The 57671-nt window shown below is 49.3% G+C and carries 49 protein-coding genes, 1 tRNA gene and 1 riboswitch (2 of these 51 running past the window's edge); of the genes, 33 read left to right on the forward strand and 17 right to left on the reverse strand.

Translation table 11 applies throughout. The features are described 5' to 3' along the window. The 5 genes from BRW83_RS01770 to BRW83_RS01795 all read left to right on the forward strand — a co-directional run. Window positions 1–908, forward strand: partial view of a polyprenyl synthetase family protein gene (locus BRW83_RS01770; RefSeq protein WP_005882115.1) — the 3' portion only. It extends 82 nt beyond the left edge of the window; the window shows 908 of its 990 coding nt (coding positions 83–990); its start codon lies beyond the left edge, outside the window; its stop codon occupies window positions 906–908. 17 nt (window positions 909–925) lie between these two features. Continuing rightward, window positions 926–1002, forward strand: a tRNA-Pro gene (locus BRW83_RS01775). A 399-nt stretch (window positions 1003–1401) separates the two neighbouring features. After that, window positions 1402–2856 carry a tryptophanase gene (locus BRW83_RS01785; RefSeq protein ID WP_005882113.1) on the forward strand — a complete coding sequence of 485 codons (1455 nt, stop codon included), beginning with the start codon at window positions 1402–1404 and terminating at the stop codon, window positions 2854–2856. 133 nt (window positions 2857–2989) lie between these two features. Further along, window positions 2990–3706 (forward strand): biotin--[acetyl-CoA-carboxylase] ligase, encoded by a 717-nt coding sequence (locus BRW83_RS01790; RefSeq protein WP_005882111.1) that lies wholly within the window; start codon window positions 2990–2992, stop codon window positions 3704–3706. Window positions 3707–4128: 422 nt separating this feature from the next. Further along, window positions 4129–7845 carry a pyruvate carboxylase gene (locus BRW83_RS01795; protein ID WP_005882109.1) on the forward strand — a complete coding sequence of 1239 codons (3717 nt, stop codon included), beginning with the start codon at window positions 4129–4131 and terminating at the stop codon, window positions 7843–7845. A gap of 158 nt (window positions 7846–8003) precedes the next feature. Here the strand turns inward: BRW83_RS01795 and BRW83_RS01800 are convergent, their stop codons facing one another. Further along, on the reverse strand, window positions 8004–8915 hold the full coding sequence (locus tag BRW83_RS01800; RefSeq protein WP_005882108.1) for a LysR family transcriptional regulator: 912 nt from the start codon (window positions 8913–8915) through the stop codon (window positions 8004–8006). Window positions 8916–9044: 129 nt separating this feature from the next. On the opposite strand from BRW83_RS01800, the gene gcl reads away from it, so the two are divergent. The 7 genes from gcl (at window position 9045) to oxlT (ending at window position 17465) form a co-directional block, all read left to right on the forward strand. Then, window positions 9045–10793: a glyoxylate carboligase gene (gene gcl, locus BRW83_RS01805; RefSeq protein ID WP_005882106.1), complete on the forward strand. Its 1749-nt coding sequence runs from the start codon at window positions 9045–9047 to the stop codon at window positions 10791–10793. A 17-nt stretch (window positions 10794–10810) separates the two neighbouring features. Beyond that, window positions 10811–11593, forward strand: a complete 783-nt coding sequence (gene hyi, locus BRW83_RS01810) for a hydroxypyruvate isomerase (RefSeq protein WP_036603240.1) — start codon at window positions 10811–10813, stop codon at window positions 11591–11593. Window positions 11594–11629: 36 nt separating this feature from the next. Further along, on the forward strand, window positions 11630–12517 hold the full coding sequence (gene glxR / locus BRW83_RS01815) for a 2-hydroxy-3-oxopropionate reductase (RefSeq protein ID WP_005882102.1): 888 nt from the start codon (window positions 11630–11632) through the stop codon (window positions 12515–12517). Window positions 12518–12667: 150 nt separating this feature from the next. Further along, window positions 12668–13936 carry a glycerate kinase type-2 family protein gene (locus BRW83_RS01820; RefSeq protein WP_005882099.1) on the forward strand — a complete coding sequence of 423 codons (1269 nt, stop codon included), beginning with the start codon at window positions 12668–12670 and terminating at the stop codon, window positions 13934–13936. Between the two features lie 28 nt (window positions 13937–13964). Next, entirely contained in the window at window positions 13965–15386 is a 1422-nt protein-coding gene (gene pyk / locus BRW83_RS01825; protein WP_005882097.1) for a pyruvate kinase, read from the forward strand. A 112-nt stretch (window positions 15387–15498) separates the two neighbouring features. Continuing rightward, window positions 15499–15903, forward strand: a complete 405-nt coding sequence (locus BRW83_RS01830) for a thioesterase family protein (protein WP_005882095.1) — start codon at window positions 15499–15501, stop codon at window positions 15901–15903. A 278-nt stretch (window positions 15904–16181) separates the two neighbouring features. Continuing rightward, window positions 16182–17465: an oxalate/formate MFS antiporter gene (gene oxlT, locus BRW83_RS01835; protein WP_005882093.1), complete on the forward strand. Its 1284-nt coding sequence runs from the start codon at window positions 16182–16184 to the stop codon at window positions 17463–17465. 200 nt (window positions 17466–17665) lie between these two features. On the opposite strand, the gene BRW83_RS01840 is transcribed toward oxlT, so the two are convergent. Beyond that, a complete protein-coding gene (locus BRW83_RS01840; protein WP_005882091.1) occupies window positions 17666–18274 on the reverse strand; it encodes a Crp/Fnr family transcriptional regulator in 609 nt (202 codons plus the stop codon). Between the two features lie 316 nt (window positions 18275–18590). Between BRW83_RS01840 and frc the strand changes: the two genes are divergently transcribed. The 5 genes from frc to metF all read left to right on the forward strand — a co-directional run bounded on the left by frc (window position 18591) and on the right by metF (window position 23881). Continuing rightward, window positions 18591–19865, forward strand: a complete 1275-nt coding sequence (frc, locus tag BRW83_RS01845; protein WP_086131735.1) for a formyl-CoA transferase — start codon at window positions 18591–18593, stop codon at window positions 19863–19865. A 92-nt stretch (window positions 19866–19957) separates the two neighbouring features. After that, window positions 19958–20890 carry a methionyl-tRNA formyltransferase gene (locus BRW83_RS01850; RefSeq protein ID WP_005882088.1) on the forward strand — a complete coding sequence of 311 codons (933 nt, stop codon included), beginning with the start codon at window positions 19958–19960 and terminating at the stop codon, window positions 20888–20890. Window positions 20891–20967: 77 nt separating this feature from the next. Further along, window positions 20968–21077, forward strand: a riboswitch (S-adenosyl-L-homocysteine riboswitch). Between the two features lie 32 nt (window positions 21078–21109). Continuing rightward, entirely contained in the window at window positions 21110–22522 is a 1413-nt protein-coding gene (ahcY, locus tag BRW83_RS01855) for an adenosylhomocysteinase (protein WP_005882086.1), read from the forward strand. A 132-nt stretch (window positions 22523–22654) separates the two neighbouring features. Next, complete coding sequence (locus BRW83_RS01860) at window positions 22655–22996, forward strand: phage holin family protein (RefSeq protein ID WP_005882084.1); 342 nt, start codon at window positions 22655–22657, stop codon at window positions 22994–22996. Beyond that, complete coding sequence (gene metF, locus BRW83_RS01865) at window positions 22997–23881, forward strand: methylenetetrahydrofolate reductase [NAD(P)H] (protein WP_005882082.1); 885 nt, start codon at window positions 22997–22999, stop codon at window positions 23879–23881. It abuts the gene before it with no gap. A gap of 40 nt (window positions 23882–23921) precedes the next feature. Here the strand turns inward: metF and nusB are convergent, their stop codons facing one another. The 4 genes from nusB to mnmE all read right to left on the reverse strand — a co-directional run bounded on the left by nusB (window position 23922) and on the right by mnmE (window position 27650). Then, complete coding sequence (nusB, locus tag BRW83_RS01870; protein ID WP_005882080.1) at window positions 23922–24392, reverse strand: transcription antitermination factor NusB; 471 nt, start codon at window positions 24390–24392, stop codon at window positions 23922–23924. 47 nt (window positions 24393–24439) lie between these two features. Beyond that, window positions 24440–24925, reverse strand: a complete 486-nt coding sequence (gene ribH, locus BRW83_RS01875) for a 6,7-dimethyl-8-ribityllumazine synthase (RefSeq protein WP_036604042.1) — start codon at window positions 24923–24925, stop codon at window positions 24440–24442. A 28-nt stretch (window positions 24926–24953) separates the two neighbouring features. Further along, window positions 24954–26072 carry a bifunctional 3,4-dihydroxy-2-butanone-4-phosphate synthase/GTP cyclohydrolase II gene (ribBA, locus tag BRW83_RS01880; protein ID WP_005882076.1) on the reverse strand — a complete coding sequence of 373 codons (1119 nt, stop codon included), beginning with the start codon at window positions 26070–26072 and terminating at the stop codon, window positions 24954–24956. 189 nt (window positions 26073–26261) lie between these two features. After that, a complete protein-coding gene (mnmE, locus tag BRW83_RS01885; protein ID WP_005882074.1) occupies window positions 26262–27650 on the reverse strand; it encodes a tRNA uridine-5-carboxymethylaminomethyl(34) synthesis GTPase MnmE in 1389 nt (462 codons plus the stop codon). Between the two features lie 335 nt (window positions 27651–27985). Here mnmE and BRW83_RS01890 point away from each other — a divergent pair, with 335 nt between their 5' ends. After that, window positions 27986–29239, forward strand: a complete 1254-nt coding sequence (locus BRW83_RS01890) for an acetylornithine/succinyldiaminopimelate transaminase (protein ID WP_036603234.1) — start codon at window positions 27986–27988, stop codon at window positions 29237–29239. 77 nt (window positions 29240–29316) lie between these two features. On the opposite strand, the gene BRW83_RS01895 is transcribed toward BRW83_RS01890, so the two are convergent. Then, on the reverse strand, window positions 29317–29646 hold the full coding sequence (locus BRW83_RS01895; RefSeq protein WP_005882070.1) for a hypothetical protein: 330 nt from the start codon (window positions 29644–29646) through the stop codon (window positions 29317–29319). A 290-nt stretch (window positions 29647–29936) separates the two neighbouring features. Further along, a complete protein-coding gene (mltB, locus tag BRW83_RS01900) occupies window positions 29937–31067 on the reverse strand; it encodes a lytic murein transglycosylase B (protein WP_005882069.1) in 1131 nt (376 codons plus the stop codon). A gap of 183 nt (window positions 31068–31250) precedes the next feature. Between mltB and BRW83_RS01905 the strand changes: the two genes are divergently transcribed. From BRW83_RS01905 to BRW83_RS01930, 6 genes are all read left to right on the forward strand, one after another. Beyond that, window positions 31251–32177, forward strand: a complete 927-nt coding sequence (locus tag BRW83_RS01905) for a histone deacetylase family protein (protein ID WP_005882067.1) — start codon at window positions 31251–31253, stop codon at window positions 32175–32177. Between the two features lie 11 nt (window positions 32178–32188). Continuing rightward, complete coding sequence (ylqF, locus tag BRW83_RS01910; RefSeq protein ID WP_005882065.1) at window positions 32189–33079, forward strand: ribosome biogenesis GTPase YlqF; 891 nt, start codon at window positions 32189–32191, stop codon at window positions 33077–33079. Window positions 33080–33133: 54 nt separating this feature from the next. Next, window positions 33134–33859, forward strand: a complete 726-nt coding sequence (locus BRW83_RS01915; RefSeq protein WP_005882063.1) for a hypothetical protein — start codon at window positions 33134–33136, stop codon at window positions 33857–33859. Window positions 33860–33867: 8 nt separating this feature from the next. Continuing rightward, window positions 33868–34356, forward strand: coding sequence for an asparaginase domain-containing protein (locus BRW83_RS01920; RefSeq protein ID WP_005882060.1), 489 nt, complete (start codon window positions 33868–33870; stop codon window positions 34354–34356). 59 nt (window positions 34357–34415) lie between these two features. Further along, window positions 34416–35774 carry a bifunctional UDP-N-acetylglucosamine diphosphorylase/glucosamine-1-phosphate N-acetyltransferase GlmU gene (gene glmU / locus BRW83_RS01925; RefSeq protein WP_005882059.1) on the forward strand — a complete coding sequence of 453 codons (1359 nt, stop codon included), beginning with the start codon at window positions 34416–34418 and terminating at the stop codon, window positions 35772–35774. Between the two features lie 278 nt (window positions 35775–36052). Continuing rightward, the gene (locus BRW83_RS01930) at window positions 36053–38449 is read left to right on the forward strand and encodes a phosphoketolase family protein (protein ID WP_005882057.1); all 2397 of its coding nucleotides are present in this window, start codon (window positions 36053–36055) and stop codon (window positions 38447–38449) included. A 79-nt stretch (window positions 38450–38528) separates the two neighbouring features. Here the strand turns inward: BRW83_RS01930 and queC are convergent, their stop codons facing one another. Then, window positions 38529–39269, reverse strand: coding sequence for a 7-cyano-7-deazaguanine synthase QueC (gene queC / locus BRW83_RS01935; protein WP_005882055.1), 741 nt, complete (start codon window positions 39267–39269; stop codon window positions 38529–38531). A gap of 215 nt (window positions 39270–39484) precedes the next feature. Here queC and BRW83_RS01940 point away from each other — a divergent pair, with 215 nt between their 5' ends. Beyond that, entirely contained in the window at window positions 39485–41296 is a 1812-nt protein-coding gene (locus BRW83_RS01940) for an autotransporter assembly complex protein TamA (RefSeq protein WP_145815010.1), read from the forward strand. Then, window positions 41296–45030 carry a translocation/assembly module TamB domain-containing protein gene (locus BRW83_RS01945; RefSeq protein ID WP_005882050.1) on the forward strand — a complete coding sequence of 1245 codons (3735 nt, stop codon included), beginning with the start codon at window positions 41296–41298 and terminating at the stop codon, window positions 45028–45030. Before BRW83_RS01940 ends, BRW83_RS01945 begins: the two co-directional genes overlap by 1 nt. 26 nt (window positions 45031–45056) lie before the next feature. Here BRW83_RS01945 and BRW83_RS01950 read toward each other — a convergent pair whose 3' ends face one another. Next, on the reverse strand, window positions 45057–45782 hold the full coding sequence (locus BRW83_RS01950) for a DUF3108 domain-containing protein (protein ID WP_005882048.1): 726 nt from the start codon (window positions 45780–45782) through the stop codon (window positions 45057–45059). Between the two features lie 212 nt (window positions 45783–45994). On the opposite strand from BRW83_RS01950, the gene rfaE2 reads away from it, so the two are divergent. Next, window positions 45995–46471, forward strand: coding sequence for a D-glycero-beta-D-manno-heptose 1-phosphate adenylyltransferase (gene rfaE2 / locus BRW83_RS01955; RefSeq protein WP_005882047.1), 477 nt, complete (start codon window positions 45995–45997; stop codon window positions 46469–46471). Between the two features lie 18 nt (window positions 46472–46489). Here rfaE2 and ttcA read toward each other — a convergent pair whose 3' ends face one another. The 3 genes from ttcA to BRW83_RS01970 are packed head-to-tail and all read right to left on the reverse strand — an operon-like array spanning window position 46490 to window position 48529. Then, window positions 46490–47317, reverse strand: coding sequence for a tRNA 2-thiocytidine(32) synthetase TtcA (ttcA, locus tag BRW83_RS01960; protein WP_081442206.1), 828 nt, complete (start codon window positions 47315–47317; stop codon window positions 46490–46492). 23 nt (window positions 47318–47340) lie between these two features. Continuing rightward, on the reverse strand, window positions 47341–47736 hold the full coding sequence (locus BRW83_RS01965; RefSeq protein ID WP_005882040.1) for a dihydroneopterin aldolase: 396 nt from the start codon (window positions 47734–47736) through the stop codon (window positions 47341–47343). 4 nt (window positions 47737–47740) lie between these two features. Then, the gene (locus tag BRW83_RS01970; protein WP_005882037.1) at window positions 47741–48529 is read right to left on the reverse strand and encodes an SDR family oxidoreductase; all 789 of its coding nucleotides are present in this window, start codon (window positions 48527–48529) and stop codon (window positions 47741–47743) included. A gap of 158 nt (window positions 48530–48687) precedes the next feature. On the opposite strand from BRW83_RS01970, the gene BRW83_RS01975 reads away from it, so the two are divergent. Then, complete coding sequence (locus BRW83_RS01975) at window positions 48688–49839, forward strand: class I SAM-dependent methyltransferase (protein WP_005882035.1); 1152 nt, start codon at window positions 48688–48690, stop codon at window positions 49837–49839. 15 nt (window positions 49840–49854) lie between these two features. Here BRW83_RS01975 and BRW83_RS01980 read toward each other — a convergent pair whose 3' ends face one another. The 4 genes from BRW83_RS01980 to BRW83_RS01995 form a co-directional block, all read right to left on the reverse strand. Next, window positions 49855–50454 carry a hypothetical protein gene (locus BRW83_RS01980; RefSeq protein WP_005882033.1) on the reverse strand — a complete coding sequence of 200 codons (600 nt, stop codon included), beginning with the start codon at window positions 50452–50454 and terminating at the stop codon, window positions 49855–49857. Between the two features lie 122 nt (window positions 50455–50576). Next, window positions 50577–50975: a DUF1840 domain-containing protein gene (locus BRW83_RS01985; protein WP_005882031.1), complete on the reverse strand. Its 399-nt coding sequence runs from the start codon at window positions 50973–50975 to the stop codon at window positions 50577–50579. Between the two features lie 49 nt (window positions 50976–51024). Next, entirely contained in the window at window positions 51025–52545 is a 1521-nt protein-coding gene (locus BRW83_RS01990; RefSeq protein WP_005882028.1) for a YifB family Mg chelatase-like AAA ATPase, read from the reverse strand. Next, complete coding sequence (locus tag BRW83_RS01995) at window positions 52542–52808, reverse strand: accessory factor UbiK family protein (RefSeq protein WP_005882025.1); 267 nt, start codon at window positions 52806–52808, stop codon at window positions 52542–52544. Before BRW83_RS01995 ends, BRW83_RS01990 begins: the two co-directional genes overlap by 4 nt. Before the next feature lie 372 nt (window positions 52809–53180). On the opposite strand from BRW83_RS01995, the gene gshA reads away from it, so the two are divergent. The 5 genes from gshA to ptsP form a co-directional block, all read left to right on the forward strand. Next, window positions 53181–54476: a glutamate--cysteine ligase gene (gene gshA, locus BRW83_RS02000; RefSeq protein ID WP_005882024.1), complete on the forward strand. Its 1296-nt coding sequence runs from the start codon at window positions 53181–53183 to the stop codon at window positions 54474–54476. 9 nt (window positions 54477–54485) lie between these two features. Then, window positions 54486–55427: a glutathione synthase gene (gene gshB / locus BRW83_RS02005; RefSeq protein ID WP_005882022.1), complete on the forward strand. Its 942-nt coding sequence runs from the start codon at window positions 54486–54488 to the stop codon at window positions 55425–55427. 133 nt (window positions 55428–55560) lie between these two features. Next, entirely contained in the window at window positions 55561–55968 is a 408-nt protein-coding gene (locus tag BRW83_RS02010) for a PTS sugar transporter subunit IIA (RefSeq protein ID WP_036603231.1), read from the forward strand. Window positions 55969–56061: 93 nt separating this feature from the next. After that, the gene (locus BRW83_RS02015) at window positions 56062–56331 is read left to right on the forward strand and encodes an HPr family phosphocarrier protein (RefSeq protein ID WP_005882018.1); all 270 of its coding nucleotides are present in this window, start codon (window positions 56062–56064) and stop codon (window positions 56329–56331) included. A 22-nt stretch (window positions 56332–56353) separates the two neighbouring features. After that, on the forward strand, window positions 56354–57671 hold the 5' portion of the coding sequence (ptsP, locus tag BRW83_RS02020; RefSeq protein ID WP_005882016.1) for a phosphoenolpyruvate--protein phosphotransferase. It continues 455 nt past the right edge of the window; the window shows 1318 of its 1773 coding nt (coding positions 1–1318); its start codon is at window positions 56354–56356; its stop codon lies off the right edge, out of view.

Consider the following 57671-nt stretch of genomic DNA (forward strand, 5'->3'; position numbering starts at 1 on the left):
TCCGGGAACAGTTGCATTCAAATGTTCCTTTTATCAGCCAGATTGCGGAATATCTCATCAATGCAGGCGGCAAACGGATTCGTCCGGCTTTGGTGTTATTGATGGCAAGGGCTTTCGGTTATCAGGGAACGCAGCATCAGATGCTTGCCGCCATGATCGAATTTATTCATACCGCGACGCTCTTGCATGACGATGTAGTGGATGAAGCCGATTTGCGCAGGGGGAAATCAAGCGCCAACGCCCTTTTCGGGAATGCCGCTTCCGTTCTTGTCGGCGATTTTCTTTACACCCGCGCATTCCAGATGATTGTTGCCGTCAACGATATGCGTATTCTGCCGGTTTTGTCCGATGCAACGAATCTTATTGCCGAAGGCGAGGTGATGCAGCTTGTGAATGTGCGCAATCCCGCTATCGATGAAAAACGGTATATGGAGGTCATCTACGCGAAGACAGCCAGGTTGTTTGAAGTTTCCGCTGTTTTGGGCGCCTTGATTGCACATGCTTCTGAGAAAGAGATTGAAGCTGCGGCTGCGTATGGTCGTTCTCTCGGGATCGCTTTTCAGCTGGTCGATGATTTGCTCGATTACGCCGGTGAAACGGATGTTCTGGGGAAAACGGTGGGAAATGATTTGCGTGAAGGAAAAATGACCTTGCCGCTTATTTTCCTGATGTCGCATTGTGACGAGAGTATCAGGAAAACGATTCGGGAGTGTATTGAAAACCATGACGAGGCTTCCCTTCCTTTCATCCTTGAGGCGGTCAAGGCCAGCGATGCGCTCGACTATACCGCCCGGAAGGCTCAGGATGCGGCAAATGATGCAGCACAGGCCTTGTCCTGTTTGCGGGATAGTCAATACAAGGAAACTCTGATAAAATTATCGACCTTCTCAGCGGAAAGAAATTATTGATTTCCGCTTTTTCAATTCGGGGTGTAGCTTAGCCTGGTAGAGCGCTACGTTCGGGACGTAGAGGCCGGAGGTTCAAATCCTCTCACCCCGACCAGTTCAAATTTATTTTCCCTTCCTTGTTTTTCATGCCTTTTGTTCCTTCCCGGTCAAGGCGTTTTTCATTTTCGTTTGCAATTTTCCATTTTTATGGTCTGTACGGCTGAAGAAAAGGGAGTTTGGGTAATTGTCCTTTATGAAGACCTTGCATACGGCTGCCGTGATAAAAGATTTCTTTGGAATTATCCGTGCGAATAATTTGTTTTTTTGCTGCAAATAAAACAGGTTTTTCTTATATCGAATTGCGTTTTTGATATAAAAATGGAATAAAATCGACGTATTTGTCATGCAACAGAGGCAATGAAGTATTGATTTTTCAGATAAGCCGACTTCCTGCTGTTTAGCTGTCCAGACGGGAAGTCTTTTATTTTTTACGATCCAACCTACTGAGATTTTTATGTCCAACGAAACAATCAAGATGACCAGCGGTGAGTACGTTCCTATTGAAATGCATAAGGTGCGTGTTGTTCAGAAACTTAATCTTTTGCCGATTGAGCAACGACTGAAAGCGATGGAAGACGCCGGTTTCAATACATTCCTGCTCCAGAACCGCGATGTGTTTATGGACATGCTGACAGACAGCGGTACGAATGCCATGTCCGATCAGCAGATCGCTTCGATGATGGTTGCCGATGATGCTTATGCCGGTTCCGAATCGTTTAACCGTTTGCAGGAAGTTGTTGAAGAAGTGCTGGGCACGGAATATTTCCTGCCAGCTCATCAGGGGCGTGCTGCCGAACATATCATTTCGCAGGTCTTCGTCAAAAAGGGCGATATCGTTCCGATGAACTTCCATTTTACGACGACGAAAGCACATATCGAACTGGCTGGCGGCAAAGTGGCTGAACTGTTTACGGATGACGCGCTTGAAATCAAATCCGACAAGCCTTTCAAGGGCAATATGGATATCGGCAAGCTGAAAGACCTGATCAAAACTCACGGCAAGGAACATATCCCGTACATCCGTATGGAAGCCGGCACCAACCTGATTGGTGGCCAACCTTTCTCGGTTGAAAACATGCGTGCCGTCCGCAAGGTCGCTGACGAAAACGGTATCATGATTGTTCTGGATATCAGTCTGGTTTGCGAAAACATGTATTTCATCAAGATGCGTGAACCGGAATTCATGGACAAGAGCCCTGCAGAGATCCTGCGTACGCTCTGCGATTTGTCTGATGTTATTTACTTCTCGGCCCGCAAGATCAGCTGTTCCCGTGGGGGTGGCATTGCTACGAAGAACAAGGAACTGTATCTGAAAATGCGCGACATGATTCCTCTGTTCGAAGGCTTTCTTACTTATGGTGGTATTTCCGTTCGTGAAATCGAATCGATGGCAGTTGGCATGCGTGAAGCAGTTGACTGGAACGTTATCCGTCATTCGCCAGAATTCATCAAATATCTGGTCGACAGTCTGGACAAAAAAGGCATTCCTGTCATTACGCCAGCCGGTGGCCTCGGTTGCCATCTGGATGCCAGAGGATTCCTGCCTCATCTGAGTTCTTTCGATTATCCTGCCGGTGCCTTGGCTGCTGCCTTGTATATCGTTTCCGGTGTCCGTGGTATGGAACGTGGTACGATTTCGATGGACCGTGACGAACAGGGTAATGACGTACCGTCTGAAGTTGAATTGCTGCGTCTCGCTTTCCCACGCCGTGTGTTTACTCTGTCTCAGGTCAAGTATGCGGAAGACCGTATTGAATGGCTGTGGAAAAACCGTGAGTTGATCGGTGGTCTGAGATTCACCGAAGAACCGAAAGTGCTGCGTTTCTTTGTCGGTCGTCTGGAAGCGTCTTCCGACTGGCCACAGAAATTGCTTGCCAAGTTCAGAGAAGATTTCGGCGACAGTCTGTAATCCGTTTGCTGACGCAGTTTGAAAAGCGACCCGAAACGGTCGCTTTTTTCGACTGTCATTAATCAGAAATCTGAAATCCCTTTTTCTCAAAAGGTGAAAGATGGTGAAAAAAATGCTATTCAATTTGTAAATTATGCTTACTGTACTTGAAAGTACCGATTCGGTTTTGAATGCGGCCTGGAAAATGGTGGCGGATTCCCGTTTTTCCGTTTTTGATGCGCTTATTTCTTATGAACAGACTGCCGGCCGCGGTCAATATGGCCGTTCATGGATCAGTCCTCAAGGGAATGTTTACGCCGCTATCCGGCTTCCCTATACGGCTCCTTTTAATAATACGGAAGCGGCTTTGGCATTGTCTTGTTGCATTGCTGCAACACTTGCGGATTTCGGCTTCGACATCAAAATCAAGTGGTTAAATGATCTGGTGATTGAAGGAGGTAAAGTCGCGGGCATCCTCCTTGAGCAAAAAGGCGAGAAACTGGTCGCCGGTATTGGCATCAATCTGGTTTCTTCTCCGGATTCACTTTCTCTTCGCGAAAATGCGGCACTTCCAGCTACCAGCCTGTATGGCGTCGATCCTGTGGTAGCGAGAAATCTGACTCCGGAAATTATTGTTGAAAATCTGGCTGATCGACTGGCGAAGCTTGATCTTGGCAGCTTTTCGACATCCTGGCGAAACGAGGCGTTTTCCCGGCTATTGTGGCTGAATGAGAAGGTATGTCTTGACGTAGATGGATCACTTGTCACTGGCGTACTGGTGGGTATTGATGAGCGCGGCGGTTTGTTGCTGGCAACCGGGGAGGGCATCCAGACATTCATGCGAGGCGCGATAAGAAAAGTGTCTGAGTGACAGACGTTTTCGTTTTTATGGAATCAGAGCATGTTTCTGGTCATTCCGGGAGCAATTACATTATTTGTGATCTGGTTGCCAGATGGCACAATCCCGTTTTCCACATTATGAATCTCCGTTTTAAAGCATGTTGGGTACATTCATCGGGAGTTTTAAGTGATGAAACTGTGCAGAAATGGAAATTTCTTTGTTTTCAGAGTTTTTCATGGGAAACAACGTCATTACATATTTTATAATTTGCTTTAAAATTAACATATTTGGCTTTTGAAGCCGGGTTTGGCTGAATTTGGTGAAACAATGCCACGTTTGCCGACCCTGCTTCAGGCGGTTTTGCCATCCGTTTTTTATCTTGGCCAGAAACGGCGGAGTTTTTGGTGTATTTCCAATAACAGATTGAATCAGCGACTGTGCTGAGAAGAGAAATGAATCTTAAAAAAAGAACCTTTGAGGAAGTCCGGGAGTCTCTCCGCGGCAAAGTCATTCTGGTTGTAAACCGCGGTATCCCGGCACGTCGTATTTGCCGATCCATTGGAGAACGGTTCGAAGCTGTTTCTGCAATGACCGTTACCGATGTCGACAAGACGCAACCTGCGGCCGCTTCCGCTCAGGAATTGATTCTTCTGGGTTCTGATCCACGTGCCTACCTCCATCTTGAGAGGATCATGGAACTGGCCAAGCAACGCAATGTTGTGGCCATGCATCCGGGCTGGGGTTTTGCCAGCGAAGACATGCTTTTCCCGAAACTGGCTGAAGAAGCCGGTATCACCTTCATTGGCGCTTCTGCCGATGCCATGTACAAACTGGGCAACAAGGTTCAGGCTCGTATTATCGCCCGTCAGGTAGGCGTTCCTGTTGTTCCGGGGTCGGATGATTCGGTTGACGTTGAACAGGCAAGGGCCATCATCGAGGAAATCGGTTTGCCGATCATGCTGAAAGCTGAAGGCGGTGGTGGCGGACGAGGTATTTTCCGTGTGACCAATCAGGAAGAACTGGAAGATGCCTTTATGAAAGCGTCGGCCATGGCTCAGGCTTCTTTCGGCAATCCACGCCTGTTTGTCGAAAAATATCTGCCCAATGTCCATCACATTGAAATTCAGGTGATTGCTGACCGTTGGGGCAATGTGTTTGCCTTTGACGAACGCGACTGTACCGTACAGCGTAATAACCAGAAGCTGATTGAAATCACGCCTTCGCCATGGAAGGGCATCACGCCGGAACTGCGTGAGCAACTCAAGGAATATGCCCGCCGGATGGTTCTGGCAGTCGGTTACCACTCGGTTGCCACGGTCGAGTTTCTGGTGACCGAAGACTCGACGCCATACATGATTGAAGTCAATACCCGTTTGCAGGTTGAACACGGTATTACCGAAAGCCGTTACGGGGTTGACCTTGTGGAAGAACAGATTGCTATCGCTTTCGGTTCGGAACTGCGTTTCAACGAAGAAAATACCCGCCCGATCTTCACCTCCATGCAGGTACGGGTGAATCTGGAAGACCCTCAGGATGGATTTACACCAAATTCGGGACTGATTACCCGTTACGTGTCGACTGGCGGTCCCGGTGTCCGTCTCGATTCGAATCTGTCGGCCGGTTACGAATTCCCGTCCAATTATGATTCGGCTGGTGCCCTGTTGATTACCTATTCGCACGACTGGCAGAAAACGATGGGTATCATGGAGCGTGCGCTTTCCGAATATGTGATCGGTGGGCTGAAAACAACCATTCCGTTTATGGAAAAAATCATCAGCGATGAAAATTTCCGTAACGGCAATATCACGACGACCTATATTCACGATCATCCGGAACTGCTCAACTACACGGATCTTGCACCTGAAAAAGAACGTCTGGCCAAACTCGTGGCTGAAATTTCCGCGCGTGGATACAACCCTTATGTCTCGCTGGGAACGTATCGCAATCGCAATACACCATCACTGGGCAGTTTCAAGGCAATCCTGCCGGAAATCACCCAGAAAGCAAAACGGACTCCATCGCCGTATCCACGTGGTGACCGCCGCGCTCTGCTTGATTTTGTACGCGATAGCGGCAAAATCCACTTTACGGATACCACGACTCGCGACATGACCCAGTCCAATAATGGCAATCGCATGCGTTTGGCGGAAGACAGGCTCGTGGGACCTTATCTGGACAATCTCGGCCTGTTTTCCATCGAAAACGGTGGTGGTGCCCATTTCCATGTGGCCATGCTTGCCAACATGACGTATCCGTTCAGGGAAGCGCGTGAATGGAACAGTTTTGCGCCGAAGACCCTGAAACAGCTGCTGATCCGTTCGACCAATGTACTGGGTTACAGCCCGCAGCCAAGAAATTTGATGAGGCTGACTGGCGAAATGATCTGTGATCACTATGACGTGGTTCGCTGCTTTGACTTCCTGAATGAACCGGCCAATATGTTGCCGATTACGGAAGTGGTCATGGACCGCAAGGACAAGGTATTTGAACCGGCACTGTCGCTGTCTTATGCCAAGGGCTTCGATATCAACCACTATCTCGGAGTCACTGAATCCATCATCGCCATGATGTCCAGGGTTTCAGGCTTGTCGGAAAAAGCGGTTACCCGTGAATTTATTCTGGGCTTGAAGGATATGGCTGGCGTTTGTCCGCCGAAATTCATGCGTGAACTGGTCACGGCACTCAGAAAACGCTGGCCTGAACTGGTTCTGCATTACCATCGCCATGTCACCGATGGCCTGTTCCTGCCTGCTTGTGCAGCTGCTGCGGAAGCAGGTTGCCAGATCGTCGATGCCGGTCTCGGCGCTTCGGTTCGCAGCTATGGTCAGGGCGATATCGGTTCGCTGGCCGCTTATATGGAAGATGAACTGGGTCTTCAAACCAGCCTCAACCGGGAAGCGCTGCGCGATGCCAATTTCGTTTGCAAGCAGTTCATGCCATATTTCGACCGTTACTGCTCGCCTTATTTCCAGGGCGTTGACCATGACGTTATCCGTTACGCCATGCCGGGTGGTGCAACTTCTTCTTCGCAGGAAGGTGCTGTCAAGCAGGGTTATATCCAGTTGCTTCCTTATATGCTCGACTTTCTGGCCTATACGCGCCAGATCGTTCGCTACCACGATGTGACACCGGGTTCGCAAACGACATGGAATACCGCTTTTCTGGCCGTGACCGGGGCATACAAGCGTGGTGGCCTGCCAGCCGTCCAGCAGCTTCTTTCCGTGCTCAAAACGGTTACTGAAACCAAAGAAGAAGACCTTACGGAAGAAATCAAGCAGAAGCGCCTTGATACCTATCGTGATTGTAACGAAGCCTTCCAGAATCTTCTGTTGGGCAAGTTCGGACGTTTGCCGCTCGGTTTCCCGGATGACTGGGTTTACCAGAGTGCCTTCGGCGCCGACTGGAAAAATGCCATCGCTTCCCGTACGGAAGTATCTCCTCTGGAAAATCTGGCACCAGTCGACATGGAAGTCGAAAGGGCTGAATTGGCAAGACTTCTGAAACGCGATCCGACCGATGAAGAATTTGTCATGTACCTGAACCATCCGGCAGATGCGATCAAGACCATCGAATTCCAGAAAAAATTCGGTAACCCGAACCATTTGCCGCTGGATGTGTGGTTTGAAGGTATCAAACCGGGCCAGACGCTCAATTTCAATACGACCAGCGGCAAGCCGCACCAGATGCTTCTTTTAAGTATCGATCCGGTTAATGATGACGGCGTTGCCACAGTACGGTACGTTCTGGATTCCGAAATTCTCACAAGCGAAGTCCAGATCGACGCTCCCGTAACGGCTGCCGGTGGCGGCAGTGGTTCGGTTATTGCGGAAAGCGGTAACCAGTATCATGTCGCCAGCCCGCGCAAGGCCGATCTCTGGATTGTCCACGTCAAGGAAGGCGATATCGTCAAGCAGGGTCAGGAACTCTTCAATGTCTCCATCATGAAGCAGGAAAGATCGGTTCTGGCTCCTGTTAACGGGATCGTCAAGCGGGTCGTCAAGACGGCCGACTTCAAGAAAGACCATCGTATGGTGCCGGTACTCGAAGGAGAGCTTATTGTCGAACTGTCGCCTGTACCGAAACTTTGCCCGAAATGTTCCTATCCGATTACGGATGAACATGCCAAATTCTGTCCATTCTGTGGAACGGAAGTTTCGAGCGAATCCTAAGCAGGAATGCCTGAAACAGCTTTATAAGCATTTCGGTTCGTCAAATAAAAACCGCCGGTTGATCCGGCGGTTTTTATTTTGTACGACAATCGCTGCTGATAGCACACGCTTCTTGTAAGAAAACTCCATTTTCTTGCAGAAATGAAGGCCGGGATGCTTTAGTGTGGTTGTGTCCAGTAATCCGTTTGCATGTACGTTGTTTTCAGATGATCAATGAACAGGCGGGTTTTCAAGGGGAGGTATCTTTGCTGGGGGTAAACTGCCATGATGTCGTAGTTGGGAAGGGCGTAATCGTCCAGTACGGTGACCAGTTTGCCGGAAGCGAGTTCGGATTGTATTTCCCATGTCGAACGCCAGGCCAGCCCATATCCTTCCAGACACCAGCGGTGCAGGAGTTCTCCGTCGTTGCAGTCGAGATTGCCGGCAGTCCGGATAATGACGGTTTTGTTGTTTTCATTGAAATGCCAGCCACGTTGCTGGCCTCCCTGCAGGTTGAATGTCAGGCAATTATGCTGGCTCAAATCCTTTAGATTTTTCGGAACGCCATGTTTTTCAAGGTAATCCGGTGCGGCGCAAACGACACGATGGTTTGAATACAGGTTTACGGCGATAAGACTGGGATCGATTGTCCCGCCAATGCGAATGCTGAGATCGTAGCCTTCACGGACAAGGTCGACGACTTGATCGCTCAGGTTGAATGATATCTTGACATCGGGATTGGCAGCCAGAAAAGCCGGGGCATGCGGCGCTACATGCTTTCTTCCGAACGCAGCCGGAGCGGAGACGATGAGGTGGCCGGTTGCTTTGTTCAGGCCTTCGCCGATCATTTTTTCCGCCTGATCCAGTTCGTCGAGTATTTTTTTACATTGATCGAAAAATACCGTACCACGCTCAGTTAGTGTAAGATGTCGAGTTGTACGATGCATCAGTTTAATGCCGAGACGTCGTTCGAGCGCATCTATACGCCGCCCCAGCATAACCGGAGTCACTCCCTGCCCAAGCGCAGCTTTGGCAAGGCTTCCCTTTTCTGTTGCATTAACGAATGCTTCAATTTGTTTGATTTTATCCATATGTGGCATTCCTTACAAAAAGTATGGAATCAAGCGATATTTTATTATCTTATCAAACAAAAAAATCATCTATATAATGCGAATTAATTGCATTTAATAAATTTGAATTGTTGAACCTGGAGGTGCTTCATGGCAAAAATGACCGCAGCCGAAGCGGCTGTCTGTGTATTGGAAAAAGAAGGCGTAACCCAGCTGTTCGGTATTCCCGGCGCTGGTATCAATCCGTTTTATGCGGCGATGAAAAAACGTGGCACCATGAAACATATCCTGGCTCGTCATGGTGAAGGTATCGCTCACATGGCGGAAGGTTATACCCGTGCCAAACAGGGTAATATCGGTGTCGGTGTGTGTACGTCCGGCCCCGCTGCGACCGATATGATTACCGGTCTGTATTCTGCACAGGCTGACTCTACCCCGATTCTGGCCATTACCGGTCAGGCTCCTCGCGCCAAGCTTTTCAAGGAAGATTTCCAGGCCGTAGACATTGAAAAAATCGCCGCTCCAGTCACCAAAATGGCTGTTACCGTCCGTGAACCTGCTCTGGTTCCGTGGACTTTGCAAAAGGCTTTCTATCTGATGCGTTCCGGTCGTCAGGGTCCTGTATTGATCGATCTTCCTCTGGATGTCCAGATGGGTGAAATCGAATTCGATCCCGATACCTACACTCCGCTGGAAGTCCATCCACCAAAAGCAACCCGCGCCCAGATCGAAAAAGCGCTGACCATGTTGAACGACGCTGAAAAACCGCTGCTGATCGCTGGTGGTGGTGTCATTCTGGCTGACGCTTCCCCATTGCTGGTTGAACTGGCCGAGCTTCTCGGAACGCCGGTTGTTCCAACCCTGATGGGGTGGGGTTCCATTCCTGACGATCACGATCTGATGGCCGGTATGGTCGGTCTCCAGACCCACCATCGTTATGGCAATGCCAATTTCCTGGCATCGGATTTCGTCATGGGTATCGGTAACCGCTGGGCAAACCGTCATACCGGCGGCATGGATACCTATACCAAGGGCCGCAAGTTTGTTCACATCGATATCGAACCGACCCAGCTGGGCAAGGTTTTCTGTCCTGATTATGCCGTTGTTTCCGATGCAAAAGCCGCTCTGGAACTGCTCGTTGAAGTTGCGAAGGAATGGAAAGCTGCCGGCAAGCTGAAAGATCGGTCCGCATGGGGTGCTGAATGTCTGAAGCGCAAACGTACCATGTTGCGTCGTACCGATTATGATGACGTTCCGATGAAACCACAGCGCGTTTATCAGGAAATGAACAATTTCTTCGGTAAGGACGTTCACTACGTTACCGCTATCGGTCTGTCCCAGATCGGCGCTGCACAGCACCTGAAAGTCCAGCAGCCACGCGGCTGGATCAACTGCGGTCAGGCAGGTCCTCTTGGCTGGACAATTCCGGCTGCGCTGGGTGTTCGTGCCGCTTTGCCGGATGCAGACATCGTGGCCTTGTCCGGTGACTTTGACTTCCAGTTCATGATTGAAGAGCTGGCCGTGGGCGCTCACTTCAACCTGCCTTACATCCATGTTCTGGTTAACAACTCTTACCTTGGCCTGATTCGTCAGGGACAGCTGGGATTCAATAATCTGGATTACTGTGTCCAGCTTTCTTTCGACAATATCAATTCGCCAGAAGTGGATGGCTACGGTATTGACTTCGTCAAGGTTGCTGAAGGCCTGGGCTGCAAGGCAATCCGTGTTCACAAGCCGGACGAACTGATTCCCGCATTCAAGAAAGCTCGCGAATTGATGAAAGAATTCAAGGTTCCTGTGGTTGTGGAAGCAATTCTTGAAAGAGTAACCAATATCCCGATGGGCGGTAATCTCGACCAGATCAATGAATTTGGCGGTGCCCTGGACGTTAACGAATAATAAAAAGGAGAATGACAATGCCAAAGATGGCTGCCAATTTGTCCATGTTGTTTAATGAAGTTCCTTTCATGGACCGTTTTGACGCTGCTGCCAAAGCAGGTTTCAAAGGTGTGGAATTCCTGTTCCCGTATGCATTCAATCTGGATGAAATCGCGGAAAAACTGCAAAAGAATAATCTGGAACTGGTTCTCCACAATTTGCCTGCCGGTAACTGGGAAGCGGGTGAACGCGGTATCGCCTGTCATCCTGATCGTGTAGGCGAATTCCAGGACGGCGTTGGCAAGGCAATCAATGCTGCCAAGAAACTGGGCGTCAAACAGGTCAACTGTCTGTCCGGCCCGGTTCTGCCAGACGTTTCCGAAGACAAATTGCGCGCCACCTTTGTCGATAACCTGAAATTCGCCGCCGGCAAGCTGAAAGCCGAAGGCATTCGTCTGGTTACCGAACCGGTCAATACCTTCGACATGAAAAATGCGTTCTTAAACCGTACGCAACAGGCTGTCGATATCATTCGCGATGTCGGGTCGGACAACCTGTTCATCCAGTACGATATCTATCATATGCAGCGTATGGAAGGTGAACTGGCCAATACCATCAAGGCCAACCTGCCGTTGATCAAGCACATGCAGCTGGCTGACAATCCTGTCCGCAATGAACCGGGCACTGGTGAAATCAACTATCACTTCCTGTTCAAGTTCATCGACGATATCGGTTACGATGGCTGGATCGGTTGCGAATACAAGCCAAAGACAACCACTGTTGAAGGTCTGGGCTGGCTGAAAGAATACGGCGTTAAGTAATTGACAATAACGATAACGAAATAATTGGAGAAAAATATGGCAAATCTGGGTTTTATCGGTCTGGGTATCATGGGCGTGCCAATGGCAGTCAATCTGCAAAATGGCGGAAACAAACTGTTCGTTAACGATAAAAAAGCTCCTCCTGCAGCTTTGACGGACGGTGGTGCAAAAGCATGTGCAACCGGCGCCGAAGTGGCTAAAAATGCCGACATCATCTTCATCATGGTTCCTGATACACCGGATGTGGAAGCTGTCCTGTTCGGTGAAAATGGTGTTGCACAGGGTCTGTCCGCTGGCAAGATCGTTGTCGACATGAGTTCGATTTCCCCAATCGCTACCAAGGAATTTGCCAAGAAGATCAATGATCTCGGCTGCGAATATCTGGATGCGCCTGTATCCGGTGGTGAAGTCGGTGCCAAGGCCGGTTCCCTGACCATCATGGTCGGCGGCAAGGAAGAAACCTTCAATAAGGTCAAACCCCTGTTTGAACTGATGGGCAAGAACATCACTCTGGTAGGCGGTAACGGCGACGGCCAGACCACCAAGGTAGCCAACCAGATTATCGTTGCCCTGAACATTCAGGCTGTTGCTGAAGCCCTGTTGTTCGCTTCCAAGGCCGGCGCCGATCCTGCCAAGGTTCGTCAGGCCCTGATGGGCGGTTTCGCTTCTTCCCGTATTCTGGAAGTTCATGGCGAACGCATGATCAATCGTACTTTCAACCCTGGTTTCAGAATCAATCTGCATCAGAAAGATCTGAACCTGGCTTTGCAAGGTGCGAAAGCTTTGGGCATTTCCCTGCCTAACACTGCAACTGCACAGGAATTGATGAATGCCTGCGCTGCCAACGGTCTTTCCGGAATGGACCATTCCGCATTGTGCCGTGCAGTAGAAATCATGTCAGCACACGAAATTGCCAAAGCATAAATCTGACATTTCTGTATTAACCGGTGAAAGCGTTGCTTTCACCGGGCTAATTCAACTAAGGCCATCAAATCGAATGCGGAATGGAGTCGCTTGAAGCGAGTTTTTGCGTTTATCGTTTGATGGTTTTTTTATTCAGGGTTGATTGTGATGATGCCTATCGATAATCCCAAACAGTTTTTGCTGGATCTGTATTCCAGCGCTATCTCGGCAGTGAGTGCCGAAAAGTGCCTGCCGCAATATTTGCCAAAACCGGTGCCAGGTGGCAGAACAATTGTTATTGGCGCAGGCAAGGGCGCTGCTGCAATGGCCAAGGCTGTGGAAGATCACTGGGATGGCGAGCTGTCCGGATTGGTGGTCACACGCTATGAACATGGCCTCCCATGCAAGCATATTGAAGTGGTCGAGGCATCTCATCCTGTGCCGGATGCAGCCGGTCGGGACGCAGCCAAACGTATGCTGGAAATGGTTAAGGGGCTGACTGAAAAAGATCTGGTTATCTGTCTTGTTTCCGGTGGTGGTTCAGCTCTTCTGGCGTTGCCTGCCAAAAATATTACACTGGAAGAGAAACAGCAAATCAATCGTAAATTGCTTAGAAGCGGTGCCAGCATTTCGGAAATGAATTGCGTAAGAAAGCATCTTTCCGACATTAAAGGCGGCCGTCTGGCATTGGCTTGTGCACCGGCGAAGGTCGTTACTTTGCTGATTTCCGATATTCCCGGGGACGATCCCGGCATTATCGCCAGCGGCCCGACATTGCCGGACCCGACGACTTGCGAAGATGCATTGGCAATTCTGAAGAAATACCAGATCGATGTCCCGGCTAACGTGGTCAAGCATCTGGAATCGGGTGAAGGGGAAACGCCGAAGCCAGGTGATCCCCGTTTTGCACGTAATGAAAACCACATTATTGCAACGGCTCAGGAAGCGTTGGAAGCCGCTGCCGAAATGGCTCGTGCACAAGGTATTACCCCATATATTCTGTCCGACCGGATCGAAGGTGAATCAAGGGATATCGCCCTGATGCATGCCGCTATGGCAAAACAGGTTATCGACCGCAACCAGCCGTTTGAAAAACCGTGTGTGATCATTTCCGGCGGCGAAACCACCGTGACAGTAAAAGGCAATGGTCGTGGTGGTCGCAACGCGGAATTCCTGTTGAGTCTGGCGATTGCGCTGGACAAGGAGCCTGGTGTGTACGCGATTGCCTGTGACACAGACGGTATCGATGGTTCGGAAGACAATGCCGGAGCGGTATATGCTCCGGATTCAGTCGCACGTGCGGAAGAAAAAGGAATACGCCCACGCAAATTGCTGGAGAATAACGATGGTTACGGTTTCTTCGATGCTTTGGATGACCTGATTGTAACCGGGCCGTCGAGAACCAACGTCAATGATTTTCGTGCGATTTTGATCATTTAAGATTCAAGGAATTCGAAAGAGTTTAATTATGCGTCGTCAACGTAAAGCAAAAGTGGTAGCGACACTGGGACCCGCCAGTTCTACCAAGGAAATGATATTGTCCCTGTTTGAAGCAGGCGTGGATATGTTCCGCTTTAACTTCAGTCATGGCACTCAGGACGATCACCGTGCGCGTCATGAAGCCGTTCGTGAAGTCGAACGGCTTGTCGGCAGGCCTATTGCCATTCTGGCAGACCTTCAGGGGCCAAAATTGCGTATCGGCAAATTTGCAGAAGGCAAGGTCAATCTGAAAACCGGCGATGAATTCATTTTCGACCGCAATACGGCTGATGGCGATGAAAAACGCGTGAACCTGCCTCACCCGGAACTGTTTGGGGTAATGTCTGCTGGCCATTCCATTTCGATGGATGACGGCAAGATCAGAATGAAAGTGATTGACAGCAATCCCGACCAGATTCGCGCATCCATTATTACGGGTGGCCCATTGTCCGACAGGAAAGGGGTCAATGTCCCGGATGTTGTCCTGCCGATTCCCATTTTGACTGAAAAAGATCGTCGCGATCTTGAATTCGCTCTGTCTCTTGGTGTTGACTGGGTTGCCCTGTCTTTTGTACAGCGTCCTGAAGATCTGGTCGAAGCACGCAATCTGATTGCCGGTCGTGCCGGATTGATGACCAAGCTGGAAAAACCGGCGGCACTGGACCATCTCGATGAAATCGTCATGGCATCCGATTCAGTCATGGTTGCCCGTGGAGACCTTGGTGTTGAATTGCCGCCGGAAAAAGTGCCCGGTGCACAGAAGAGGATATTGCGTGCCTGCCGCCATTATGGAAAGCCGAGCATTGTCGCTACCCAGATGCTCGAATCGATGATTTACGCGCCAACACCGACCCGCGCCGAGGCTTCTGACGTGGCCAGTGCTGTTTACGATGGTGCAGATGCCGTGATGCTTTCGGCGGAATCGGCCAGTGGCGCTTACCCGGTGCAGGCAGTTTCCATCATGGACAGAATCATCGGTGAAGTTGAAAACGATCCGATTTATCCGATGATGATCAATGCCCAGCACGAAGAATCTTTGCCATCGAAGAGCGACGCTATTTGTTCGGCTCTGAGATCGGTTTCCCAGATGATCGGGGCTGTCGTCAATGTCACTTATACCGATTCCGGTAATACAAGCTTGCGAGCAGCCCGGGAGCGGCCTATGGCACCGATTCTCAGCATAACGCCCCATTTGTCTACGGCTCGTCGGCTGGCGCTTGTCTGGGGTGTTCATTCAACGGTCATCGATCATGATGTCAAGGATGTGGATGAAATGGTCGATGCAGCCTGCCGAACGGCCTTTACCGAGGGATTTGCCCGGCCGGGCGACCAGCTGGCCATTGCAGCGGGCATGCCGTTTGGACAACCGGGTACGACCAATTTGTTGCGTATAGCCGAAATTGAGAAATAAATTTTCATTTTGAAAAAACAGGGCCGTACAGGCCCTGTTTTTTTATGAAGCAGCAAGCTTGTAATGATGAAAACAAGGCCATCTTTTACTACGTCAGCAGAAAGGAGTTGTCATGAAACCGTTTGAAGTAACGCTTGAAAAAGGCCTTTCGGCAAAAATGGAATTTACTGTTGGTGAAAAAGATACTGCAAAGTATTATGGCAGTGGCAAAAGCGAAATTCTGGCGACGCCTGCACTGGTGCGATACATGGAAGCCACGGCACAGAAAATCGTTGATACCGGTATTCCTCACGACTGGCAGTCGATCGGTACTTTTTTCAGTGTGGAGCATAATTCTGCTACACCGGCAGGCCTTGATGTCGAAATCCATGCCATTCTTGTCAGTATTGACGACAAGGATTTAACGTTTGAAATCAGTGCATTCGACAATTCCGGCCGGATTGCCACAGGAATTCACAAACGCATTGTGACAAAAACTGCCACACTCGAAAGACTTCTCAAAAAGAAAAGCAGATGATTCTTCAAATGTTTTCAGGGCATTACAACTGATAATTCCAGTCAAATCTCTTCATTTTTTCCTGTGTCGTAAAGTGGATATAAAAAATCTAATCTTGACCGAGGTCATGGTCAGCAGAAAATTGTTCTCGCACAATAACAGAGCAATCAGGCAAATAGGTTATGAATCTCATAATTTCTTTGCTGCTAAATTGGTAAGAGTGCATAGTCCAAAATAAGCGGAGGCAATAACATCCGCAGTGACCATGTTTGTAGTAATCATTAAAGGAGAGTAGATATATGGCTACACAAGAAAAGTACCCTAATCGGTGGGTGCAGCTGGTGCTGGGTATCGTCTGTATGGCTACAGTGGCTAACTGTCAATACGGTTGGACGCTGTTCGTTGCCCCAATTGAAGATAAATATCATTGGGCTCGTACCGCAATTCAATTGTCCTTCACGATCTTTATTTTCTTCGAAACATGGCTGGTGCCTATTGAAGGTTGGGCGGTTGATAAATTTGGTCCACGTCCGGTTATTATGTTCGGTGCCATCATGGCAACCATTGGTTGGGTGATGTACTCCTGGGCAAGCAGCCTGGCATTTTTGTACGCTGCTGCTGTTATTACAGGTATGGGCGCTGGTGCTGTTTACGGTACCTGTTCCGGTAACTCTTTGAAATGGTTCCCGGACAAACGTGGTCTGGCTGCTGGTGCAACCGCTGCAGGTTTCGGTGCCGGTGCTGCATTTACCGTTGTTCCTGTCGCTAACATGATCAACTCTTCCGGCTACGAACAAGCTTTCTTCGTATTCGGTATTCTGCAGGGTATCGTCATTTTCTGTTGCGCAATCTTCATGCCACGTGCAAAACTGCCACCAGGAACGAAAGCTGTTCCACGTGTTATTTCCAGTAAAAAAGACTTCACCCCGACCCAGATCGTCAGACAACCGATTTTCTGGCTGATCTATGTTTGCTTCGTTGGTGTTGCTTCTGGCGGTATTATGGCAACGGCTTCTTTCGGCCCTGTTTCCCGCGACTACGGTCTCGACAAGATTCCTGTTACGGTACTGGGTGTTACCCTGCCTCTGTTGACCATGGCTATGTCCATCGATAACATCTGTAACGGTGCCAGCCGTCCAATCATGGGCTTCCTGTCCGATCGCTTCGGTCGTGAAAACATTATGTTTGTCGTGTTTATGGGTGAAGCAGCCGCTCTGCTGGGCCTGATGCAATTCGGTCGTACGCCAATCGGCTTCATGTTCTTCGCAGGTATGACCTTCGCATGCTGGGGTGAAATCTTCTCGCTGTTCCCATCCATGTGTGCTGATACCTTCGGTAGCAAGAACGCTGCGGGTAATGCTGGTACGCTGTATACGGCAAAAGGTACTTCTTCCCTGTTGGTTCCGCTGGCTGCTGGTCTGGCTAAAGGCGGTAACTGGAACCGTACCTTCATTCTGTCTGCATGTATTGCAGCAACCTGCTCCATACTGGCTCTGTTCGTTCTCAAGCCATGGCGCCGGAAATTCATCGAAAACAACAACAAGGAAATGGAAGCTCTGGCTGCTGCACAGCAACAGGCTTGATTTCCCGAACCAACTGGAGAGTTTCGGCTCTCCAGTGTTGAAGTTTCGGTGAATCTGAAACAAAAAAGCGGTAACTCTTATGAGTTACCGCTTTTTGTATTAATTCTGTTCTGTTTATTGGTGAGGCGTAATTTGTGTTGAATAAATCAAGAAAACGGATGTGTTTGACCAGGAGATCCGGCTGGCTTGATTGTTTTCGTTCAGATCTTGCCCTGATTTTTCAGGCGGCTCAGTGTTTCGGGAGAAAGGTTCAGGTAGGAAGCCAGTTCTTTTTTTGGCATACGGTCGAAAAGGTCGGGGTGTTTTCTCAGGAAGCGGTGTACCCGACCCGGCGCATCCAACAGGTGTAATGAAATGGTATGGGACATAATGCTGCTCATAATGCGCATGACTTCCATTTCAAATTTCTGCTTTAAGGCAGGATGCTCTTCAATGAATGCAACCCACTGGGGCATCGCTATTCGGGCTATACGGGCTTTTGTAACAGTAATGACGCTGAATGGGGCTGCCTTGTCGAATTTCCATGAGGCGTAAGTGGCTTCCATGTAGCGTTCGCTTGTAAAGCGGAGAATCATTTCCTTGGCGTGCTGGTTCGCAACCGATCTTTTTAAAATACCATCCAGAACGAAGATGACTTCCAGATCACGATCTCCCTGATGGGTCAGACAATCGCCCTTGGAGTGATCGGATACGTCAAGATGAGGCTCCAGCTCCGCCAGTTCATTTTGCGCCAATTCTTTCAATATACAATTTTGAGAAAGCTGCACACGAATGATGTTTTTCTCAGGATGATTTGCTATTAATGCCATGAGTTTTTCAGCTTTAGTTGACGTAACGTTAAAAAACGCTTGAAAAAAATTGACGAAGGTCAAGAAGTCCCAGTTTGAGTCTGGAAACTTGACTGTGGTCAAGAATATATCAGGAGTTGAGAAGCTATGATAGACATTAGCTTAAATATTTGGCGGATAACTGGATGTTTTTGTGAAAGTATTGTTTTTCCGTCAAATGTTCTAGGTCATTTGGTTTAATTCTCCTGGTGGTTAACGCTTTGTAAAAAGTTGATTGTTAGGAGAAAGTTGTAGATTAACAGCGAAAAATTAACCAATATATTGGAGGAAGATAAATATGGGTAGCAAAGCATTATCCGGAGTAAGAATCCTGGACATGACCCACGTACAGGCAGGTCCAACCTCATCGCAGCTGCTGGCATGGATGGGTGCAGACGTTATCAAATTCGAAAACCCGACCGGCGACATCACGCGTAAGCAATTGCGCCATGATCCGGAAAAAGACAGCTTGTACTTCACCATGTTGAACAGCAACAAGCGTTCCATCATTGCCAACATGAAGAGCAAGGCAGGCTGTGAAGTATTCGAAGCCCTGCTGAAAAAATGCGACGTCATCATGGAAAACTTTGGACCGGGCGTTCTGGAAAGATTCGGATATTCCTGGGAAAAAATCCATGAAATCAACCCATCCATCATCTACGCCACCATCAAAGGCTTCGGTTCATCCGGTCCATACAGTGACTACAAAGCCTACGAACCGATCGCCCAGGCAATGGGTGGTTCCATGTCCACAACCGGTTTCCCTGAAAACCCCCCGACCATTACCGGCGCCCAGATTGGTGACACCGGTACCGGTCTGCATCTGGCCATCGGTATCTGCGCAGCCCTGTACCACAGAACCCACAATGGCAACGTAGGCCAGCAGGTCGAAGCTGCCATGCAGGAATCCGTCATGAACCTGTGCCGCGTCAAATTCCGTGACCAGGGTCGTCTGATGGGTGGAAAAGGTGCCTTGCCAGAATACAGCCGTCCGACCCTGGGTCTGACAGCCGTGCCACGTGCCGGTAACGACTCCGGTGGTGGTCAGCTGGGTAACTGTATTCCATGTAAACCATTCGGTGCCAACGACTACTGCTATCTGGTTGTACAGGAAGCGAACTGGCCAATCGTCGCAAGAGCGATCGGAGACGAATCCCTGGTAACAGACGAACGCTTTGCCACGTTGGCAGAACGTCGTAAAAACCAGACCGAACTGTGGAAAATGATTGCGGACGTAGCGAAGAACTACACCAAAACCGAATTCACAGCCTTCTGTAACGAAAAGAACATCCCATGCGGCCCTGTTCTGTCGACAGAAGAACTGATGACGGATCCACACGTTCTGCATCGTGAAATGATCGTCAAGGTAGAAGGTCACCCACAAGGAGACTACTACACAGTTGGTATGCCAGTGAAACTGTCAGACGGTAACGTCGACAAGATCACGCCGGCTCCAATGCTGGGCGAACACACCGAAGAAGTGCTGAGAGACGTTTGCGGCATGTCTGACGCGAAAATTGCAGAACTGAGAGAAGGCGGTGCTTTCTCCCTGCCACCGAAAAAAGCGAAATAATTGGTGGTATTGCTTTAATGAAGTGATTCATTAAACTTTCTGCAGGATGGGTGGCTTGTCCACCCATCTTTTTTTATGCATAAGGGGTTTCCATGCGTATTGTCATTGTCGGGCAACGTAGATTCGGAAAAGCGGTTTTTGAGGCTTTTCAGTCTCGTGGGCATGAGATTGTCGGAGTATTTGTCGCGCCTGATAAAAAAGGGGCTGAGCCGGATACCCTGAAACTTTATGCAATGGATAAAGGTATTCCCTTATTCCAGTTTAGCGATCTGGGAAGTCCCGAGGCTCTGTCGGCGATTGCCGATTTGAAATCCGACATGGCTGTCATGGCTTATGTGCTCCAGTTTGTTCCGGAAGAGTTCACGAAAATCCCGAAGTACGGCACGATTCAGTTTCATCCTTCGCTGTTACCGAAATATCGCGGGCCAAGTGCCATTAACTGGGCGATTGTGTGTGGTGAAAAAGAAACGGGCATTACCGTTTTTCGTCCTACAGATGGAATGGATGAAGGGCCGATTCTTCTGCAAAAAAGGGTTTCGATAGATCCGGATGAGACCTTGGGCGCTTTGTATCACCGGCGTTTATTTCCTTTGGGCATTGACGCTTTGCTGGAGACGGCAGACCGTATTGCTTCTGGCGATTATGAAGAAAAGGAACAGGATAATACTGTAGCCAGTTACGAAGGCTGGTTCAGAACCATAGATGCGAGGATTAACTGGAATAATCATGTCAATCAGGTTTATAACCTCATCAGGGGATGCAATCCGAAGCCGGGAGCATGGAGTACGGTAAACGGTCTGAAATTTATCGTCCTGGATGCGAGAAAACATCTTCATGCAGCAGCTGATAGCGTTCGGGGAAGACCGGGTTCGATCGTTGAAGTGGATGAAAAGAGCGTTTTTGTCGGAGGGCAAGGTGGTGAAATCCGGATTTTCCAGATCCAGCTTGAATCAGGAGAAAAAATACCGGCACCGGATTTTGCAAGACAAAATGGCTTGCAAGCCGGTTCACCTCTGGGCAACTGAAGCGGTTTTATTGTCGATACTTATCGTAGTGACTGCGAAAATTTAACAAGTTGCCTTTTTTCATGTAATATTGCCGCACGTCCGAGGAGCGTTGCAACAAAATGATTCCGTCATTTCTGCCATATAGTTGAAAAATACGGAAATATTTTAGCCAGGCTCGGATTCTTCAAAACGGCGCTCACGTTACTTTTTTCTCATTATTTTAGAAAGGAGAGCGTGATGAACGCTGTATCCAAAACCGAACAGGATTTTTACATTGCCGACCCCGATTTAACTGCATGGGGTAATAAGGAAATCAGGATTGCAGAAACCGAAATGCCGGGTTTGATGGCTATTCGGGAAGAATATGCTGCTTCCAAGCCCTTGTCGGGCGCACGTATCAGCGGTTCGCTGCATATGACTATTCAAACCGCTGTATTGATCCAGACGCTGGAAGCGCTTGGCGCAAAAGTGCGCTGGGCTTCCTGTAATATTTACTCTACGCAGGATCACGCTGCCGCAGCGATCGCATCCAATGGCACGCCTGTGTTCGCATTCAAGGGTGAATCGCTGGATGACTACTGGGAATTCACTCATCGCATTTTTGAATGGCCTGACGGTGGTTATTCGAACATGATTCTAGATGATGGTGGTGATGCAACCCTTTTGCTTCATTTGGGAAGCCGTGCTGAAAAAGATGCCACGGTTCTGGATAATCCGGGTTCGGAAGAAGAGGTTTGTCTTTTCAATGCCATCAAACGTCATTTGAAAACCGATCCGAACTGGTATTCCAAACGTATCAAGGAAATCAAGGGCGTTACTGAAGAAACCACAACGGGTGTTCATCGTCTGTACCAGATGCATGAAGAAGGAAAACTGAAGTTCCCCGCCATTAATGTGAACGACTCCGTTACCAAGTCCAAATTCGACAATCTGTATGGTTGCCGTGAATCGCTGGTAGACGGTATCAAACGGGCGACAGACGTGATGATCGCAGGCAAGGTGGCTGTGGTTTGCGGTTATGGTGACGTCGGCAAGGGTTGTGCCCAGGCTTTGAAAGCACTCTCGGCACAGGTCTGGGTAACTGAAGTGGATCCGATTTGTGCGCTTCAGGCTGCGATGGAAGGTTATCGGGTCGTTACGATGGACTATGCGGCAGAAATGGCTGATATCTTCGTTACCTGTACCGGCAATTACCATGTCATTACCCATGACCATATGGTGAAGATGAAAGATCAGGCTATCGTTTGCAATATCGGTCACTTTGATAATGAAATCGATGTCGCCTCGATGAAAAAATACACCTGGGACAATATCAAACCTCAGGTCGATCATATTATTCTCCCGAACGGCAACAGAATCATTCTTCTGGCAGAAGGCCGTCTGGTCAATCTGGGTTGTGGTACAGGCCATCCTTCTTATGTCATGAGTTCGTCTTTTGCCAATCAGACGATTGCACAGATCGAACTGTTTACCAATACCGAAGCATATCCAGTCGGCGTTTATACCCTGCCGAAACATCTTGATGAGAAAGTCGCCCGCTTGCAATTGAAGAAATTGAATGCGGTGTTGACCGAACTGTCGGATGAACAGGCCGCTTATATCGGTGTCAAAAAGGAAGGTCCGTACAAACCGAACCACTACCGATATTAATCGATATCAAAAAGTGAACGGAATTCATTTTCCGTCACTTTAGCCAGACGAATTTTGGATATGATGCTCATACGGTATCAAATACCATCTGAAGTCTGAACAAGTGTTCCACCATTTTTTTGGAGGGGAATCATGCGTATTCTCATCGTCTGGCTGATTAATACGGTTGCTTTGCTCGTCTTACCTTATCTGATGACGTCGATCAGGATTTCCGGCTTCTGGACTGCGTTGATAGCGGCGCTGGTACTTGGGCTGGTCAATGCGCTGATCCGGCCGATTCTCGTTGTGTTGACATTGCCTGTAACGCTGGTGACACTGGGTCTTTTCATTTTTGTCATCAACGGTTTGCTTTTCTGGCTGGTTTCCAGAATGGTGGACGGTTTTTATGTCAGCGGCTTCTGGGCTGCGATAGGGGGAGCACTGCTTTACAGTATCATTTCGTGGGCATTGTCCACTTTGCTATTGAAAAATTAAATGCCAACACAAAAAAGTTTCAGTATTGAAGTTTTTCCTCCCAAGACGCCGGAAGGGATCGAAGCACTGCGAAAGACACGTGCAGAACTGGCCGAGTTATCGCCAAAATACTTTTCGATCACTTACGGTGCGGGTGGCTCGACACAACAGGGAACGCACAATATCGCTCTGGAAATCCAGAAGGAAGGATTTGAGGCGGCTCCTCATGTAACCTGTATCGGAACGACGCGGGAGTCTGTCAGGGAACGACTGAATGAGTGTCGTGCAAACGGTATCAGACATATTGTTGCCCTTCGTGGCGATTTGCCGAGTTCTTATGGTGTTTTGGGAGAATTCCGTTATGCCAATGAACTGGTTGAATTTATCCGAGCCGAAACGGGCGACTGGTTTCGCATCGATGTAGCTGCTTATCCGGAAATGCATCCTCAGGCAAAGTCCTTGCAGGATGATGTAGACAATTTTGTTCGTAAGGCGCAGGCGGGAGCTGATGCTGCAATCACGCAGTATTTCTACAATGCTTCCTCTTATTTTCGTTTTATGGAAAATGTGCAGAAAGCGGGTGTCGATATTCCTGTTATTGCCGGTATTATGCCGATTACCAATTTCAAACAACTGGCGCAATTTTCCGATATGTGTGGAGCGGAAATTCCACGCTGGATTCGCCTGAGGCTGGAAAGTTATGGCGACGATCTGGCTTCGATTCGCGCATTCGGTCTGGATGTCGTCACGGAACTGTGTGAACAGTTACTGGCAGGTGGTGCGCCGGGTCTTCATTTCTATAGCCTGAACAAGGCTGCAACGACCCGGGAAATCTGGCATCGCCTGAAGCTGGATGAAAGAAAAGAAATCGGCTCCGACAAAAAAGCCGAAGCCGTTCAGGTCTGAAAATGTGGCGCCGTTCAGTTTACTGAACGGCGCCATTGTTTTATGCCTTGCGATCGGCTTCCACTTCGACGGGCCGCAATTTCGCTGCCAGCTTGTCCAGAACGCCATTCACGAATTTGTGGCCGTCAATCCCACCGAACGATTTGGTCAGTTCGACAGCTTCGTTGATGACGACCCGATACGGTATTTCAATGTGATTGCTTAGCTCAAATGCACCCAGAAGCAGAATGGCATGTTCGACAGGGGACAATTCTTCAAGCGGACGGTCTATATGTGGTGCGAGTTCTTCGCGTAATTTGTCTGCCTGATGAATGCTGCCTGACAAAAGCGTGACGAAGTGGCCCGTATCTGCCTTGTCGAATCCGTGTGCCTGCCGGATATGCTCAATGATGACAGGTGCGTCATCACGGTTCAATAACCATTCATACAAGCCTTGCAATGCAAATTCCCTCGACCGGTGCCGGGGTGAACGGTTTTTGGATGGATTGGCATGGACTGATGTAGTTTTCATTTTAATAATGCAGGAAATGTCACAAACAAAAATGCTTTGTGAAAATGTTATTCGTCTTCTTCAGGTGGTTCCAGCTCATCGATTGCCATGACAAGATTGGCCATCTCGACAGCGACGCGGGCGGCTTCGGTTCCTTTTTCAACCATGCGCGCTTCAGCCTGCTCATCCGTATAAGTCGTTAAAATGGCATTCGCAATTGGCATGTCGAAGTCGAGGGCGACACGTGAAATACCGGCGGCGGACTCATTGGAAACCAGTTCGAAATGATAGGTTTCTCCCTTGATGATCCCACCGACGGCGATCAGGGCGTCGAATTGTTGCGATTCAGCCATTTTCTGGAGCGCTGTCGGGATTTCCAGTGCTCCCGGAACAGTGGCGACAAGAATGTCTTCATCGGCGACGCCAAGCCGTTTGAGTTCTTCCAGACAGGCGCCTAAAAGACCGCGGCAGATTTCTTCGTTAAAGCGGGACTGGACAATACCGATTCTCAGATCCTGGCCTTGAAGATCAATTTCAAAAGTGTTGACGGTCATCATCGTTCTCCTTGGTCGTGGATGAATGTTAAATGTCTTTACTGTCCAGATAACCGGTTATGTCCAGATTGAAGCCGGTTGTCATAGAAGGCATTTTCTTGGGATTGGCCAACAGTTTCATTTTGCCGACACCGATATCCCGAAGAATTTGCGCGCCGATTCCGTGATTTCGAATGATTTCACTTTTTGCTGACGCCGAATCGTTTGTTTTTTGTTTGCCCAGAGCGTTGAAATTGTCGACAAATGATTCTGCCGATTCTTCGCTACAGTTCAATAATACAAGTATTCCACGTTCGGATGCATGTATTTTTTTCATGGAATCCAGAAGGTTCCATGAATGGGATGTGAAACGGGTTTCGATGAGATCAACCATAGAGAGAGGCTGGTGGACTCTGACGAGTGTTTCTTCATCCGGTGTGATGTCGCCTTTGACAAGGGCCAGATGGACGGACAGGCTGGGTTTGTCGCGATAAACGATGCCATGAAATGCCCCAGCTGCCGTATTCAGTTCGTTTTCGGCAATGCGTTCTATGATGCTTTCGTGCTGGTTACGATAGCTGATCAGATCGGCAATCGTACCGATTTTGAGATGGTGTTTATCTGCAAATTCAAGCAATTCCGGCAGTCGTGCCATCGAACCGTCTTCATTCATGATTTCACAAATGACGCTCGCCGGGGTCAGACCTGCCAATGCCGTCAGATCGCATCCGGCTTCGGTATGGCCTGCCCTCATCAATACACCACCTTCTTTTGCCGTGATCGGAAAGATATGTCCGGGCTGCACGATGTCTTGCGGTTTTGCATTTTTTGCCACGGCAACCTGTACGGTGCGGGCACGGTCGTAGGCCGAAATGCCGGTGGTCACTCCTTCAGCAGCCTCGATCGAAGTAGTGAATGCCGTGTTATATGAGCTGCGGTTGTCACGAGCCATCGGGGCAAGGCCCAATTGATCACACCGCTCCCTGTTTAGTGTCAGGCAAACCAGACCACGCGCGTATTTGGCCATGAAGTTGATGGCTTCCGGGGTGACGAAATCAGCGGCAATCATCAGGTCACCCTCGTTTTCACGATCTTCATCGTCAACCAGAATAACCATGCGACCGGCGCGCAGCTCGTCAATAATTTCTTGTGTAGGGGAAATGGACATAAGTAGTTCCTTTGGAACCCTCTATTTTAAATGAATATCTTCCAAACAGACATATTTACTTGTTTGAATGAAATGAATCAGTTTTTTGCCGGAGAAGGTTGCGGTTGTGTAAAGGACAGAACAGAACGGCGCAGAAAACAAACTCCATGAAATCCGGGCGAATTTCATGGAGTGCTCAAAGCGGGAGAATTATTTGCCGATACAGAAACGGGAAAATATCAGGCCGAGCAGGTCGTCAGACGTGAATTCGCCGGTAATGCTGTTCAAGGCATCCTGAGCCAGCCTCAATTCTTCAGCCAGCAGGTCGATAGATGGATTTGCCGCTGTTGCGTGTTCTGAGGCGATTGCCAGATGCTGTTCGGCTACTTTCATGGCGGTCAGATGACGTTCACGGGCGAGATAGGTCGATTCACCCGTTTGTGTCCATCCTGCGATCTTCAGCAATTCATCCCTTAACAGGTCGATGCCCTGTTCTGTCTGGGTCGACAGGTAGACCTGCGTGATGCCGAACATGGAATCGACGGAAGGCCTGTGTCCGGAAATATCGATTTTGTTCCAGATCTGGATGACAGGAATGTTTTCCGGGAAGTCTGCAGCGATTTTTTCGTCTGCGCGGGTTGGCCCGAGGCTGGCGTCGAGCAAATGCAGGATAACATCTGCCTTGCCGATTTCTGTCCATGTCCGTTCAATACCGATGCGTTCGACTTCATCTTCGGCGCTGTTGGCACGAATGCCTGCCGTATCGATCAGGGTGACGGGAACGCCTTCAATCTGGATGGTTTCGGTAATTTTGTCCCGTGTCGTTCCGGCTATCGGGGTGACGATGGCGACATTGGAACCGGCCAGGGTATTCAATAAGGACGATTTGCCGACATTGGTCTGGCCAGCCAGTACGACGTGGATACCTTCTCTTAACAATGCGCCCTGAGCGGACTGGGCAATGATGGCTGAAAGCGCTTCCTGAATGTTGGCGATCTGTCCTTCGACATTTTCCTTTTTCAGAAAATCGATGTCTTCTTCCGGGAAGTCGAGTGATGATTCAACCATCATTCTCAGTTGAATGATATTGGCAACCAGTTCGTGAATTTCTTTTGAAAAGACACCCGACAGGGAGCGGGAAGCAGAACGGACGGCTTCTTCTGTCGTCGCATCGATCAGGTCAGCGATCGCTTCGGCCTGAGCAAGGTCGATTCTGTCATTCAAAAAGGCGCGGCGGGTGAATTCACCGGGTTCAGCCATTCTGAGATCGATTTTTTCACCAGCTAGAAGGCATCTTTTCAGTACCATCTGCAGTACCGTTGTACCGCCATGACCCTGCAATTCGAGAACATCTTCCCCGGTAAAAGAATTCGGTGCCTTGAAATAAATGGCAAGACCTTCATCAATGATGGATTTATCGGCATCCAGAAAAGGCAGAAAATGAGCGTAACGAGGGGTCAATGGCAAATCGGCCATTGTGTCCTTGAAAAGCTCGTTGATAAGTGGGTCCAGATTTTTGCCTGAAACACGAACAATGCCGACACCTCCGCGTCCCGGTGGGGTGGCAATTGCAACGATAGGAGAAGAATCAGTTTTCATTGTAGATTATCTATCAAAACAGGTTGTCATAACTGATGGTTATTTTTCTAATGCATTATCCTTGCTGTGACGGAAAATGAAAAGTCTTAGAGTGAATTGTCGGGTGTGAACGTGTTATTTTTTACAAAGATTCAGGATGTTTCGGCTAATGTTGCCTGCCGACAAATTTGTATTGATACAAAAATGGTGAATTTGTCTCTCATGAAGGCGAGATAAGTATAAAATTCCTTTTTACACTGTATTTCCTTGCAAGGATTCCGGGCTTTATCGTTTTGCCTGAAACCGGGAATTGCAGTTTTGTTTTCTGATTTGAATTTTTAAAGTGGAGTCATGGAATGAATGCCCCGGCAAATACTTCGGTCGACAATAATGAAAAGATAGTGAATCGCCAGACTTTTGATGAAGTGATGGTGCCTGTATTTGCACCAAATGCATTCATTCCGGTTCGAGGATCGGGCCTTGATCTCTGGGATCAGGATGGCAAACATTACCTTGATCTGACGGGCGGTATCGCTGTTTCCGGTTTGGGACATGCGCCTGCCGAGCTGGTTGAAGCATTGACCGATCAGGCAAAGAAGCTGTGGCATGTCAGTAATTACTTTACCAACGAGCCTGTTCTGAAATTGGCGAAAGCCTTGACTGAAGCCACTTTTGCCGAGAAGGTATTTTTCTGTAATTCGGGTGGCGAAGCGAATGAAGCGGCTTTCAAACTGGCGCGTAAATGGGCTCACAACCACTTTGGCGCAAAGAAGAGCCGCATCGTTTCCTGTCTGCATTCCTTTCATGGAAGAACCCTGTTTACCGTTACTGTAGGTGGACAGTCGAAATATACGGAAGGTTTCGAACCCTTGCCGCAACAAATCGATCATATTCCGTTCAATGATATTGAGGCCGCTCGTGCTGCAATAGGTGACGATGTCTGTGCCGTTGTAGTTGAACCCGTTCAGGGAGAAGGGGGAATTCTCCCGGCAAGTCCCGAGTATCTGAAAGCATTGCGCCAGATTTGCGATGATAAAAATGCATTGCTGATTTTCGACGAAATCCAGTGTGGTATGGGACGGACAGGGGATCTTTTTGCCTATATGGGATACGGCGTTACGCCGGACATCATGACCTCTGCCAAAGCGCTTGGAAACGGTTTTCCTATTGCGGCGATGTTGACGACGACAGAGATTGCCAACGCCTTTTCGGTCGGTTCCCATGGAACGACATACGGCGGTAATCCTTTGGCCGCAGCCGTTGCATACAAGGCTCTTGAAATTATCAATAAGCCGGAATTTTTGTCCCGCATTACCGAGGCAGGCAATAAACTGAAGGCAAGTCTTGAAAGGGTTGTCGCTGATTATCCGGGTGTGTTTGCCGGTGTTCGCGGAAAAGGCCTGATGCTTGGCCTGGTGATGTCGGACAAATATCATGGCAAAGCAGCTGAAATAACTGCTGCCGCAGCACAACAGGGTTTGCTTTTATTACTGGCGGGTTATGACGTTATCCGCTATGTCCCTGCGTTGGTTATCAAGGATGAGCATATCGTGCAGGGTGAAAAACTGCTGCGTCAAGCGCTCGATACGTGGCTGAAGGCTTCTGCCTGAGATGACAAGGGCTCAAAATCGCGTATTTTGAGCCCGGTAAATATAAGAACCACACTGGCAAAAAAGTCCGGCTGTCCTTATTTGTCTGTCGATCTTTTGGGTTTGAACTGTTTGTCGCTGATACGGAATTTCGAACGGCGATCACCCATCAATCTGCGCAATTCCTTGATACTCAAGTCGCTGACTTCATGCATACGAATCAGTAATGATGCTCCAACCGGCAACCGGTTGTGTCTGATTTTACTGATAACAGGAGGTGCGACTTCCAGCGCACGTGACAACGCTGCATCATTTTTGAGGTTCAGGTGGACAATCAGAGTATCCAGCAGACGGTTTGGATCATATATACGATCTTCCAGACGGTCTTCTTCTGGCTGTATCGTTGGATTTTTGGCTTTGTTCGTCATGTTAAAAAATCCTGTTTTGTATAATTCACTTATCTATGCATAAATAAAATTGTCTCTGACAAGATATATTTAGTGTGCCGTGAGAAAACTGGCAAAAGTTTTTTCATCACGTTAAGTTGCCTAACGTCAATATCGTCTATTTTCTTTAACTGATCAAGACTTTTTTCAATTTCGATTCTATCGGATATGAAAAAAGAGGAAATCTTGCATCAATTCAATATGTTTATAATTTTACAACTTTAACAATTACAAATAAAGTAAAAGATGACAAAAAGATAAGGATTTATGCATCACTCTGCGTAACGCCCTGTTTTTTCGAGAAGAACTTTTTTGCCAAGCTCGATTACGGACATGGCGTAAAAGTAGCTTCGGTTATATTGGGTAATGGCGAAGAAGTTATCCGTGCCGATCCGATATTCGGTCGGATATGGTCCATTGGGCAAGTCAACGAGACCGTAAAGAAGATTGTCCGGGGCGAGGGGATCGGTTGAAATGCATTGTGCATTCAATTCTTTTAAAGAGTATGTCGCTTTCAATCCCTGATTGAAGAGGGTTTCGGGAAGTGGGCAATCCACGTCAGCTGTAGCCGGGAAAATAACGGGTTTGCCGGTTTTCCAGCCGTGCTGTTTCAGGAAATTGGCGACACTGCCAATGGCGTCAATAGCAGAATTTTCCAGATCGATTTTTCCGTCTTTATCAAAATCGACTGCATAGGCGCGGATACTGCCGGGCATGAATTGCGGCCAGCCTATGGCGCCAGCGTACGATCCGTAGATGCTTAACGGATCTACCTGGTTTTGGGAGCTTAACAGAAGGAATTGTTCGAGCTCCTTGCGGAAAAATTCCTGTCGGCTGGCCTTGTTGGGTGTCTCGGGGTAGTAAAAGGCCAGTGTAGTCAGTGCATCGAGTGTCCGGAAACGGCCAGTGTCTCTTCCATAAATGGTTTCAATACCGAGGATACCGACGATAATGTAGGCAGGAACCCCGTATTCTTTTTCGGCCCTGTCGAGATATTTTTCATAGGTGTTCCAGAAGCGAACGCCGGCATTGACCCGGACAGGTTCAATCATTCTTTGCCGATAAGCCTGCCAGTTTTTTGTTTTACCCGAGCCCGACGGTTTCATCAGCCTGATTGCGGTATGATTGACCCTTGTTCCTTGGAAAAGACAATTTAACCGGTTTTTATCGACATGATATTTTGTTGAAAAACGGTCGATGAAATCGGCCAGCGGTGGTTCGATCGTAAATGGAATAGCGGCTTCGCCAGACTCGACAGAACCCGGCATGTTTGGAGAAGAAGAACATGTCGATTCGGGCTGGCTGGTGTTTTTTTCGGAAACCTGTCCGAAACAAATTAGCGGAAACAGGATCGAAATAAAGAACATCAGGGCAGTTTTTCTGCCGGAATCAAATATCATCATGGGATGAAATACTGGAACAATCCATCGAAAAATGAAGTATAACGATTGGAAAGCGTTGCGCAATATAAAAAATCAGTTAAACAACTTTTAAACGCAATTGTATTGATGGACTGCTCTCTGGAGTATGCGCATGCGCCATCAAAGTATCTGTCTAGTTTGACCGAATTCAAGATTTGAGAATATATGACTACTGCTCTTTATTATCATCCGGTTTGCCAGTTGCATGAAATGGGAGAAAATCATCCTGAAAGTCCTGCGCGTATGCAGGTGATCATGGACGCCTTGAAAGAAAACGGACTGGACCGTGTTCTGGAATATCGTTTGTCTCCTGAAGCCACGGAAGAAGATATCCGCCGTGTCCATACGCAGGACATGATTTTGAAAGTGAAAAACGACATTCCTGCGCCGGGCGACTATTCTTACGTGGATGAAACCCCCCTGAATCAATACAGCTGGCAGGCAGCCTTGCGAACGACTGGTGCGGCTGTCGCTGCAACGGATGCCGTGTTGGCCGGTGAAATCGAAAATGCGTTTTGCATCGAACGTCCTATCGGTCATCATTCGACTATTGGGGAAGCGATGGGCTTTTGTGTTTTCAACAATATCGCAATCGCTGCCATGAGAGCGATCAAGATTCATGGATTGAAAAGCGTCGCTATCGTCGATATTGACGTTCATCACGGAAATGGAACGGAATATATTTTCTCGTACGAGCCCAGTGTTTTGATGGTCAGTTATTATCAGGAGTATTTATACCCCTTCTGCGGCAATGAGAAAGCGCGGGCGAATATGGTGAATGTGCCTGTACCGAAGGGCACTGGCGGCGATGTCATTCGCAAGGTAGTCACTGAAAAATGGCTTCCAGCCTTGCATAAACATAAACCGGAGATGATTTTTATTTCTGCCGGTTTCGATGCGCACAGGGACGATCCTCTTGGCGATATGAATCTGGTTGAGGAAGACTATGCCTGGATAACGAAGCAGGTGATGGATATCGCAGCTGAGTACAGCCAGAATCGTGTCGTCAGTTTTTCGGAGGGCGGTTATAACCTGAAAGCGTTGGCGAACAGTGTTGTCGCACACGTGAAAACATTGGCACGGGTCGATTAAGGAACGAAAAAATGGCAATTCAATGGTTTCCGGGGCATATGAATGCCGCACGAAAAAAAGCGGCGGAAACAATGGAGACGACCGATCTCGTGATCGAGGTTCTCGACGGAAGGCTTCCCGGAGCCAGCAGCAATCCCATGGTGGAACAGCTTAGGCTTCATCGCCAGCGTCCCTGTCTTAAAATTCTTAACAAGAGCGATTTGGCCGATCCGGTTGCGACAAAGCAATGGATTGATTTCTATAATAGTCAGAAGGGGGTCAATGCGATTGCCCTGTCATGCAGGAATCCTGCGGAAGTGGCGAAAATTCCGGGTATTTGTCAGAAAATCATTCCTCATCGAACCGGTCCCGGAAAAACGGCCAGAATAATGATCATGGGAATTCCCAATGTGGGCAAGTCAACGCTGATGAATATGCTGTTGAAACGGCGTGTGGCAGCTGTGGGTGATGAACCTGCGGTCACGAAAACACAGCAGCGGCTTTATCTGAACAAAAATATGGTGTTGACGGATACACCGGGTTTGCTCTGGCCGAAGATCATGTATCCCAGCGATGGATATATGTTGGCGGCAAGCCATGCAGTCGGGGTGAATGCCCTGATCGAGGACGAGGTCGCTGCCTTCCTTGGCGAGGTTTTGTTAAAGCGTTATCCGCACTTGCTTGAAGCCCGGTATGGTCTGAAGGTCGATGAACTCGATGGCTATGGCGTTGTCGAAGGAGTGGCGATGAAACGCGGATTCAAAATCCGTGGCGGTGAACTGGATGTCGAAAAAGGTGCCCATTCTTTCCTTCAGGATTATCGCACCGGCGCGATCGGCCGTATCAGTCTGGAAACGCCGGAGAGCCGAAAGGAAATGATGGAATCGTCCGTGGCCGAAGAACCAGAACCTGAAAAAGAATAAATCCGTCACACTGCTTGTGACTGTCTGGATATGGATAATGTTTATAATATTTGAATGAAACCGATTGCTCCAGGAACCGTTATTTTTCACCGTTACCGTGGTTACGGTGTGCTCACAGCCGTCAATTTGCTGACTGGCTGGGTGTCGGCCCGTTTCGGCAATGAGCAGCGTTGTCTCGATCTGAATTTGTCGACGGATGAAGTCCAGCATGCCGATGGCGAACCGATTCTGTTCAGGCTTTCTCCACCTGACAGGATGCCCCACGGCCGTCTGATGGAGATGGTTTTGAAGTTGCACACTGCCGGATATCAGCGTCTTTATCTCTATTCATGGCCCAAGGATGCCGGAATGCACTGGAGATGGCATCTGTTTACCGGTTGCAGGACATGGCTGCAAAGGCCCTGGAGAGAGGGCTGGTACGGTTCAGGTGCAGACTATATATTCAATCCTGTGATGGGCTGGGGTGATTTGCCGGGGGCAACGGCAGATGAACTGATCGATGCCCTCGCCAGATTCGATCCGGAAGGGCTTGCGAATGCCCTTGGGGAAGATGAGGAGCATGCAGTCTGGTTCAGGCGGATTTGTGAGGCTGTGCTTCCCGATTACATGTATAGCCTTGAAAAGAGGCTGAACCCGGACGGCTCCGTGTCCAATGTATTGCCTGTTTATCCGCTCAGGCAAGGTGTCCCCGATTACGACGGCCCGTCATTGCCATGTCCGCCGGGGTGGAGCAAGCTTCACTACGTTAATCCGATCCCGCGCCATTTCTGTTATTTCTGATGGAATATATGAACCTGCATATTATCGCCACTGGCGGAACCTTTGAAAAACATTATGACGAAATCACGGGTGAGCTCGTTTTTACATCGAGCCACATTCCAGCCATGATGGAACGCGCCCGGGTATCTCAATCGTATACATTCCAAGAGTTGACGATGCTGGATTCGCTGGACATGCAGGACGCTGATCGTGAGAATATCCTGAAGTCCTGTCGCGAAATTCCGGCCGACCGGATTGTCATCGTACATGGAACGGATACGATGCAGGACACGGCGGCGGTACTGGGAAAAGCGGCACTTGAAAAAACGATTGTCCTGACCGGCGCCATGATTCCGTATGAATTCGACCGTTCCGATGCTTTTTTCAATCTCGGGTTTGCCGTCAGCGCTGTCCAGTTATTGCCCACAGGTGTGTATATCCTGATGAACGGACAAATTTTCAAATGGAATAAAGTGACTAAAAACCGTCCTATCGGTGTATTCGAAGCGGTATCATAGTACCTGTGCCGGTTTTGTCCGGTTTTTTGTTCATCTGTTAACTTTTATCTATTGATCTCATGAATATCGTTATTCTGGCTGCCGGTATGGGCAAACGCATGAATTCGGATTTGCCCAAAGTGCTTCATTCCCTTGCCGGAAAGCCCCTGCTTGCACATGTTCTGGATACCGCCCGTTCGTTGAACCCCGGCAGACTGATTGTGGTGTATGGACATGGTGGTGAGCTGGTGCAGAAAAAAATAACGGAAAACGATCTGGCATTCGTCAAACAGGAACCGCAACTTGGTACCGGCCATGCTGTCATGCAGGCAGTATCCTTGCTGGATGAGTCCATGCCGACACTGGTTTTGTATGGCGATGTTCCCCTGATTGGACAGGCTTCCTTGTCGCGACTGCTTGAGGCAGCAGGAGCGAACAAGCTCGCAATCCTGACTGCCGAACTGGACGATCCGACGGGTTATGGAAGAATCATCCGTGATAACGGACAGATAAACCGCATCGTCGAACAAAAGGACGGTAATTCCGTTGAACTTGCCGTCAATGAGATCAATACAGGAATCATGGTGATTCCGACGGTTCCCCTGAAACGCTGGTTGTCTTCTCTTTCCAATAACAATGCGCAGGGGGAATATTACCTGACGGATATCGTCGGCAAAGCGGTTGCAGAACAGATTGAAGTGACCTCGGCCCAGCCGGATGCGATTTGGGAAACGCTGGGGGTCAACAGCAAGAGACAGCTGGCCGAACTGGAACGGATTTACCAGAAGAATATGGCAGAAGCCCTGCTCGATAAAGGTGTCGGTCTGGCTGATCCCGATCGCATCGACATACGCGGTTCCCTGACATGCGGCCGTGACGTGTTTATCGACGTCAATTGTGTTTTCGAAGGCCATGTCGTTTTGGACGATGGTGTTTTTATCGGGGCGAATTGTGTCATCAGGGATTGTGATATTGGAAAGAATGCAGAAGTCCGGCCTTTCTGTCATCTCGAAGGCGCGAAAGTCGGTTCGGCTTCCCTGATCGGACCTTACGCCCGTTTGAGGCCGGGAGCCGAACTGGGTGAAGAAGTGCATATCGGTAATTTCGTTGAAGTCAAAAATAGCCAGATTGCTTCACACAGCAAGGCGAATCATCTTGCCTATGTCGGCGACTCGACGGTCGGTTCACGTGTGAATATCGGTGCCGGGGCGATTACATGTAATTACGATGGCGCCAACAAACACAAGACGGTCATTGAGGACGATGTTTTCATCGGTACCAATTGCGAACTGGTTGCACCTGTCAAGGTGGGTAGCGGTGCGACTGTCGGAGCCGGTACGACGCTGACAAAAGACGTTCCTGCCGGATCGCTGACGGTTTCCCGTGCGAAACAAACGACGATAAATGACTGGAAAAGACCTGAAAAAGAAAAAAAATAAGCTCTTTTCACTTCAAAAATTGATCAATCGCAGTTTTTCAAATCTTGGCGCTGTCAAAGTGGCTAAATGGGTTTTTTTCCTGTTATATTGTTGATGAGGCTGTCTTTGCCAGTCAAAGAGAGTTATTCCCTATTCGAGTAAATAATTTTGCCATGCCACGACTGATGGCAAGGTTCTGTTATTTCAAAAAGAATAGATGTTCACTTACCTAAAAAATTGTCATTTGGATCTTGTTGCATTTGGCAGGCCGAGTTCGAAAGAATAGAAAGGAAATGAATATGGCTAAAGCGGGAAAGCTTGATAAGAGCAGTGAACCTTTGTCGGTTGACATGCTGCATAAAATGAATGCCTATTTCAGTGCAGCCAATTATTTGTCCGTCGGACAGATTTATCTGTTCAATAATCCTTTGTTGCGCGAACCTTTAAAGCCTGACGATATCAAGCCGCGTTTGCTGGGACACTGGGGTACGACACCGGGCCTGAATTTCGTTTATGTCCATATGAATCGTGTGATCAAGAAATACGATCTGGACATGATTTTCGTTACCGGTCCGGGACATGGTGGTCCTGCTCTGGTTGCCAATACCTACCTTGAAGGAACGTACAGCGAATTTTATCCCAACGTCTCCGAAGACGAGGAAGGGATGAAAAAGCTGTTTACCCAGTTTTCTTTCCCGGGCGGTATTCCAAGCCATACTGCCGCCGAAACGCCGGGCTCGATCAATGAAGGTGGCGAGCTGGGATATTCCCTGTCGCACGCTTTCGGCGCGGCTTTCGACAATCCCGATCTGATCGTGACCTGTGTGGTCGGTGACGGTGAAGCCGAAACCGGGCCGTTGGCGACCGGCTGGCATTCCAACAAATTCATCAATCCGGTTTTCGACGGTGCCGTTTTGCCGATTCTGCATTTGAATGATGCAAAGATTGCAGGGCCGACCGTTTTGGGTCGCATTCCTCCGAATGAGCTGGACGAACTGATGCGTGGTTACGGTTATGAACCATTTTATGTCGAAGGTTCCGATCCGCTGATCATGCATCAGAAAATGGCCGCGACCATGGATACGGTCATTACCAAAATCAGGAAAATCCAGGACGATGCACGCAAAAACGGTTTCAAGGAACGTCCACAGTGGCCAATGATCGTTTTGCGCAGCCCCAAAGGCTGGACTGGCCCGCATGTCGTGGATGGACAGCAGATTGAGGGCACTTTCCGCGCGCATCAGGTTCCGGTCAGTGAAGTCAAGACAAACCCGGCCCATCTGAAAATTCTGAATGAATGGCTCTTGAGCTACAAGCCTCATGAGCTGTTCGATGAAACGGGTCGCCTGATACCTGAACTGGCTGAACTGGCGCCGAAAGGCTTGCGCAGAATGGGTGCGAATCCCCATGCCAACGGCGGTATTCTGCTGCGTGAATTGCGCATGCCGGACTTCCGGAAATATGCTGTTGACGTACCGTCACCGGGTGTTGTCGTCGCCGAAAGCACTCGCGTTCAGGGCAATATGATCCGCGATGTTTTCGTTCTTAACGAAGAAGCGAAGAACTTCCGCGTGTTCAGCCCGGATGAAACGGCATCAAACCGCTGGGGTGCCGTTTTTGAAGTCACGGAACGTTCCTCGATGGACGAAATCAAGCCGACCGACGACAAGGTATCCCATACCGGCCGTGTCATGGAAATGCTGTCCGAACATCAGTGCGAAGGCTGGCTGGAAGGCTATCTGCTGACTGGGCGTCACGGTTTCTTCCCTTGCTATGAAGCGTTCATTCATGTTGTCGATTCGATGTACAACCAGCATGCAAAATGGCTGGAGGTCACGCGTCATATCCCATGGCGTCGTCCGATCGCATCGCTCAACTATCTGCTGACTTCCCACGTATGGCGTCAGGATCACAATGGCCTCTCACACCAGAATCCGGGTTTCATCGATCTGGTGATGAACAAGAAAGCCGACATCAGCCGTGTTTATCTCCCGCCTGATGCAAACTGTCTGTTGTCGGTGACCGACCATTGTATGCGCAGCCGCCATCGTATCAACGTCATCGTCGCCGGTAAACAGCCTGCCTTGCAGTACCTGAATATGGATGATGCGATCAAGCATTGTTCCGCCGGTATCGGTATCTGGGAATGGGCAAGTAATGACAAGGGTTCCGAGCCGGATGTCGTCATGGCATGTTGCGGTGATGTCCCGACGCTTGAAACGCTGGCAGCTGTCAAGATTCTGCGTGAACGCTTGCCTGAAGTGAAGATTCGCGTGATCAATGTCGTCAATCTGATGACATTGCAGCAGCCGAGTGAACATCCTAATGGTTTGTCGGACAAGGAATTCGACATTCTGTTCACCAAGGACAAGCCGATCATCTTTGCCTATCATGGATATCCGTGGCTGATTCATCGTCTTACTTACAGACGAACGAACCATCAGAATATGCATGTCCGGGGCTACAAGGAAGAAGGTACGACAACGACCCCGTTCGATATGGTCGTATTGAACGATCTGGATCGTTATCATCTTGCCGGGGACGTCATCGACAGACTGCCGAGCCTGGGTTCACGGGCGGCTTACACCAAACAGTATTTGCGTGACAGACTTCTGGAACACAAGGAGTATGTCTACAAATACGGTGAAGACATGCCGAATATCCGTGACTGGAACTGGGCGGATGGCAAGTCCTGATTGATGGTCGATGTCTTGACCGAAGGTCGTAAAACATCCATCGGGAAACCGGTGGATGTTTTTTTATGGGCTGGCTGGATTATTCCGGTTTTCCCCGGGAAATGAATTCTTCAAAGCCTTTTTTTCGCAGCAGACAGGCAGGGCATTCTCCGCAGCCGAATCCCCATGTATTCAATTTGTCATGCTCACCAACGTAACAGGTGTGCGTTTCATTGACGATAAGATCGACAAGTCCTTGTCCTCCCAGTTCAGCGGCGAGCTGCCAGGTTTCTTTTTTATTTTTCCACATCAGCGGTGTGACAAGGTTCAGGCGTGCATCCATTCCGATATTGAGTGCAAGCTGCATGGCCTTGATGGCATCATCCCGGCAATCCGGATATCCGGAAAAGTCGGTTTCACACATGCCTCCGACGAGAACGTTCAGATCGCGACGGTAGGCCAGCATGGCGGCGACCATCAGAAACATCAGGTTTCGACCCGGAACGAAAGTATTGGGCAATCCGTTTTCCATCATCCTTATTTCGACATCCGATGTCATGGCCGTTTCCGACAGGGAACTGATCAATGAAAGGTCGCAAACGTGGTCTTCACCCAGTTTTTTATTCCATTCTTCGGAAAAATTTCTGATTTTCTGTAGAATGCCGGGCCGGACAGTCAATTCAACGGCATGTCTTTGTCCGTATGAAAACCCGATGGTTTCGACCTTGTCATAATGGTTCAAGGCCCATGCAAGGCAGGTCGTCGAATCCTGTCCGCCGCTGAAAAGGACAAGTGCTTTTTTCGTGGATTCTATGGAATGGTTTTGCCGGGTAGTATTCATGTCATTGCCGTCAGGGATTAACAGATTGGCATTTTACAGGATTGTTTTTTTTCAGGTCGTTTGTGACGGTTTCGTTATTTCGATAAAAAGACAACACAAACAGAAACGATCGGGAAATCCTGAACGGTTTGAGCAATAATGAATGAATGCTTTCCTTTTACAGATAAGATATTCATCAATTGTCGGTAGGTTAAACGAATAAGATTGTAAATTGCATGGTCAACTTTGAAACAGACAGCATCGGGAACATGAGAAGGGCGGATTTTGCCGTTTTTTCACCGTCTGTGTTTCTGAAAAGTCTGCTCGTTTTTTTATTCGTCTTATATTCATCGGTGGTCTGTGCCAAACCGGTTGCTTATGACGTCGTTATCAATGCACCTGAGTCGGTCAAAAAAATACTGATGAATAATCTGGATCTGTTGCGCTGGAAAGGCAACGAACAGATGGATACGACACAGTTGAGAAGGCTTTATCGCAATACTCCGGATGAAATACGTCAGCTGGTTGAAACGGAAGGATACTATTCTCCTGTCATCCATACCAGAATGGAAAAGACCGACAACAATTCCCGAAAGGTCATTATTGACGTCGATCCGGGCAAACCGGTCAAGGTCGCGGCTGTCGATATCACATTCGAGGGAGCGATCACCAAACAGGCCGAATCTCTCAAACCTGGCATTGAACAGCTGAAAAAAGGATGGGAATTGCCGGTTGGTTCGGTTTTCAGGATGGCCGATTGGGAAGCGGCTAAGATTGCCTTGTTGAGACAGGTTACAAGAGTACGTTATCCGAGGGCGGAACTGGCAGATACCAAAGCGATCGTCAATCCCGAGACAGATGAAGTGACCCTGAAAGTCGTGATCAACAGTGGCGATCCCGTCAGGTTCGGGCCGATCAAAATCGTCGGGCTCGAACGTTACGGCAAGGATGTCATCATGGGCTTGAATCCCGTAAAAGAGGGGCGCACTTTCAGGGAAAACGCTTTGCTGAACTGGCAGTCCCGGATACAGGACAGCGGTTATTTCAGCTCGGTTGAAGTAACGGCCGATCTTGAATCGGGAAAAGAAGAAGTTCCTATTACCGTAACGGTTGTCGAAAACAAGAAAAAACACGCTGCCGTCGGTGTCGGCTACAGTACGGATACCGGCAAACGGATCAGCCTGAATTACGATAACCTGCATTTCCTCGGCCGTGATTACAAATTGAAGAGTTCGGTTGTCCTGCAGACGAAACAGAAAACGGCCAAGGCGGATGTTTTTCTGCCTCAGGAACCGGGAGGAATCCGGAACAGTTTCGGTGTTATTTATGACCGTTCGCAGATCGAGGGAGAAGACACCCGGCTGGTCGGTGCCAATTACCGTCGGGCCTGGGGTACGCAACGGCTGGAAAAATACCTGTCCCTGCAATATCTGAATGAAAACAATCGCATAACGGGACAATCCTATCAAAAAAGTCAGGCTTTGCCATTGACGTTCGGTATCATCACCCGTCGCCTGAATAACAGGCTTGCGCCGACACAAGGATATGCCTTCGAGGCACAAGTAGGTGGTGCGGTAGAGCACGTTTTGACTGACAAATCATTTGTACGCGGATATATGAAGGGTATTCATTTCCAGCAACTGGGTGAAAAAGGTGAATTGATTCTTCGTGGTGAACTGGGCGCACTCGGTTCCAACGGAAAAGAAGGCGTTCCTTCGACTGTTTTATTCAGAACCGGTGGCGACCAATCGGTGCGTGGTTATGCCTATGAAAGTCTGGGTGTAAAGGATGGAAGTGCTATTGTCGGAGGTCGTTATCTTGCAGTTGCCAGTGTTGAATACCAGTACTATTTCATCAAAAACTGGGGAGTGGCATTTTTCGTCGATGCCGGTAATGCAGGCGATACGATAAAAGAACTTGATCCCGCCTTCGGCTATGGCATCGGCGGTCGCTGGCGAAGCCCTGCAGGCCCAATCGGGGTTGATCTGGCATACGGTGAAAGAAGCAGGGAATTCAGGCTTCACTTTTCTTTGGGATTTACATTCTGATGCGACGCCGCCTTTTACTCCTCATTTTCATCCCATTCCTTCTGGTGGGAGGACTGGTATGGTTCGTCAGCCAGGAGTGGGCATTGCAATGGATCGTCCAGAGAGTAGTACAGGCAAGTGGCGGCGATATTGAAATACAGGGAGTCAGTGGAACACTGGCGAGTTCATTCGAAATTGAGAGAATCAGCTACACCAGTCCTGAACGTGATATCGAAGTAACGGATTTGCAATTCGACTGGCAACCTTGGCAATTGCTGTCAGGACAACTGGATATTGGAAAAATTTCAGCCTCGAAACTGGTGATTGATATGAAAAAGTCGTCGGATGAGCCTTTCAAAATGCCGCAATCGCTGGCACCTCCCGTAGCCATCATGATTTCCGGGGTAAACGTAGATACCGTTTCCGTTTCAGGCATGGGAGTCGGTGTTGAGTTGAAAGACGTGCATTTTTCGCTGACTGCGGACAGGAATGGTTGGGAGCTGAAGAATCTGGGCTTTGACAGCCCGTTTGGCAATGCGTCCATCAATGTCGATCTTGAAACCACACAGCCGTTCAAAATCAGGGGGACGCTCCAGTTCGATAATGAACTTGCCAAGGCGACAGCCAGCCTCAAGCTGGGTGGTGACCTGAATAATCTGTATGTGTCCGGAAATCTGGATGGCTATGATGCGAAAGCGAAACTGGAAGCCGTCGTCACGCCTTTTGCCCCATTTGTTTTCCAGTCGGTCCATCTAAGCGCAAAGGGCATCGATCCATCCAGAATCGAATCAAGCTGGCCACAGGCGCAGTTCAATGCGGAAATTCATGTCACTGCACACGAAGACAAAACCCTGAAAGGGTCGGTTTCTGTCGATAATTCGAAGCCGGGGCCATTTGACGAAAATTATTTACCCATTCATTCCGTGAAAGCGAAAATCGCGGGCAATGTCGATAATGTCCTGATAGATGATGTGTTGCTGGATATGGGCAAAGCGGGGCAGTTTGCTGGAAATGGGCAGTTTTCGACTGAAAAAACAGAAGTGACATTGAAAACTTCCCGTTTCGATCTTCATGAGATTTACTCGAGCATCCGGCCGACACATGTTGCCGGGAAAATCGCTTTTGTCGATGAGGATAAAAAACAGCTGTTTCTCATACAACTGGAAGAAGCGCGGATCAGGTTGAATGCGCGCGTCACGAAGGTTGAAGACCTGATGACACTTGAAGAAGTATCGCTGAAGGCCGATCAAAGTGAAATGCGGATGAGTGGCAAGCTGGATCTGAAGGAACCGCAGGACTTTGAATTCAAGGGCAAGGTCAGCCGTTTCAATTTCGCCGCTTTTGGCCGTTTCCCGCAGTCTGACCTGAATCTGGACTTTGATGCTTCGGGTCATTTGAAGCCGGAACCGGATATTGAGGTTCATTACAGCTTTTTGCCGAGCCGTTTGTTTAACCAGCCATTATCCGGAAAAGGCAGTTTCCGGTTAAAAGACAAAGAAGTTCGCAATGCCGACATATCACTGGCACTGGGAGTGAATTCGATTCGAGCCTCTGGAAATCTGGGACGTTTCGGGGATCGTCTGTCGTGGAAACTGAATGCGCCTGATCTCGGTATTTTCGGCAAAGGTTACAAAGGAAGCATCGCCGGGGAAGGGGAAGTCTCCGGAGCCTTGAATTCGCTTCGGGTCGGCATGAATTTTGAAGGAAACGACGTTCTTGTCATGGGCCGGTATGGCGCGCGAAAGATTCAGGCAAAACTTGAATTCGGTATGGAGTTGAATGACCGGATCGCTGTCGATATCCGTCTGGATGATGCACTGATCGGCTCGGACAAATGGGCGCTGGTTCATGGGGAAGTGAACGGGACTCTCAGGTCGCACGTCATCACGCTCACAGCGAAAAACGAGTCATTCGACCTGACAGCGAAAGCCTCTGGCGGCCTTGGAAGAAACAATGTCTGGCAAGGCAAGCTCGAAACCCTCGAAAACAAGGGGAAAATGGCTTTTGCACTCGACTCGTCTGTTCCGGTCAGTATAGGGCCTGACGGTTTTTCGCTGAAAAATCTGGTATTGCAGTTACCGAATGGACAGTTGACGGTTCAATCCCTGATCAAGCGTGGTTCTCTTCTTGAAACGACGGGCAATGCCCGTGGCATTCCACTGGCTTATTTGCTCGCCATGTCGCCGGACTCGAAAAATACAGTCAGAAGCGATTTGACCCTTGGCGCGGACTGGTCCCTGAAAGCCGACAGGACATTGAACGGGAAATTCCATATTTATCGCGAAAAAGGCGATGTGACTTTACTGGGTGACAACCGGATCAAGCTGGGACTTGGTACGTTCGACATACAGGTGCTTCTTTCCGGAAACAGCGTCAATTTCAATGCGCAGATTGTCAGCGACAAGGCCGGTATGATTCAGGCCAAAGGGATGACCCGACTGGGCAAGCAAAATGGAAACTGGAGCGTTTCCAGCCAAAGTCCCTTGCAACTGTCGGTTCAGGCCGATATCCCTTCGATTGCATGGATGGGGCCTTTGACCGGGCAGCCCGATATGGAACTGAAAGGTTCGCTGAATATGGCGATAAGCGCCAATGGCACATTGGGTTCTCCACGTCTGTCGGGCAGCCTGAATGGAAAAGATCTGGCAGTTAACTGGCTGAGTATGGGGGTCAATCTTTCCAGAGGTGAGTTAGTGGCCGTTTTGAACGGCAATCAGGTACAGATCCAGAAAGGGATCATTTATGGCCCCGAAGGGAATTTACAGCTCACTGGCGGCGTCCAGCTCAACAAGGGACAGATCAGTACCAATCTCCAGTTCAAAACGGACAAGCTTCTTGTTTTGTCGAACGTCGACCGGCAATTGGCCATTACCGGGCAGGGGCATTTTTCGCTGGACAAGGATCGTTTGCAACTGATCGGCGACTGGTATGTGAACCGGGCGACAATTGTTCTGACCGATTCCAAAAACGTCACTTACAGCAAGGACGTCATTGTGCTGGGTCGGCCCGAGAAAAAAGCGGATACTCCCATACCTTTGCGATTCAACCTTAAAGTCAATCTGGGCGACAAGTTCTATCTGAAAGGCAAAGGGATCAATACCCGGCTTTCGGGACAGATTCAGGCCGTTTCCGCACAGGATAACCGATTACGTGTTTTCGGAACCATCAATACAGTGGATGGCTCCTATAGCGCATTCGGGCAGAAGCTGACAATCAAACAGGGACAGATCACGTTTTCCGGGCCGGTTGAAAACCCGACACTGGATATTCTGGCCGTGCGTGAAGTGCCGGATACGGATGATTCGGTCGAGGTAGGTGTTTCCGTCAAGGGAACGGCGCAGTCACCAAGGGTCAAACTCGTTTCGACACCGGAAGTCTCCGATACGGAAAAACTGTCATGGCTTGTGCTGGGCTATGGTGGGGGTGAAAATGGCGATGGCCAACAGCGCGCGGCGATTGCCGCAGCGGCAGCAGCCATTTTGAGTTCGGAACAGTCGGGCGGCCTTCCTTCGAAGATCGCCAGCACGATCGGGCTGGATGATATCGGTTTCTCCTCATCTCCCGATCTGGAAGAAACCGTGCTTACCCTGAGCAAGCGGATCTCGTCACGTCTGTACCTGAGCTATGAACAGGGCCTTACCGGCGCGACCAACCTGATCAAGTTACGCTACATTATTTCCAGACGCCTGTCTCTGGTCGGACAAACGGGAACGGTGACCGCTATCGATTTGCTCTATGACTTCAAATTCGACTAGGACGGCAAACTTGTCAGGATAAAGGCTTAAATTGGTGTAATTTTCCTGATAGTCTGTTTGATCTGCGTGCCGTTTTTTTCGATGAGCAGGATTTGAACCGGATACCAGTTATTCCCCGGCGCCAGCCAGACACTGGTTTGCTGGCCTCCATCTTGCCGGGTCAGCTGGACTGTTTTGATCTGGCCCATCGGGGTTGAAAGCTCGCCGATCTTGACGACTTTGAATACCCAGGGACTGGTTTTGCTGCTGCCTGCGACATTGAATGTCCAACTCGAATTCATGATGAATTTGTCCGGGTTTGCCCGGGCAACTGAGGCCAGTTGCCAGACGATGCTGGAACGGTCCTGCGTCATGTCCATCATTTTGGAGGTGCTACCGGAAGGGTAGGCGATGGTATCTTCAACACGGTTGAAAATCGTTGCCATCGATGCCTTGCGCAAACGTTTTTCCACATATTTTTCCGGCATGAGGCCTTTCGGGCCTACTTGTCCGGAACTGGTAGCTTCCATGATTTTGCCGAGTAATCCGACACGCGTTTCTGTCTGCAATGTGTACGATTGTTTATCGGCTTTCCATTGAATGGATGAGTTTCCGTTGATGTTCAAGCCGTTATATTGGGTGGAAACAGCGTATGAAAGATCGGCGGAAGGTGGAATATTGACGTTTTTCGCTGTCTGGGAAGTGGCCGCACAGGCAGCGGATGTCGCTATTAATAAACACAGCCAGACAACAATTTGACGGAAACTTTTCATTTCAAACTCACGATTGGCTTATGATATAGGCAATATGAATGAAAACAGATCAAAAGTCGATGCCTGATACAAAAGGAAACAAACGGAAAATAGCGACTTTGAGTCTGGATTCATCGGAAATTTGTGCGTAACCCGTATAAGACAGCCATCCTTTCCATTCGTTCAGCAAGGAAATGACGGCTATGAAGTGATCATCCTTACCATTTTTTCTCATGGCGCCTTTTTATAAAAAAATCTGGAACCGGTCTGACCTGAAATCGAAAATCGGGAGTTTGCCCAAACCGGTGGTTCTGACGAACGGGGTTTTCGACATCCTGCATCGGGGACATGTCACTTATCTCGCACAGGCAAGGGAATTGGGCGCTTCACTCATTGTTGCCGTCAACACGGACGCATCCGTGAAAAGACTGGGTAAGGGAGATGACAGGCCAGTCAATTCCTGTGAAGACAGGATGGCGGTACTGGCGGCACTGGAATCGGTGAGTGCCGTTGTCGCGTTCGATGAAGATACGGCGCAGGAAATCGTCCGTGAATGCAAACCGGACATTTATGCCAAGGGTGGCGATTACGACGTCAGCGCCATTCCGGAGGGTAAGGAAGTACTTGCTTACGGTGGCAAGGTTGAAGCCATTGCATTCGAGTTCGACAGATCGACGACTGCTCTTTTGAAAAAGGTAAGAAAAAGCTGATACTTCAGTTTTTTCTGGCTAGAACGCATCGTCATCATCCGCTGAATCCGTATTCAGCTGGTTGAAATCGAAAAGATTTTTGTCCATCAAATGGGCAGGAACAACGGTGGACAGGGATGAAAATATATTCTCGATTCTGCCGGGGTATCGCTTGGCCCAGTCGCGTAGCATGGATTTGATATGCTGTCGCTGCATGTTTTCCTTGGCACCGCAGAGGTTTTTCGGAAAAACGGGATACTGCTGCATTTGTGCAAATTTTTCCAGATCAGTTTCTTTTACGTTGATCAGTGGACGTATGACGATATGTTTGCCGTCTTTCGATTTCAGCTTGGGCGGCATGCTTTTCAGTTTCGAACCGAAAAACAGGTTCAGGAAAAAGGTTTCCAGCACATCGTCACGGTGGTGTCCGAGCGCGATTTTCGTCACGCCGAGTTCACTGGCGACTTTATAAAGAATACCCCTGCGAAGGCGTGAACAGAGTGAGCAGACCGCTTTGCCTTCCGGTATCAGGCGTTGGATGATGCTGTAAGTGTCCTGTACTTCGATGTGATACGGTACCTGTTTTTTTTCCAGATAAGCCGGAAGAATGTCGGTCGGAAATCCGGGCAGCTGCTGGTCAAGATTGACGGCGACGATGTCGAAGTGGATGGGCGCTCTTGACTGGAGCACGACCAGAATGTCAAGAAGGGCAAAGCTATCCTTGCCCCCTGAAACGCAGACCATGACCTTGTCGTTCTCTTCGATAAGCCTGAAGTCACCGATCGCCCTGCCGACTTCCCGATAAAGCCGTTTCGTCAGCTTGTTGTTTTCAAAGCCCGCTCTCAGAAATTGCCTGCGTGTAACCATTTTTCCAGCCGAATGAGGGTGAGTCAGTCTTCGTCTTTGAAACGGAAAATTTCGACACCGATACTGTCGCAATCTTCATAAACATCCGGTTTTTCAGTGGAAACGCGCACTGCCATGACCTGCGGATGAGAGAGCAGCATTTTCGCCAGGTCGTCACACAGGGTTTCCTGAAGATTGATGTGGCCTTTCGACGTGCGTTCATACAGCGTGTCACGAATGAACGAATAATCGACCACTTCGCCGAGCTGGTCGTTGACTGGGGTCGATATCGCCAGCGGGATGTACAGGTCGACGTTGATCAACAGACGCTGTGCGCCTTTTTTCTCGAAATCATAAACGCCGATTTTGACGGGGACTTCGTAGTTGTGCAAAAAGAGGCGACGGCAATCTTTGAGTTTTGGATGAAGAAGAGTATGCATGAGTTTACGAATTGTTTTGTGCGCTCATTTTAGCGACAAACATGACATCCTGCGAGAGGGGAATTAAATGTTGTCCGCCATCGACGACGATGGTGGTTCCGGTTATGGCGGGGGAATTGGCGACAAAACAGACGGTCGAGGCGATATCTTCCGGTGTGCTGGAACGGCCAAGAGGTGTATTTTTGTGGGCAATTTTAAAGTCCTGTTCCGTCTGTTCGCCTGAAACAAGTGTAATGCCGGGCGCAATGCCGACAACGCGCAGTTTCGGAGCCAGTTCCTGCGCCAGCAAGGTTGTGGCCGTATTCAGTGCCGCTTTCGACAAGGTATAGGACAGAAAACTCGGGTTCAGATTGTCCAGTTTCTGGTCGAGCAAATTGATGGCGACGGATTGGGAACCTTCCGGAGTCATTGCATACAAGGCCCGTGATAACAGGACAGGCGCAGTCAGGTTGGTACGCATATGAAAATCGAGGGCATCGGCCGAGAAATCGGTCACGCTGTCGTGTTCGAAAACGGAAGCGTTATTGACAAGACAGACTGGCGTTCCAAGAGACTCACGAACACGGTTTAACAACTGGTTGACGGCATCTTCGTCGGTCAGGTCGCAATGGAGCGCAACTGAACGCCTTCCCATTTTCCGGATATCTTCTGCTGTTTCAATCGCTTCAATTTTGGAAAACCGGTAGTGGACAGCGACATCCCAGCCATGTTTGGCGAGGGTCAGGGCGATAACCCGCCCGATCCGACGGGCTGCGCCGGTTACGATAGCGATTTTTTGTCGATTTTCAGTCATGCCTGATATCAGGTTCCCGTCAGATAAGGATTATGAAATTGTACGTGAATCATAAACGATCGCACCATATTACCTTATGATGGAGGGTAATTTATCGCCTTGTTGTCGATTCGTTTCGACCGATTTTGCAGCCGACCTTCTGTTTTTCATATTGAATCATGAATTTATCTGAGCTTTCCCCGGATTTGCCGGCTTTGTCCGCTTCGCTTGAAAAACGGATTATGGCTGATATCGGAGAAAAATCCGGATGGATATCGTTTGCCGATTATATGCAGCAGGTCCTGTATACCCCATTGCTGGGATATTACAGTGGTTCTCTGGTAAAGCTGGGAGAAGCGGGAGATTTCACGACGGCTCCTGAAATGACGGATTTATACGGTCGTACTCTGGCACAGGCAATGATCCCTTTGCTTGAACAGACGGGGGCGAACATTCTTGAACTGGGCGCAGGAACGGGAAAGCTGGCGTTCGATGTTCTGACCGCTTTGGCCGGGGCCGGTATCCGGATCGGAAAATACCGGATTCTGGAACTGTCTGCCGAATTGCGCCAACGGCAACAGGTATCCTTGAAAGGATTCGACAATGTCGAGTGGTTGACAGTTTTGCCAGAGCGATTTGACGGAGTGGTGCTCGCCAATGAAGTGCTGGACGCGATGCCGGTTCATCTGGTCAAAAAGTACGGGAGCGGATGGTACGAAACGGGCGTATCTGTTCATGACAATCGGCTGGTATTCGCGGATATTCCATGTGAAGAATCTCTTGTCGATACCATCCGGCAAAGCATTCCCGACCATGTGAATTTGCCTGTCGGTTATCAGACGGAAGTGCATATTCATGCTCGTGGATTCATCAAAACGCTTTCGGAAATGCTGGCCAAGAGCGCTTGTGCAGCGGCGATTCTGATCGATTATGGATTTCCGGCGCACGAATATTATCATCCGGACAGAAGTGCCGGTACGCTGATGTGCCATTTCCGACACAGGGGACATGACGATCCTTTTTTTCTGCCGGGTCTGCAAGACATTACGGCTCATGTCAATTTTACGGGGATGGCCCAAATGGCGTCCGATCATGGACTGGACGTGATTTGCTATGCCAGCCAGGCCTCCTTTTTGCTGGCTTCGGGGTTGCCGGATTTGCTTTCAAACGGTTCGGCAGAGTCAGGCAACAGCCGGGCGGGACAATTACAGGCCGTTCAAAAACTGCTTTCGCCAGCTGAAATGGGCGAGTTGTTCAAGGTGATGGTGCTGGGACACAAAATAGAACCGCCCGCTTTCATGCTGGATATCGATAAAAGCGGGCGCTTGTAGACAGGACGAAAAGCTTTATTTTTTTGTTTTTGTCACTATTTTCGAAGTCAGGTCTTTCCGTTTGACCGGTTCAGACCAGACCTTGATTTCCCTGACCTTGTCTCGCCGCATGTCCATTGCCCATCCACCGCGACCGGAAGTCGTTTCAGCCCATCCTGAAAGAGGAATGGACAAGGGGATTTTGACAGTGGCGTTTTTCTTGTCAGCCAGTTGCATGTAAGACTGGATAGCGATCTGTTCCATGATTTTCTGGGCTGGCGGAGAACAGTTGTCGCGAATGTAAGCGCGGGCATTCGGATTCTGAAGCACTTTCTGCCAGTCGGTTTCACCCGGAACGGTGTTGTACAGTCCTTTCATGAATCTTATCGCGCCAGCTTCGCCATCTGCGAAAGTCAGATTGAACTCGTACTGTGCGACATATGTCCACAGGCCAGGCAGGGAGTCGGTTTTCTTGTAATCGTCAACCTTGATCCATTTGCACTTGTAGGCGTCGGAGAGCATTTCCACCATATCTTCATCATTGGGGCGTGCACAGCCCGTCAATATGGATGCCAGTGATGCGATAAGAAAAAAGGATAAAAGGGATTTGTATCGGGTCAAATTTCTGAAAATCATTCGTCGGGGCCTGTCAGGTTGTGCAAAGTCTTTTGACTATTTTACAAAAATGTTGCCAATGAGATCAAAAGATATTGTAGCGTACACCAAACTGGCCCGTTTGAAACCCATTTATGCGTCTTTTACGTTTGAACGCCCCAGTAAATGTCTTTCTTTTTCTTGTTGGCCGCTTTCAGCAGTTGCATGAAGGGATAGGTTCGTGCCGAAAAACTGACAGGAGGTTCGGGCCGGGTGACTTCTTTTTTTCTGTCATCCTTTGGATCTTTGCCTTCTTCCTCTTCTTCTTTTTCCTTCTTTTCCCGTTCTTCTTTTTCGATTCTTTCGCGTTCGGCCTTTTCCTGTGCCTCGATCATTTTGCGGCGCTCGATTTCATTTTCAAGTTTGACGATGGCGTCGGCTGTTTGTTCAGCAGTAATGATGCCTTTGTCAGTATCTTTGTTCAGAAGATCGAGGATCTGTTTGGCATTTTCTTCAAACATGATGATGTCGCCGCCAGCTTTGGATTTGAATATCACCAGCATATTTTTCTCCCTGAAAATGTGACGAGCCAGAATACGTTAACCGGGCAAGTCAGGTTTCGCGTAATGTTCTTCTATATTGTATGGCTTCTGCAATATGTTCTTGTTTGATATTAACAGTTTGTGCAAGATCGGCGATAGTGCGACCGATCTTGAGGATTCTGTGATAGGCACGGGCCGACCACATGAAACGGTTCATCGCTTCTTTCAGCAGATTTTCCCCGGCTTCATCCAGTCTGCAGAATTCGTCGATTTCTTTCGTGTTCAACAGGTTGTTCGCTTTTCCCTGCCGCTCAAGCTGAATGCGCCAGGCATCGCAAACCCGTTTGGCAATCGTTGCGGATGAGTCTCCGGGAGGCTGTCGGGACAGTTCTTCCTGTTTCAGCGCATTGACCTGAATCTGGATATCGATCCGGTCGAGCAGGGGGCCGGATATTTTTCGCTGGTATCGGGCTACGGCGTCCGGTGTGCAGTGACATTTTCCGGATGGATGGCCGAGATATCCGCACGGACAGGGATTCATGGCTGCGATCAGCTGGAAACGTGCAGGAAAGTCGGCCTGTCGCGCTGCACGGGAAATGACGATATGGCCTGATTCAAGCGGCTCGCGCAGAACTTCCAGAACATGGCGGTCGAATTCGGGCAATTCATCCAGAAACAAAACGCCTCTGTGTGCAAGTGAAACTTCACCCGGCCGGGGTGAACCACCGCCACCGATCAGGGCAATGGCAGATGCGGTATGATGCGGCGAGCGGAAGGGGCGGGTTTTCCATTGGGACGCCTGAAATTTGCCGGTCACGGATGAAATGGCGGCTGATTCGATTGCCTCGTCTTCCGTCATGGGCGGCAATATTCCGGGAAAGCGGGATGCCAGCATTGTTTTGCCGGTTCCGGGAGGTCCGCTCATCAGGACGCTGTGATTTCCTGCGGCAGCGACTTCGAGCGCTCTTTTGGCCTTTTGCTGGCCTTTGACTTCGTCAAAATCGGGATACCGGGGATAAACGTTATCCGTGCCTGAAACATGAGGCGCCAGCACCGGAGTCTCAGGCAAACCATTCAGATGGGCACACACATCCAGCAGGGTTTTTGCTGGCAATATCGTCAGATTGCGCACAAAGGCCGCTTCATCGGCATTGTCGTAGGGCAGGATGAACCCCTGTCTTGATGAAGCTGTATTCGATTTCGCAATGGCGAACGACATGGCCAGTGCGCCCCGAATGGGACGCAGTTCACCGGACAAAGACAGTTCGCCGGCAAATTCGTATTTGTCCAGATGGTCTGTATTGATCTGTTTCGAAGCTGCGAGAATACCCAGTGCGATGGGCAAATCGAAGCGTCCGGATTCCTTGGGCAGATCAGCCGGAGCCAGATTGACCGTGATCCTTCTGGCCGGGAACTCGAATCGGGCATTCTGGATGGCGGCCCTGACTCGGTCCTTGGCTTCCTTGACTTCCGTTTCCGCCAGCCCGACTATCGTAAAAGAAGGCAATCCATTCGCCAGATGCACTTCAACGGTGACTTCAGGCGCGTCCATACCAGCCAGCGCACGGCTTTTGAGGATGGCAAGACTCATTTTTTATCGGATGAAGAAGCGCTTTCGGATTGCTGTATCCGGTTTTCAAGATCGGACAGGCGCTTTTCCAGCATGTTGATGCGGTTTTGCAACTGGACAATCGTCAGTCTCTGGACTTCATATTCTTCAGTGGTGACCAGTTCCAGTTTGGAGACAGCCTGTGTCAATATGGCGCGAACGTTCCGTTCGATATCTTTTGCCGGGGAGCTATCCATGATCTGTCCCAGTTTCGATTGAAGTTCATCCAGTATTTTTTTACTCATTTCATCTCCTTTTCCGGAAAAAGAATGTTTTGAACAATAAGTGGGACAGACGACACAATATTAAAGGATTTTAGACGGATGAGTCTATTTTGGTGGCGCTATTGGCGAGCCTGTTGCGATAAACGTGACTTTTTTACCCGATCCATCGTAAAAAACGCATAAAACGTATGTATGGATTCCTGTTTTTTCGGCTGGCTCAGCAATATTTTTCAGGAACGGTTAGTATATTAATTTCCACGCGGCATGATTTTGATGCCTGCTGAAAATGATATACAGTTACGAATAACTGAGCATCAGCAACAGGCCGATTTCCGGATGCTTTATTATCGGAAGTTGTCCAATTATGCACTTGTTGTGTACTGAAGGATTTTTATGGTTCCTCATTTGGTTACTGCATTGAACGGCCCTCTTCTAGAGCTGGAAAAAACGATTATCGATTCGACGCCTGCCATCGAAAGATGGTTCAGGCTGGAATGGCAGGATCATACGCCGCCATTTTATTGTTCGGTCGATTTGAGAAATGCCGGGTTCAAACTGGCGCCGGTCGATACCAATCTGTTTCCGGGCGGATTCAATAATCTGTCGGTCGAGATGTTGCCGCTGGCTGTGCAGGCGACGATGGCGGCGATCGAAAAGTATTGTCCTGATGCAAAAAATCTTTTGCTGGTGCCGGAAAGTCATACCCGCAATACCTATTATCTCCAGAATATCGCACGCCTGATCAAGATTTTGCGTCAGACGGGGCTGGATGTCCGGATCGGATCGCTTTCGGAAGACATCAAGGAACCGACGCCACTGATCTTGCCCGATGGCACGACCTTGATGATGGAACCCTTGAAACGTATCAATAACGGTCGTCGTGTCGGGGTCGATGATTTCAATCCGTGTACGATTTTGTTAAATAACGATCTTTCTTCGGGGACTCCGGAGATATTGAGGAACGTTTATGAACAAAGTCTGTTTCCGCCCTTGCATGCGGGCTGGACAGTGCGGCGAAAGAGTAATCATTTCGCGGCGTATGACGATGTTGCCAAGCGGTTTTCGAAAATGCTGGGAATCGACCCCTGGTTGCTGAATCCGTTTTTCTCGAAATGCAGTCATGTCAATTTCAGCGAACATGAAGGTGAAGAATGTCTGGCGGCCAGCGTTCATTCCGTTTTGACGAAAATCCGTCGCAAATACAAGCAGTACGGCATCAAGGAAAAACCGTTCGTTATCGTCAAGGCCGATGCCGGCACGTATGGCATGGGTATCATGACCGTGACCGATGCAAGTGAAGTGAAAGATCTGAATCGCAAGCAGCGTAACAAGATGTCTGTCGGCAAGGAAGGCTTGCCGGTACGTGACGTCATCATTCAGGAGGGTGTTCACTCATTTGAACGGGTCGATGAAGCGGTTGCGGAACCGGTTGTTTATATGATCGATCGTTATGTTGTCGGTGGTTTTTACCGGGTCAATGAAAAACGGGATATCAATGAAAACCTGAATGCACCCGGTGCACATTTCGTTCCTCTGGCTTTTGCGCAACAGCATACCATTCCGGACAGAAGCGCCGAACCGGGTACGGCTGCGCCGAACCGTTTCTATATGTACGGAGTCGTGGCCCGTCTGGCACTTCTGGCGGCTTCTATTGAACTGGAAAGAACCGATCCTGACATGCAGGGGTAATCGAATCCTATGGAACTGGCGTTTTTTGCGGACCCGCTTGGCGAGTTCAAGCTTGAAAAAGATTCCACTTTTGCCATGATGGCGGAAGCGGCGAAGCGGGGACATCGTATTGTCGCTTTCGGACAGGGCGATTTTGCGCTTGACAGGGATGAAGTCACGGTCAGGGCATCCCATATCGAGTTGACGGGGAAAGAGGACGCCAGCTGGTTCCGTGTCCTTGAAACCCGAAACCGGCGACTGGAATCGTTTGACGCGGTTATCGTGCGCAAGGACCCGCCTTTCGATGTCGAGTATGTCAACTCGACTTATTTCCTTGAACTGGCGGAAAAAAAAGGTGCAAAAGTTTTCAATCGCCCCGAAGCTATCCGCAGCCATAATGAAAAACTGACGATCGCACAGTTTCCCGAGTTTATCGTACCGACGCTGGTCACCTCCGATGAAAACCGTTTGCGTGCTTTTCATCGGGAACATCATGACGTCATTTTGAAACCCTTGAACGCAATGGGCGGTACGGGTGTTTTTCGTGTCCGTGTAGATGGCATCAATCTCGGCGCCATTATTGAAACGCTGACGGAAAACGGTCATAAAACCGTCATGATGCAGAAATATATTCCCGAGATCGCCAGGGGGGATAAAAGGGTATTGCTGATCAATGGACAGCTTGTTCCCTTTGCTTTGGCGCGAATCCCGCAGAATGGCGAAATCCGTGGCAATCTGGCGGCGGGCGGGCTCGGCAGGGCGCAGCCGCTGTCGAAACGCGACAGGCAAATAGCCGAAACATTGGCGCCCGTTCTGGCCGAAAGGGGATTGTTCCTTGTCGGGCTCGACATTATCGGTGACTGGCTGACCGAAGTGAACGTGACCAGTCCCACCTGTTTTCGGGAAATCACGAGCCAGACCGGATTCGACGTGGCGAGGATGTTTGTCGACGAGCTTGAAAAAACGGTTTGACCGACGGATTTTATTCATTACAATGTATTGAATATGTCAGCTCTTTGATGCCGGATCAAACCGGATGGCTGGCTTTTGATCATAATTGAACGACATTTGGGACGTTCTTCTTTTCACTGATTGACGGGACGAGATGGTAGGCATACTCCTTCTTATGCATGAGCCTTTGGCAGACGCTTTCATGACGACAGCGATGCACCTGTTCGAGGGCGAGCAGGGACGCATTGAGGCAATCGATGTCAAGCCTGACCAGGACATTTGTGAGGTCAACGGAATTGCCATCGAGGCAATAAGGCGTCTCGACGATGGGTCCGGCGTACTGGTTTTGACGGATGTTCTTGGTGGTACCCCCTCCAATTGCTGTCACCAGCTTTCTGCTGAAAACAAGGTTCAGGTTCTGACAGGGGTCAGCCTGCCCATGTTACTCCGGGCGATTACATATCGGCAGAACGATCTGGAAACGGTTATCGAAAAAGCTTTGTCCGGAGGAAAAAACGGAGCGGTTCGTATCGATCCTTGCGAAGACAGCACATCGAAGTAAAGCCGATGGGGCCTTATTTGCCGGAAAAGTTCAATGCATTGTTTATAAACAGAACTTTCGTCCGCTTGCGGTTTAATCTCATTACATACGAATATGGTACAGACGGAACTGGAAATCATTAACAAGCTGGGTTTGCACGCCCGGGCATCTGCCAAACTGACGCAACTGGCATCGAAGTACAGCTGTGAGGTCTGGATGACACGCAACAATCAGCGAATCAATGCCAAATCCATCATGGGAGTCATGATGCTGGCCGCTGGCAAAGGTTCAAAGGTTTTGCTCGAAACGGATGGCGTCGATGAAGAAGAATGCATGGATGCCCTGAAAAAGCTGATCAACAACAAATTTGGTGAAGCGGAATAATTGAATGCAGGCCGGTAAAAATATGGCATCTTTCGCACTGTTCGGAATATCGGTTTCACGCGGCATTTCCATTGGCCGGGCTCATCTCGTTGCCCGTGCGGCCATGGATACCCGGCACTACCTCATTCCCCAGGAAAAGGTGGAGGCGGAAGTGCTTCGCTTGCAGAATGCGCTCGATACTGTCCAGAAAGAGCTGGAAGCGATCTGGACAACCCTGCCGCAGGATGCGCCTGTCGAGCTGGGCGCATTTCTGGATGTGCATGCCATGATACTGGCCGACTCGATGATAGCGAAGGAGCCTTTCAATATCATCCGGACGCGCCGTTACAATGCCGAATGGGCGCTTTTGACCCAGATCGAGGAATTGTCTGCACGCTTCGATAATATCGAAGATCCCTATTTGAGGGAACGAAAAGCGGATATCGAGCAGGTCGCCGAACGGATCATGAAAGTGCTGACCGGCACGCAAACCGATTTCACCCCGGTCATGACTGAACCGGATGGCGAACGCATTGACATGATCGTCGTTGCTTACGACATTTCGCCTGCGGATATGCTTCAGTTCCGGGACGATACGTTCAGCGGTTTTGTCTCAGAAATCGGCGGACGCAATTCGCATGCCGCCATTGTCGCTCGCAGTATCGACACGCCTGCCGTATTCGGTCTGGCCGGGGCATTATCCCTTATCAGACAGGATGACTGGCTGATTGTCGATGCTGATGCGGGAATCGTTATCGTCAATCCGACGTCTGTCGTCCTTGAGCAGTATCGAGCCAGACAGGCTGCACAGGCAAGGGCACGGAAAAAACTGAGCAAACTGAAAAAGACGCCTGCCGTGACAATTGACGGTACTCCTGTCACCCTGCTTGCCAACATCGAATTTCCGGACGATTGCAAGGCCGCACTTGAAAACGGGGCAGTCGGAATCGGCCTGTTCCGGTCAGAATTTCTTTTCATGGGACGCAACGGCAATATCAGCCGGATTCCGGGTGAAGAAGAACAGTTCGAGGCCTATAAAAAAGCGGTTACCCTTATGAAGGGCCGTCCGGTTACCATCCGGACAATCGATATCGGTGCTGACAAACCGCTCGGCACGCCGGAGACGAGTACATTGAACCCGGCGCTGGGCAAACGGGCTATCCGGTATTGTCTGGCAGAGCCCGAGCTGTTTCTTGCCCAGTTGCGTGCCATCTTGCGTGCTTCGGCGTTTGGCCCCGTAAAACTGTTGATCCCGATGCTGGTGCACGCTTTTGAAATCGACCAGACGCTGGCTTTCATTGAAGAGGCGAAGGCGCAGCTACGTGAAGCGAAAATCAAATTCGACGAGAAAATCCAGATCG

Origin of the sequence: Oxalobacter formigenes, from assembly GCF_002127965.1 — a bacterium.
Classification (GTDB): Bacteria; Pseudomonadota; Gammaproteobacteria; order Burkholderiales; family Burkholderiaceae_D; genus Oxalobacter; species Oxalobacter formigenes.

What these genes read in the sequence shown, in the direction of transcription:
- BRW83_RS01785 (WP_005882113.1), top strand. Translation starts at nt 1,402, where the DNA reads ATGTCCAACGAAACAATCAAGATGACCAGCGGTGAGTACGTTCCTATT.
- BRW83_RS01790 (WP_005882111.1), top strand. Translation starts at nt 2,990, where the DNA reads ATGCTTACTGTACTTGAAAGTACCGATTCGGTTTTGAATGCGGCCTGG.
- BRW83_RS01795 (WP_005882109.1), top strand. Translation starts at nt 4,129, where the DNA reads ATGAATCTTAAAAAAAGAACCTTTGAGGAAGTCCGGGAGTCTCTCCGC.
- BRW83_RS01800 (WP_005882108.1), bottom strand. Translation starts at nt 8,915, where the DNA reads ATGGATAAAATCAAACAAATTGAAGCATTCGTTAATGCAACAGAAAAG.
- gcl (WP_005882106.1), top strand. Translation starts at nt 9,045, where the DNA reads ATGGCAAAAATGACCGCAGCCGAAGCGGCTGTCTGTGTATTGGAAAAA.
- hyi (WP_036603240.1), top strand. Translation starts at nt 10,811, where the DNA reads ATGCCAAAGATGGCTGCCAATTTGTCCATGTTGTTTAATGAAGTTCCT.
- glxR (WP_005882102.1), top strand. Translation starts at nt 11,630, where the DNA reads ATGGCAAATCTGGGTTTTATCGGTCTGGGTATCATGGGCGTGCCAATG.
- BRW83_RS01820 (WP_005882099.1), top strand. Translation starts at nt 12,668, where the DNA reads ATGCCTATCGATAATCCCAAACAGTTTTTGCTGGATCTGTATTCCAGC.
- pyk (WP_005882097.1), top strand. Translation starts at nt 13,965, where the DNA reads ATGCGTCGTCAACGTAAAGCAAAAGTGGTAGCGACACTGGGACCCGCC.
- BRW83_RS01830 (WP_005882095.1), top strand. Translation starts at nt 15,499, where the DNA reads ATGAAACCGTTTGAAGTAACGCTTGAAAAAGGCCTTTCGGCAAAAATG.
- oxlT (WP_005882093.1), top strand. Translation starts at nt 16,182, where the DNA reads ATGGCTACACAAGAAAAGTACCCTAATCGGTGGGTGCAGCTGGTGCTG.
- BRW83_RS01840 (WP_005882091.1), bottom strand. Translation starts at nt 18,274, where the DNA reads ATGGCATTAATAGCAAATCATCCTGAGAAAAACATCATTCGTGTGCAG.
- frc (WP_086131735.1), top strand. Translation starts at nt 18,591, where the DNA reads ATGGGTAGCAAAGCATTATCCGGAGTAAGAATCCTGGACATGACCCAC.
- BRW83_RS01850 (WP_005882088.1), top strand. Translation starts at nt 19,958, where the DNA reads ATGCGTATTGTCATTGTCGGGCAACGTAGATTCGGAAAAGCGGTTTTT.
- ahcY (WP_005882086.1), top strand. Translation starts at nt 21,110, where the DNA reads ATGAACGCTGTATCCAAAACCGAACAGGATTTTTACATTGCCGACCCC.
- BRW83_RS01860 (WP_005882084.1), top strand. Translation starts at nt 22,655, where the DNA reads ATGCGTATTCTCATCGTCTGGCTGATTAATACGGTTGCTTTGCTCGTC.
- metF (WP_005882082.1), top strand. Translation starts at nt 22,997, where the DNA reads ATGCCAACACAAAAAAGTTTCAGTATTGAAGTTTTTCCTCCCAAGACG.
- nusB (WP_005882080.1), bottom strand. Translation starts at nt 24,392, where the DNA reads ATGAAAACTACATCAGTCCATGCCAATCCATCCAAAAACCGTTCACCC.
- ribH (WP_036604042.1), bottom strand. Translation starts at nt 24,925, where the DNA reads ATGACCGTCAACACTTTTGAAATTGATCTTCAAGGCCAGGATCTGAGA.
- ribBA (WP_005882076.1), bottom strand. Translation starts at nt 26,072, where the DNA reads ATGTCCATTTCCCCTACACAAGAAATTATTGACGAGCTGCGCGCCGGT.
- mnmE (WP_005882074.1), bottom strand. Translation starts at nt 27,650, where the DNA reads ATGAAAACTGATTCTTCTCCTATCGTTGCAATTGCCACCCCACCGGGA.
- BRW83_RS01890 (WP_036603234.1), top strand. Translation starts at nt 27,986, where the DNA reads ATGAATGCCCCGGCAAATACTTCGGTCGACAATAATGAAAAGATAGTG.
- BRW83_RS01895 (WP_005882070.1), bottom strand. Translation starts at nt 29,646, where the DNA reads ATGACGAACAAAGCCAAAAATCCAACGATACAGCCAGAAGAAGACCGT.
- mltB (WP_005882069.1), bottom strand. Translation starts at nt 31,067, where the DNA reads ATGATGATATTTGATTCCGGCAGAAAAACTGCCCTGATGTTCTTTATT.
- BRW83_RS01905 (WP_005882067.1), top strand. Translation starts at nt 31,251, where the DNA reads ATGACTACTGCTCTTTATTATCATCCGGTTTGCCAGTTGCATGAAATG.
- ylqF (WP_005882065.1), top strand. Translation starts at nt 32,189, where the DNA reads ATGGCAATTCAATGGTTTCCGGGGCATATGAATGCCGCACGAAAAAAA.
- BRW83_RS01915 (WP_005882063.1), top strand. Translation starts at nt 33,134, where the DNA reads ATGAAACCGATTGCTCCAGGAACCGTTATTTTTCACCGTTACCGTGGT.
- BRW83_RS01920 (WP_005882060.1), top strand. Translation starts at nt 33,868, where the DNA reads ATGAACCTGCATATTATCGCCACTGGCGGAACCTTTGAAAAACATTAT.
- glmU (WP_005882059.1), top strand. Translation starts at nt 34,416, where the DNA reads ATGAATATCGTTATTCTGGCTGCCGGTATGGGCAAACGCATGAATTCG.
- BRW83_RS01930 (WP_005882057.1), top strand. Translation starts at nt 36,053, where the DNA reads ATGGCTAAAGCGGGAAAGCTTGATAAGAGCAGTGAACCTTTGTCGGTT.
- queC (WP_005882055.1), bottom strand. Translation starts at nt 39,269, where the DNA reads ATGAATACTACCCGGCAAAACCATTCCATAGAATCCACGAAAAAAGCA.
- BRW83_RS01940 (WP_145815010.1), top strand. Translation starts at nt 39,485, where the DNA reads ATGGTCAACTTTGAAACAGACAGCATCGGGAACATGAGAAGGGCGGAT.
- BRW83_RS01945 (WP_005882050.1), top strand. Translation starts at nt 41,296, where the DNA reads ATGCGACGCCGCCTTTTACTCCTCATTTTCATCCCATTCCTTCTGGTG.
- BRW83_RS01950 (WP_005882048.1), bottom strand. Translation starts at nt 45,782, where the DNA reads ATGAAAAGTTTCCGTCAAATTGTTGTCTGGCTGTGTTTATTAATAGCG.
- rfaE2 (WP_005882047.1), top strand. Translation starts at nt 45,995, where the DNA reads ATGGCGCCTTTTTATAAAAAAATCTGGAACCGGTCTGACCTGAAATCG.
- ttcA (WP_081442206.1), bottom strand. Translation starts at nt 47,317, where the DNA reads ATGGTTACACGCAGGCAATTTCTGAGAGCGGGCTTTGAAAACAACAAG.
- BRW83_RS01965 (WP_005882040.1), bottom strand. Translation starts at nt 47,736, where the DNA reads ATGCATACTCTTCTTCATCCAAAACTCAAAGATTGCCGTCGCCTCTTT.
- BRW83_RS01970 (WP_005882037.1), bottom strand. Translation starts at nt 48,529, where the DNA reads ATGACTGAAAATCGACAAAAAATCGCTATCGTAACCGGCGCAGCCCGT.
- BRW83_RS01975 (WP_005882035.1), top strand. Translation starts at nt 48,688, where the DNA reads ATGAATTTATCTGAGCTTTCCCCGGATTTGCCGGCTTTGTCCGCTTCG.
- BRW83_RS01980 (WP_005882033.1), bottom strand. Translation starts at nt 50,454, where the DNA reads ATGATTTTCAGAAATTTGACCCGATACAAATCCCTTTTATCCTTTTTT.
- BRW83_RS01985 (WP_005882031.1), bottom strand. Translation starts at nt 50,975, where the DNA reads ATGCTGGTGATATTCAAATCCAAAGCTGGCGGCGACATCATCATGTTT.
- BRW83_RS01990 (WP_005882028.1), bottom strand. Translation starts at nt 52,545, where the DNA reads ATGAGTCTTGCCATCCTCAAAAGCCGTGCGCTGGCTGGTATGGACGCG.
- BRW83_RS01995 (WP_005882025.1), bottom strand. Translation starts at nt 52,808, where the DNA reads ATGAGTAAAAAAATACTGGATGAACTTCAATCGAAACTGGGACAGATC.
- gshA (WP_005882024.1), top strand. Translation starts at nt 53,181, where the DNA reads ATGGTTCCTCATTTGGTTACTGCATTGAACGGCCCTCTTCTAGAGCTG.
- gshB (WP_005882022.1), top strand. Translation starts at nt 54,486, where the DNA reads ATGGAACTGGCGTTTTTTGCGGACCCGCTTGGCGAGTTCAAGCTTGAA.
- BRW83_RS02010 (WP_036603231.1), top strand. Translation starts at nt 55,561, where the DNA reads ATGGTAGGCATACTCCTTCTTATGCATGAGCCTTTGGCAGACGCTTTC.
- BRW83_RS02015 (WP_005882018.1), top strand. Translation starts at nt 56,062, where the DNA reads ATGGTACAGACGGAACTGGAAATCATTAACAAGCTGGGTTTGCACGCC.